This is a genomic window from Streptomyces viridifaciens, from assembly GCF_001888885.2.
Classification (GTDB): domain Bacteria; phylum Actinomycetota; class Actinomycetes; order Streptomycetales; family Streptomycetaceae; genus Kitasatospora; species Kitasatospora aureofaciens.
On the sequence record NZ_CP090841.1, the window covers coordinates 7,632,196 to 7,689,242 of the forward strand.

Annotated in this window: 50 protein-coding genes and 1 pseudogene (2 of these 51 only partly in view); 32 read left to right on the forward strand and 19 right to left on the reverse strand. The window is 73.8% G+C overall.

Annotated elements, in window-relative coordinates:
- The 3 genes from BOQ63_RS41290 to BOQ63_RS41300 all read left to right on the forward strand — a co-directional run.
- On the forward strand, positions 1-1,004 hold the 3' portion of the coding sequence (locus BOQ63_RS41290) for a macrolide family glycosyltransferase (RefSeq protein ID WP_360332193.1). The gene continues 172 nt to the left of window position 1, outside the view; 1,004 of the gene's 1,176 nt are visible here — the last part of the coding sequence; the start codon falls outside the window, past its left edge; the stop codon is at positions 1,002-1,004.
- A gap of 304 nt (positions 1,005-1,308) precedes the next feature.
- Complete coding sequence (locus BOQ63_RS41295) at positions 1,309-2,007, forward strand: ribonuclease H family protein (RefSeq protein ID WP_072656038.1); 699 nt, start codon at positions 1,309-1,311, stop codon at positions 2,005-2,007.
- Between the two features lie 103 nt (positions 2,008-2,110).
- A complete protein-coding gene (locus tag BOQ63_RS41300; protein ID WP_030279464.1) occupies positions 2,111-2,344 on the forward strand; it encodes a hypothetical protein in 234 nt (77 codons plus the stop codon).
- 76 nt (positions 2,345-2,420) lie between these two features.
- Here BOQ63_RS41300 and BOQ63_RS41305 read toward each other — a convergent pair whose 3' ends face one another.
- The 6 genes from BOQ63_RS41305 to BOQ63_RS41330 all read right to left on the reverse strand — a co-directional run bounded on the left by BOQ63_RS41305 (position 2,421) and on the right by BOQ63_RS41330 (position 6,409).
- Positions 2,421-3,806, reverse strand: a complete 1,386-nt coding sequence (locus BOQ63_RS41305; protein WP_037828325.1) for a hypothetical protein — start codon at positions 3,804-3,806, stop codon at positions 2,421-2,423.
- Between the two features lie 134 nt (positions 3,807-3,940).
- Entirely contained in the window at positions 3,941-4,393 is a 453-nt protein-coding gene (locus tag BOQ63_RS41310; protein WP_454132018.1) for a carbohydrate ABC transporter permease, read from the reverse strand.
- 14 nt (positions 4,394-4,407) lie between these two features.
- Positions 4,408-4,644: an ABC transporter permease family protein gene (locus tag BOQ63_RS41315; protein WP_454132016.1), complete on the reverse strand. Its 237-nt coding sequence runs from the start codon at positions 4,642-4,644 to the stop codon at positions 4,408-4,410.
- A 150-nt stretch (positions 4,645-4,794) separates the two neighbouring features.
- A complete protein-coding gene (locus BOQ63_RS41320) occupies positions 4,795-5,067 on the reverse strand; it encodes an ABC transporter permease family protein (RefSeq protein WP_454132014.1) in 273 nt (90 codons plus the stop codon).
- On the reverse strand, positions 5,058-5,360 hold the full coding sequence (locus BOQ63_RS41325; RefSeq protein ID WP_030279470.1) for a hypothetical protein: 303 nt from the start codon (positions 5,358-5,360) through the stop codon (positions 5,058-5,060). The genes BOQ63_RS41320 and BOQ63_RS41325 overlap by 10 nt, the downstream gene beginning before the upstream one ends.
- A gap of 56 nt (positions 5,361-5,416) precedes the next feature.
- Positions 5,417-6,409 (reverse strand): LacI family DNA-binding transcriptional regulator, encoded by a 993-nt coding sequence (locus tag BOQ63_RS41330; protein ID WP_305953094.1) that lies wholly within the window; start codon positions 6,407-6,409, stop codon positions 5,417-5,419.
- A gap of 166 nt (positions 6,410-6,575) precedes the next feature.
- On the opposite strand from BOQ63_RS41330, the gene BOQ63_RS41335 reads away from it, so the two are divergent.
- The 4 genes from BOQ63_RS41335 to BOQ63_RS41350 all read left to right on the forward strand — a co-directional run bounded on the left by BOQ63_RS41335 (position 6,576) and on the right by BOQ63_RS41350 (position 10,666).
- Positions 6,576-8,573, forward strand: a complete 1,998-nt coding sequence (locus BOQ63_RS41335) for an amylo-alpha-1,6-glucosidase (protein WP_499504846.1) — start codon at positions 6,576-6,578, stop codon at positions 8,571-8,573.
- A complete protein-coding gene (locus BOQ63_RS41340) occupies positions 8,522-8,668 on the forward strand; it encodes a hypothetical protein (RefSeq protein ID WP_318277489.1) in 147 nt (48 codons plus the stop codon). Before BOQ63_RS41335 ends, BOQ63_RS41340 begins: the two co-directional genes overlap by 52 nt.
- A gap of 307 nt (positions 8,669-8,975) precedes the next feature.
- On the forward strand, positions 8,976-9,758 hold the full coding sequence (locus tag BOQ63_RS41345; RefSeq protein ID WP_454132012.1) for a hypothetical protein: 783 nt from the start codon (positions 8,976-8,978) through the stop codon (positions 9,756-9,758).
- 197 nt (positions 9,759-9,955) lie between these two features.
- Complete coding sequence (locus BOQ63_RS41350; protein WP_050367068.1) at positions 9,956-10,666, forward strand: hypothetical protein; 711 nt, start codon at positions 9,956-9,958, stop codon at positions 10,664-10,666.
- Positions 10,667-10,779: 113 nt separating this feature from the next.
- Here the strand turns inward: BOQ63_RS41350 and BOQ63_RS41355 are convergent, their stop codons facing one another.
- Positions 10,780-12,063, reverse strand: coding sequence for an MFS transporter (locus tag BOQ63_RS41355; RefSeq protein WP_360462364.1), 1,284 nt, complete (start codon positions 12,061-12,063; stop codon positions 10,780-10,782).
- 70 nt (positions 12,064-12,133) lie between these two features.
- Between BOQ63_RS41355 and BOQ63_RS41360 the strand changes: the two genes are divergently transcribed.
- Positions 12,134-13,018: a winged helix-turn-helix transcriptional regulator gene (locus tag BOQ63_RS41360; RefSeq protein WP_030279476.1), complete on the forward strand. Its 885-nt coding sequence runs from the start codon at positions 12,134-12,136 to the stop codon at positions 13,016-13,018.
- A gap of 144 nt (positions 13,019-13,162) precedes the next feature.
- Here the strand turns inward: BOQ63_RS41360 and BOQ63_RS41365 are convergent, their stop codons facing one another.
- Positions 13,163-13,852, reverse strand: a complete 690-nt coding sequence (locus BOQ63_RS41365) for a hypothetical protein (protein WP_072656041.1) — start codon at positions 13,850-13,852, stop codon at positions 13,163-13,165.
- A gap of 292 nt (positions 13,853-14,144) precedes the next feature.
- On the opposite strand from BOQ63_RS41365, the gene BOQ63_RS41370 reads away from it, so the two are divergent.
- The gene (locus BOQ63_RS41370) at positions 14,145-14,948 is read left to right on the forward strand and encodes a thioesterase family protein (protein WP_030550467.1); all 804 of its coding nucleotides are present in this window, start codon (positions 14,145-14,147) and stop codon (positions 14,946-14,948) included.
- A 66-nt stretch (positions 14,949-15,014) separates the two neighbouring features.
- Here the strand turns inward: BOQ63_RS41370 and BOQ63_RS41375 are convergent, their stop codons facing one another.
- Positions 15,015-16,340: a radical SAM protein gene (locus BOQ63_RS41375; RefSeq protein WP_030550468.1), complete on the reverse strand. Its 1,326-nt coding sequence runs from the start codon at positions 16,338-16,340 to the stop codon at positions 15,015-15,017.
- A 523-nt stretch (positions 16,341-16,863) separates the two neighbouring features.
- Here BOQ63_RS41375 and BOQ63_RS41380 point away from each other — a divergent pair.
- Positions 16,864-18,162: a family 2 encapsulin nanocompartment cargo protein terpene cyclase gene (locus tag BOQ63_RS41380; RefSeq protein ID WP_499504950.1), complete on the forward strand. Its 1,299-nt coding sequence runs from the start codon at positions 16,864-16,866 to the stop codon at positions 18,160-18,162.
- A 63-nt stretch (positions 18,163-18,225) separates the two neighbouring features.
- The gene (locus BOQ63_RS41385) at positions 18,226-19,104 is read left to right on the forward strand and encodes a geranyl diphosphate 2-C-methyltransferase (RefSeq protein ID WP_030279486.1); all 879 of its coding nucleotides are present in this window, start codon (positions 18,226-18,228) and stop codon (positions 19,102-19,104) included.
- A gap of 130 nt (positions 19,105-19,234) precedes the next feature.
- Here the strand turns inward: BOQ63_RS41385 and BOQ63_RS41390 are convergent, their stop codons facing one another.
- Complete coding sequence (locus tag BOQ63_RS41390) at positions 19,235-19,888, reverse strand: dihydrofolate reductase family protein (RefSeq protein WP_030279488.1); 654 nt, start codon at positions 19,886-19,888, stop codon at positions 19,235-19,237.
- Between the two features lie 289 nt (positions 19,889-20,177).
- Between BOQ63_RS41390 and BOQ63_RS41395 the strand changes: the two genes are divergently transcribed.
- From BOQ63_RS41395 to BOQ63_RS41415, 5 genes are all read left to right on the forward strand, one after another.
- A complete protein-coding gene (locus BOQ63_RS41395) occupies positions 20,178-21,263 on the forward strand; it encodes a phosphatidylinositol-specific phospholipase C domain-containing protein (RefSeq protein WP_030279490.1) in 1,086 nt (361 codons plus the stop codon).
- Between the two features lie 269 nt (positions 21,264-21,532).
- The gene (locus tag BOQ63_RS41400; RefSeq protein WP_030279492.1) at positions 21,533-21,925 is read left to right on the forward strand and encodes a ribonuclease domain-containing protein; all 393 of its coding nucleotides are present in this window, start codon (positions 21,533-21,535) and stop codon (positions 21,923-21,925) included.
- A 411-nt stretch (positions 21,926-22,336) separates the two neighbouring features.
- Positions 22,337-22,894 (forward strand): hypothetical protein, encoded by a 558-nt coding sequence (locus BOQ63_RS41405; RefSeq protein WP_051746602.1) that lies wholly within the window; start codon positions 22,337-22,339, stop codon positions 22,892-22,894.
- A 70-nt stretch (positions 22,895-22,964) separates the two neighbouring features.
- Complete coding sequence (locus BOQ63_RS41410) at positions 22,965-23,486, forward strand: hypothetical protein (RefSeq protein WP_046387084.1); 522 nt, start codon at positions 22,965-22,967, stop codon at positions 23,484-23,486.
- Entirely contained in the window at positions 23,486-24,661 is a 1,176-nt protein-coding gene (locus BOQ63_RS41415) for an MAB_1171c family putative transporter (RefSeq protein ID WP_030550476.1), read from the forward strand. The genes BOQ63_RS41410 and BOQ63_RS41415 overlap by 1 nt, the downstream gene beginning before the upstream one ends.
- Before the next feature lie 303 nt (positions 24,662-24,964).
- Here BOQ63_RS41415 and BOQ63_RS41420 read toward each other — a convergent pair whose 3' ends face one another.
- From BOQ63_RS41420 to BOQ63_RS41435, 4 genes and pseudogenes are all read right to left on the reverse strand, one after another.
- A complete protein-coding gene (locus BOQ63_RS41420; RefSeq protein ID WP_051746604.1) occupies positions 24,965-26,182 on the reverse strand; it encodes a polyprenyl synthetase family protein in 1,218 nt (405 codons plus the stop codon).
- Positions 26,175-26,495 carry a hypothetical protein gene (locus tag BOQ63_RS41425; RefSeq protein ID WP_030279503.1) on the reverse strand — a complete coding sequence of 107 codons (321 nt, stop codon included), beginning with the start codon at positions 26,493-26,495 and terminating at the stop codon, positions 26,175-26,177. The genes BOQ63_RS41420 and BOQ63_RS41425 overlap by 8 nt, the downstream gene beginning before the upstream one ends.
- 159 nt (positions 26,496-26,654) lie before the next feature.
- Positions 26,655-27,974 (reverse strand): aldehyde dehydrogenase family protein, encoded by a 1,320-nt coding sequence (locus tag BOQ63_RS41430; RefSeq protein ID WP_030279505.1) that lies wholly within the window; start codon positions 27,972-27,974, stop codon positions 26,655-26,657.
- Positions 27,960-28,652 (reverse strand): annotated as a pseudogene (locus tag BOQ63_RS41435) (type 1 glutamine amidotransferase domain-containing protein); the annotation flags it as partial. The gene BOQ63_RS41430 and the pseudogene BOQ63_RS41435, both read right to left, overlap by 15 nt.
- Positions 28,653-28,764: 112 nt before the next feature.
- Here BOQ63_RS41435 and BOQ63_RS41440 point away from each other — a divergent pair.
- Complete coding sequence (locus tag BOQ63_RS41440) at positions 28,765-29,205, forward strand: MarR family winged helix-turn-helix transcriptional regulator (RefSeq protein WP_030279507.1); 441 nt, start codon at positions 28,765-28,767, stop codon at positions 29,203-29,205.
- A 111-nt stretch (positions 29,206-29,316) separates the two neighbouring features.
- Here BOQ63_RS41440 and BOQ63_RS41445 read toward each other — a convergent pair whose 3' ends face one another.
- Positions 29,317-30,006, reverse strand: a complete 690-nt coding sequence (locus BOQ63_RS41445) for a L,D-transpeptidase family protein (protein ID WP_030279509.1) — start codon at positions 30,004-30,006, stop codon at positions 29,317-29,319.
- A gap of 333 nt (positions 30,007-30,339) precedes the next feature.
- Between BOQ63_RS41445 and BOQ63_RS41450 the strand changes: the two genes are divergently transcribed.
- Positions 30,340-30,846, forward strand: coding sequence for a mycothiol transferase (locus BOQ63_RS41450; protein ID WP_072656479.1), 507 nt, complete (start codon positions 30,340-30,342; stop codon positions 30,844-30,846).
- A gap of 36 nt (positions 30,847-30,882) precedes the next feature.
- On the opposite strand, the gene BOQ63_RS41455 is transcribed toward BOQ63_RS41450, so the two are convergent.
- The gene (locus BOQ63_RS41455) at positions 30,883-31,635 is read right to left on the reverse strand and encodes a DUF72 domain-containing protein (protein WP_030550481.1); all 753 of its coding nucleotides are present in this window, start codon (positions 31,633-31,635) and stop codon (positions 30,883-30,885) included.
- 273 nt (positions 31,636-31,908) lie between these two features.
- Here BOQ63_RS41455 and BOQ63_RS41460 point away from each other — a divergent pair, with 273 nt between their 5' ends.
- Together BOQ63_RS41460 and BOQ63_RS41465 are read left to right on the forward strand one after the other, a co-directional pair.
- Positions 31,909-32,649: an ABC transporter ATP-binding protein gene (locus BOQ63_RS41460; RefSeq protein WP_454132004.1), complete on the forward strand. Its 741-nt coding sequence runs from the start codon at positions 31,909-31,911 to the stop codon at positions 32,647-32,649.
- The gene (locus tag BOQ63_RS41465; RefSeq protein ID WP_072656042.1) at positions 32,646-33,428 is read left to right on the forward strand and encodes an ABC transporter permease; all 783 of its coding nucleotides are present in this window, start codon (positions 32,646-32,648) and stop codon (positions 33,426-33,428) included. Before BOQ63_RS41460 ends, BOQ63_RS41465 begins: the two co-directional genes overlap by 4 nt.
- A gap of 84 nt (positions 33,429-33,512) precedes the next feature.
- Here the strand turns inward: BOQ63_RS41465 and BOQ63_RS41470 are convergent, their stop codons facing one another.
- Complete coding sequence (locus tag BOQ63_RS41470; RefSeq protein WP_030550485.1) at positions 33,513-34,355, reverse strand: TauD/TfdA family dioxygenase; 843 nt, start codon at positions 34,353-34,355, stop codon at positions 33,513-33,515.
- Between the two features lie 4 nt (positions 34,356-34,359).
- Complete coding sequence (locus BOQ63_RS41475; RefSeq protein WP_079183986.1) at positions 34,360-35,868, reverse strand: IucA/IucC family protein; 1,509 nt, start codon at positions 35,866-35,868, stop codon at positions 34,360-34,362.
- 48 nt (positions 35,869-35,916) lie between these two features.
- Between BOQ63_RS41475 and BOQ63_RS41480 the strand changes: the two genes are divergently transcribed.
- The 3 genes from BOQ63_RS41480 to BOQ63_RS41490 all read left to right on the forward strand — a co-directional run bounded on the left by BOQ63_RS41480 (position 35,917) and on the right by BOQ63_RS41490 (position 41,164).
- Positions 35,917-37,461: an IucA/IucC family protein gene (locus BOQ63_RS41480; protein ID WP_072656044.1), complete on the forward strand. Its 1,545-nt coding sequence runs from the start codon at positions 35,917-35,919 to the stop codon at positions 37,459-37,461.
- Between the two features lie 389 nt (positions 37,462-37,850).
- Positions 37,851-40,400, forward strand: coding sequence for a collagenase (locus tag BOQ63_RS41485; RefSeq protein ID WP_030550488.1), 2,550 nt, complete (start codon positions 37,851-37,853; stop codon positions 40,398-40,400).
- A 170-nt stretch (positions 40,401-40,570) separates the two neighbouring features.
- Positions 40,571-41,164, forward strand: coding sequence for a YbaK/EbsC family protein (locus BOQ63_RS41490; protein WP_046386209.1), 594 nt, complete (start codon positions 40,571-40,573; stop codon positions 41,162-41,164).
- A 7-nt stretch (positions 41,165-41,171) separates the two neighbouring features.
- Here BOQ63_RS41490 and BOQ63_RS41495 read toward each other — a convergent pair whose 3' ends face one another.
- The gene (locus BOQ63_RS41495) at positions 41,172-42,026 is read right to left on the reverse strand and encodes a helix-turn-helix transcriptional regulator (RefSeq protein WP_143174871.1); all 855 of its coding nucleotides are present in this window, start codon (positions 42,024-42,026) and stop codon (positions 41,172-41,174) included.
- 509 nt (positions 42,027-42,535) lie between these two features.
- Here BOQ63_RS41495 and BOQ63_RS41500 point away from each other — a divergent pair.
- The 9 genes from BOQ63_RS41500 to BOQ63_RS41540 form a co-directional block, all read left to right on the forward strand.
- Entirely contained in the window at positions 42,536-44,077 is a 1,542-nt protein-coding gene (locus tag BOQ63_RS41500; protein ID WP_072656045.1) for a nitroreductase family protein, read from the forward strand.
- A gap of 77 nt (positions 44,078-44,154) precedes the next feature.
- On the forward strand, positions 44,155-45,336 hold the full coding sequence (locus BOQ63_RS41505) for an acyl-CoA dehydrogenase family protein (protein WP_072656046.1): 1,182 nt from the start codon (positions 44,155-44,157) through the stop codon (positions 45,334-45,336).
- Positions 45,329-46,816 (forward strand): class I adenylate-forming enzyme family protein, encoded by a 1,488-nt coding sequence (locus BOQ63_RS41510; RefSeq protein WP_072656047.1) that lies wholly within the window; start codon positions 45,329-45,331, stop codon positions 46,814-46,816. The genes BOQ63_RS41505 and BOQ63_RS41510 overlap by 8 nt, the downstream gene beginning before the upstream one ends.
- Complete coding sequence (locus tag BOQ63_RS41515) at positions 46,813-47,106, forward strand: hypothetical protein (RefSeq protein WP_030550502.1); 294 nt, start codon at positions 46,813-46,815, stop codon at positions 47,104-47,106. The genes BOQ63_RS41510 and BOQ63_RS41515 overlap by 4 nt, the downstream gene beginning before the upstream one ends.
- Positions 47,103-48,125 (forward strand): hypothetical protein, encoded by a 1,023-nt coding sequence (locus BOQ63_RS41520; RefSeq protein ID WP_454132000.1) that lies wholly within the window; start codon positions 47,103-47,105, stop codon positions 48,123-48,125. The genes BOQ63_RS41515 and BOQ63_RS41520 overlap by 4 nt, the downstream gene beginning before the upstream one ends.
- Entirely contained in the window at positions 48,122-48,883 is a 762-nt protein-coding gene (locus tag BOQ63_RS41525; protein ID WP_030279545.1) for a 4-hydroxy-tetrahydrodipicolinate reductase, read from the forward strand. The genes BOQ63_RS41520 and BOQ63_RS41525 overlap by 4 nt, the downstream gene beginning before the upstream one ends.
- The gene (locus tag BOQ63_RS41530; RefSeq protein WP_454131998.1) at positions 48,880-49,569 is read left to right on the forward strand and encodes a 4'-phosphopantetheinyl transferase family protein; all 690 of its coding nucleotides are present in this window, start codon (positions 48,880-48,882) and stop codon (positions 49,567-49,569) included. Before BOQ63_RS41525 ends, BOQ63_RS41530 begins: the two co-directional genes overlap by 4 nt.
- Positions 49,570-49,645: 76 nt before the next feature.
- Positions 49,646-51,574, forward strand: coding sequence for a non-ribosomal peptide synthetase (locus BOQ63_RS41535; RefSeq protein WP_454131996.1), 1,929 nt, complete (start codon positions 49,646-49,648; stop codon positions 51,572-51,574).
- On the forward strand, positions 51,574-57,047 hold the 5' portion of the coding sequence (locus BOQ63_RS41540; protein ID WP_454131994.1) for a type I polyketide synthase. The gene runs 133 nt beyond the window's last position; the window shows 5,474 of its 5,607 coding nt (coding positions 1-5,474); the start codon lies at positions 51,574-51,576; the stop codon falls past the right edge of the window. The genes BOQ63_RS41535 and BOQ63_RS41540 overlap by 1 nt, the downstream gene beginning before the upstream one ends.

The window sequence follows — 57,047 nt, forward strand, 5'->3', positions numbered from 1 at the left end:
CGCCGCCGCCGTTCACCCCGCCGTCGACGTTCGGGCCGGAGGCCGTGGCGGGCTGGTTGCGGCACTACTTCGCCGCGCTGAGCGGTACCTACCCCGTACTGCGGAGGCACTGCCTGTCGGAGCCGGTGGACGCGGTCTGCTACGACACGACGAACTGGCCGGGCCGGATCGCCGCCCGGAGCCTGGGCATCCCCGGGGTGCAGTGCTTCCCCCACCTCGCCTCGAACGAGAAGTACTCGCTGGACCGGCAGTTGACCGCGGGGATCGACGCCGATGGTCCGGAGTTCGTCGCGCTCGCCGCCGACTGCGCGGCCTTCTCCCGCGAGTACGGCGTCCCGCTCGGCGTCGCCGACACCATGACGGTGGCGGACGGGCTCAATCTGGTCTTCGTCCCACGGGAATTCCAGCCGGCCGCCGACAGCTTCGACGAGCGCTTCCACTTCGTCGGCCCGTCGCTGGAGTCGCGCGAGCGGTCCGAGTCGTGGTCGCCGCGCGATCCGGACGCGCCGCTGCTGTACGTCTCGCTGGGCACCGTGGTCGACGCTCACGCGGACTTCTACCGGGCCTGCGTGGCCGCCGTCGCCGACCGGCCGTGGCAGGTGGCGGTGAGCGTGGGCGGTGCGCCGCGCTCCGCGCTGGGGGCCGTACCCGGTCGGGTTGAGGTGCGGTCGTGGTTCCCGCAGCTGGCGGTGCTCCGCCGGGCCGCCGCGTTCGTGTCGCACGCCGGGATGAACTCGGTGATGGAGGCACTGACCTACGGGGTCGGCATCGTCGCCGTCCCGCGGACACCCGAGCAGGCCGCCAATGCAGGGCGTCTGGCGGAGCTCGGGCTGGGAGTGCGCCTGGACGCGGAAGCGGCGGGCGCCGGGGAACTGCGGGCGGCGATCGACCGGGTCGCCTCGGACCCGGCGGTGCGCGCCGCCCTCGCCGAGATGCGCCGGGCCATCCGGCGGGGTGGGGGAGCGGCCCGGGGCGCCGACCTGGTGGAGGGATACCTCCGGTAGCGCCTGCCAGGTGGCGCCGAGCGGGGGCAGGCGGTCCAGGATGCGTTCCATCCCGCTGATCCAGTTGGCCTCCGGAGCGACCTGTTCGACGTCGCCGTCGAGCAGGCACTGGGCGATCCGTTCGTGCTCCTCGGCGGCGCGTTCTCGTGGTCGGCGATGACGGCCCGGCGCGGGAGAACTACGACCCGCTGACCGGCCGGGGCCGCAACTCCACCGACTTCAGCTGGTCCGCCGCACTGCTGCTCCCGCTGCTGCGCCTCTGACCACTTTGGCGACCGGCCGCCTGACCAGGCATGATCGGGGCATGGTCGAACGAGTCATTGCAGCGTGTGACGGAGCAGCCAAGGGCAACCCGGGTCCGGCGGCCTGGGCCTACGTGGTGGCGGACGGCGCCGGGGTGCCCCAGCGCTGGGAGGCCGGGCCGCTCGGGCACAGCACCAACAACATCGGCGAGCTGACGGCGCTTCAGCAGCTGCTGTCCGCCACCGACCCGGCGATCCCGCTGGAGGTGCGGCTCGACAGCACCTACACCCGCGACTCGGTCACCAAGTGGCTCAAGGGCTGGAAGCGCAACGGCTGGAAGACGGCGGCGGGCAAGCCGGTGGCCAACCGGGAGCTGATCCAGCGGATCGACGAACTCCTGGAGGGCCGGGACGTCACCTTCGTCTACGTCCCCGCCCACCAGGTGGACGGCGACCCGCTGAACGCCATCGCCGACAAGGCCGCCAGCGACGCCGCCCGCACCCAGCAGGCCGCCGCCGGGACGGCCGCCGACCTGCCGGTGCCCGACCCGGCCGCGGCCGCGAAGGCACCGAAGGCCCCCAAGGCGCGCAGCACCGGTTCCGCCGCCACGGGCGCCGCCAAGCGCAGCAGCGGCTCGCGCACCCTGAACGCCCGTTTCTCCGGGACCTGCCCGTGCAGCCGCCCGTACGCCAAGGGCGACAAGATCACCAAGGTGGGCAGCAGTTGGGGCCACCCGGAGTGCGCCACCGCCCACGCCTGAGTCGCACGCCTGAGCCCCGTGCCTGAACCCGGGCACGCGGACGCCGCCGCCTGAGTACCCGTACTCAGGCGGCGGCCGCGCGTGGCGGTGGACGATACCGATCATGAAGAAGAACGGGCAGGACCGCCGGAAGGCCGTGCGGATCGGGATGCTCACGGCGGCCGCCGGGGCGATGGTGCTCGGCACGGCCGTCCACGACGCCCTCGCCCTGCCGCCGGGCAGCGCCGTCGTGGTGGACGCCCCGGCGGACCACAGCCTCCGACCGGAGTTCACCGACGGCCACCGCAACCACCTGCGCCACGGCCTGGTCGAGTTGCCCGCCGGACCGCCTGGGTGAGCGGAGCCGCACGAACACGACCGGCCGACCGCGGGGGCGGTCGGCCGGTCGAGTGGGCAGGGACGTCAGGAGGGGATCACTTCTCCTGCGCCATGGCCTTGATGTCCTCGAAGCTCATGCCGACCTTGTTGAGGGCACGGGCCTGGTTCTCCGGCATGCCGAGGGCGGTCAGCTCCTTGACCTGGGCGTCGGTCAGCGGAGCCGCGTCGGTGCTGAACGGCGGGACGGCGCCCGGCTCGGCACCGTCGCCGAGGCCGGGGCCCTCGCCGCCGGCGGCCACCATGAAGAAGGTCTTCATGAGGTCCTCTGCGGTCATCTTGTTCGGCACGGGCGACGGGGCCTCGACCTTGGGGGCGTCCTGGCTGAAGGTCAGCTTCACCGGGAAGTTGACGCCCGGCTCGACCTTCTTCGCCAGCTGCGCCAGGTCGAAGGTGGCCGAGGAGAGCGAGCCGTCCTTGAGGTAGAGGTCGGCGCCGACCTGGCGGTCCGGGACGCCGGTCGGGGCCTCGGTCGGGAACTTCTTGAACTGCTGGGGGAACTTGGCGGAGAGCGGCTTGAGGGCCTTGTACAGCTCGTCCACGGCCTGGCGGGCCGGGGCGCTCATCCAGATGTGCTCGGTGCCGTCCTTCTTGCCCTTGTCCTCGAAGGTGACCGTGCGGTTGAAGACGTCCTTCAGCGAGTTGAAGAGCTCCTGGCCGACCTGCGGATCGACCGAGGGCACCGCCTCCGGCTTGCCGCCCTTGGCACCGTCGTCCTTCTTGGCCGCGTCGGCGAGCTCCTGGAGGTCGATGGACGTCCAGTTGCCGCTCAGCAGGCTCTTGGCGGGGGCCATGTCGGACGGGAGGCCCTTGGTGAGGTCGTCGACCTCGGCCGCGTCCTGACCGGTGAGCTTCAGGACGCTCTTCAGGTCGATCTGCAGGTACCCCTTGGCGTCGACCTGGCGGTACTCCAGGAGCGGGGTGCCCTTCTTGTCGGCGATGCGGTAGGAGACCCGCACCGACTTGTCGAGCGTGACGTCCTTCTGGTTCTTCTGGTCCGTGGCGGCCGCGTTCTTGAAGGCCTCGACGTCCTTGAGCGGCTTGTCGGCCGAGATCGCCACGGATATGGAGAGGCCGGACAGGCCCCTGGCGCTCTTCTCGTCGGCGGCCTCGTCGCCGGTGGCCTTGCTGAAGGCGACGATCTGCTCGGGGGTGGCGTCCACGGAGAGCGTGAAGCCGGCCGACCTGCCGTCACCGATCCTGCCGAAGGCCTTGGAGACCTTCTGACCGGCCGAGATCTGCTCGGCGGTACCGCAGGCGGTGAGGCCGGCGGCGAGGACGGAAGCGGTGACCGCGACGGGCAGCGCACCGCGCGCGGCCTTGCGGATGGCGGTGTTGATGGTGCATCTCCTGTGTGACAGGGCCTGATCGAACGACGTCAGGCCGACCCTCCCCTGCGGCGAAGTGCACCGCAGCGCATACACATGGCAGCACAGTATCAGCAAGGATGCACACGATTTTTTGACCCCGGCTTTAACGGATGAGGCCGAGAACACCACCCTGTGGCCGGGTTTCGTCCCCTGACCCGACGGCAGGGCCGCCCGCTACCCTTGGACGACTACCCCTTGGACGACCCTGAGTTGGCCCCGCGCACGAAGTGACGCTGGAAGAGGAGGAACAGCACCGCCACCGGCGCGGTGGACACCAGCGCCGCCGCCAGCTTGAGCGGGTACTGGGTCCCGGAGCCCAGGCCGCCGGAGACGAAGTGCGCCAGCCCGGTGGTCAGGGTGTCGTGCTCGCTGGACTGGGTGGAGACCAGGAAGGGGGTGAACTCGTTCCAGGAGCCCTGGAAGAAGAGCACGGTGAGGGTGATCAGGGACGGCCGGGACATCGGCAGCACGACCGACCAGAAGATCCGGAACGTCCCGGCGCCGTCGATCCGCGCCGCCTCCTCGATCTCGCGCGGCACCGACTCGAAGAACTGCTTCATGATGAAGACCCCGGCGGCGTCGACCAGCAGCGGCAGGACCGTCCCGCCGTAGGCGTCGAGCATCCCGAAGCTCTTCAGCACCAGGAACTTCGGGATCAGCAGGCCATCACCGCCAGCACGAAGCCGAACAGCAGCCGCCGGCCGGGGAAGCGGATCCGGGCCAGGGCGTAGCCCGCCATCGAGTCGAACAACACCCGCCCCGCGGTGACCAGGACCGTCACCAGCACGCTGTTGCCCAGCCAGCTCAGGAACGGGACGTTCTCCACGCCCCGCGCGAGCCCGAACAGCCGCCGGTAGGAGTCGAGGGTGCCGCCGTCCGGCAGCAGGGCCATCGGGTGGGCGGCCGCGTCCGGGTCGGTCTTGAAGCTGCGAAGCCGAGCAGGGCGGCGTACCCGAGGACGCGCAGGGGGCGGGGGAAGCGGCCGAGCACGGGCTCGTCCGGGCCGGAGCTGTGGTCGGCCCTGCCCGGGTCGGAGTCGTGGTCAACGTGCCGCACGGCGGCCTCCCTTCGGGTGCCGCCGCGGCTTGCCGTCCCGTTCCCGCAGGACGAACCGCTGCACGGCGGTGAGCAGCAGGATCAGGCCGAGCAGGACGAACGCGATGGCGGCGCCCTGCCCGTAGTCGGCGTTGTCGAAGCCGGCCGAGTAGGAGAGGTAGGCAGGGGTGAGGGTCGTGTTGCCGGGTGCGCCGTGACCCATCACGTAGATCTGGTCGAAGACCTGCCAGGTGGATATCAGGCCGAGCGTCAGCACCATGAACAGGACGGGCCGCAGCGCGGGCAGCGTGACGTGGCGCAGCAGTTGGCGGCGATTGGCTCGCCGTTGCGCTGGAGGGCGGCCAGGATGGCCCAGTCGGCGGTGGCGGCCTTGACCGCGGCGGTCTCGGCCTCGCCGGAGGTGGCGATCAGCACGGTGAGGTTCTGGTTCGCGCCGGAGGACTGCTTGGCCGAGGGGTCTCCGAAGCCGCCGGAGGAGGAGCAGCCGGTGACCGCGCCGAGGGCGAGGGCCGCGCAGACGGCGGCCGCGGCGAGGTTGCGGGAGGTGGCCATGCGAGATCTCCCTGCGAGGGGTGGGGTGGCGGCGGGGAACCTTCGGGGGAGTGACGTCACACGCTTTCGCGGAGGACCAACTCCGGTTCCAGCAGGATGTGTTCGGTGGGCCGGTCGCGGTCGCCGAGGCGGTCCAGCAGCAGCCGCATGCAGGTGCGGCCGACCGCGTCGAGCGGCTGGGCGAGGCTGGACAGCGAGGGGAACAGCAGCGGGGCGATCGGGGAGTCGTCGAAGCCGATGACGGCGGCCTCCGGGCCGGGGCCGCGGCCGGCCCGGCGCAGCGCCCGGTACCAGCCGAGGGCGAGGGTGTCGCTGGCGGCGACGACGGCGGTGGCGCCGGTGGCGAGCAGTTTCTCGGCGGCCTCGGTGGCCTGCTCGGGGTCGTCCGGGCTGGCGACCCGGCGGCCCCGGGTGGGCAGGCCCAGTTCGCGCATCGCGCTCTGCCAGCCGCGGGCGCGGTCGTCGCCGACGCCGGAGCCCTTGGGCCAGCCGAGGAAGCCGATCCGGCGGTGGCCGAGCCCGGCGAGGTGGCGGACGGCCGCGGAGGTGCCGGCGGCGCCGTCCACGTCGACCCAGTCGCCGACGTCCTTGCCGGACCAGGTGCGGCCGAAGGCGACGAACGGGACGCCCCGTTCGTGCAGCCAGCCCTGGCGGCGGTCGCCGCGGTCGGTGCCGCTGAGCACGAAGCCGTCCGCGCCGTGCTCGTCCAGCAGCTGCTGGTAGCTGGTGAGTTCGTCGTCCCCCGGGGCGACGGCGAACAGCACCACCCGGTAGCCGGCCCGGTCGGCGGCCTCGGAGAGTGAGTGGAGGAACTGGTCGAGGACCGGGGTGGGGACGCGGGTGCTGCTGGAGCGGATGCCGTAGCCGATGAGCCGGCTGGCCCGGGTCTTGAGCGCCTGCGCGGCCCGGTGGGGGCGGTAGCCGAGTTCGTCGATGGCGTGCCGGACCCGCTCCAGCGTCTGCGGGCGCAGCAGTTCGGGTGAGTTGATCGCGTTGGACACCGTCTGACGGCCCACGCCGGCCCGGGCGGCGACCATTTCGAGGGTCACGGCGGGCCCCGTCCTCGGCCTGGGCGATGAGTGTGGATGCATGACGGTGATCCTAGGTTCTGTCGTCATCGAGCTGGTGTTGGAGCGTTCCACGCGGGGGTTCCATCAATTCCATCAGGGGAGTTAACGTCTTGGAACGCTCCAACGGCAGAAAGGTCGCGCCCGGGTGGAAGCAACTGTCAAGACCCGCCACGAGAACGAGGAGACCATGTCAGCGACCGAGTTGCAGCCCTTCCTGCACGACGCCCGGCTCTCCGTGGCCACCCCCAGCTCCTGCGCCGCCCGCCCCGACGGCCGGATCGCCGAGGGCGCCGACGGCTTCTACCACGGCGACCGCCGGGTCCTCTCCCGCCTGGAGGTCGGCGCCCCCGGCGTCCCCAACGCGCCCGTCGCCACCGCCGACGGCGCCGACGGGCACACGGCCTTCGTCACCGTGCTGCGCGGCCTCGCCGAAAGCACCGCCGACCCGGCCACCACCCTGGAACGCCGCCGCGAACTCCACCCCGGCCGCCTGGTCGAGCGCTACACCGTCCGCAACGCCGGCGCCCGCACCGCCCGACTGCGCCTGGAGGTCCGCGCCGAGAGCGACTTCGCCGCGATGGACACCGTCAAGGCCGGCCGCACCGGGGCCCCGGCCGTCCCCGAGGCCGAACCGGACGGCCTGCGCTGGAGCCTCGGCCCGCTCACCGCCGTCCTCACCCTCACCCCGGCGCCCGACCACCTCGACCCCGCCACCGGCACCCTCCGCTACGACCTCGAACTCGCCCCCGGCCAGAGCTGGCAGGCCGCCCTGGAGTGCACCGCCGACCACCGCGACGGCGACCTCTTCCCCGCCGCCCACGCCACCCCCTGGACCGAGCCGAGGATCACCGGCCGCGACCACGCCCTCGCCCGCTGGACCGCCCGCTCCCACCAGGACCTGCGCGGCCTGCTGCTCACCGACCCGCTGCGCCCCGCCGACACCTTCCTCGCCGCCGGAGCGCCCTGGTTCCTCACCCTCTTCGGCCGGGACTCGCTCTGGGCGGCCCGGATGCTGCTCCCGCTCGGCACCGACCTCGCCGCCGGCACCCTGCGCACCCTGGCGCGCCGTCAGGGCCGCGCCGTCGACCCGGCCAGCGAGGAGCAGCCCGGCAAGATCCTGCACGAGGTCCGCCGCGCCGAGCAGCACCTCGACGCCGGCTCCCACCTGCCGCCCAGCTACTACGGCACCGCCGACGCCACCCCGCTCTGGCTCGTCCTGCTGCACGACGCCTGGCGCTGGGGCCTGCCCGCCGACCAGGTGGAGGAACTTCTGCCGAACGCCGAGGCGGCGCTCGACTGGCTGGAGCGGTACGCCGATGCGGACGGCGACGGCTTCCTGGAGTACGTCGACAGCACCGGCCGCGGCCTGTCCAACCAGGGCTGGAAGGACTCCTCGGACGGCATCCGGTTCCGCGACGGCCGGATCGCCGAGGCCCCGATCGCGCTCAGCGAGGTCCAGGCCTACGCCCACGAAGCGGCCGTCAGGACCGCCGACCTGCTCGAGGCCTTCGGCCGCCCCGGCGCCGCCCACTGGCGCCGGTGGGCGCGGGACCTCCGGCAGCGCTTCCGCGACCGCTTCTGGACCGAGGACGCCGACGGCCGGTACCCGGTGGTCGCCCTCGACCGGGACAAGCGCCCGGTCGACTCGATCGCCTCCAACCTCGGCCACCTGCTCGGCACCGGCCTGCTCGACGAGACGGAGAGCGCCCTGGTCGCGGGGCGGCTCACCGCCCCCGGAATGGACAGCGGCTTCGGCCTGCGCACCCGGACGCGGCCACCGCCGGCTTCAACCCGCTGGGCTACCACACCGGTTCGGTCTGGCCGCACGACACCGCCGTCGCCGTGCACGGCCTGGCCCGGGCCGGACTGCACGACGCCGCCGCGCCGCTGGCCGCCGGGCTGGTGCGCGCCGCCGCCGCATTCGACCACCGGCTGCCCGAACTCTTCGCCGGCCACCCGCGCGACCGGTACGCCCGCCCCGTCCCGTACCCGGCCTCCTGCCGCCCCCAGGCCTGGGCGGCCGCGTCCGCCGTCCTCGTCCTCCAGGCACTGCTGGGGCTGGAGGCGGACGCTCCCAACCGCCGTCTGCGGGTGCGCGACCGGCTCCCGGCCGGATACGAGTCGCTGCGGATCGACGGGCTGACGGTGGCCGGCCTGCCGATCGAGGTGGAGACCGACCACACCGGCGCCGTCCGGATGAGGGCGCCGGAGGGCTTCGACGTCACCGCCGTCCGCTGAGCCGCGGAGTCGCTGAGCCGCTGAGCCACGGAGTCGCTGAGCCGGGGCGGCCGGGAGAGGCTGCGGACTTCCGCGGACGGCCGGGGGCGGTGACGAACGGCGCCGAACGGGGGCGCCGAACGCCCGCCGCCCAGGTCGCCCTTGGACGGTCCGTGTGCCGACCCGCCCCGGCCGGGCTCCGGCCGGGCGGGGCCGCCGGGGCCCACCGGGACGGGGGTGTTCGAAGTGTCATCACCACCTGCTAACCTCAGCCGATTTCCCGCCGCACCGAGTCGGCGGACAAGACGGGGTAAGAGGTACAGAAGACATGGCATTCCTCCGGGCCAAGCAGAAGGCCCAGGTCATCGAGAAGCTCTCGCAGGTGGCGCCTCCCGGTGAGACCTTCATCGCCTGCGTGCACGCGGAGAGCGGGCCCAGTCCGTGGCTCGCCGCGGCGCTCGGTGAGATTCCGCTCGTCGGCCTGATCATCGTGCTGACCCGCAGGTACTACTTCCTGACGCTCACCAACAGCCACGTGGTGATCAACTCGGCCAACCGCTGGAACAACCGCCCCGGCGACGTCGTCGCGGCCTTCCCGCGGCACGCCTTCCCGGTCAACCGGGTCAAGCGGGCGAGCATCTGGAGCTCGATGTACATCCAGATGCCGGGCAACAGCAGCCCGACGCGCCTGAACATCCACCGCATCTGGCGCGCCGAGATGGACCAGCTGAGCGCCGCCTTCCCGCCCGGGTCGATCGACCCGAGCTCGCAGCCGTTCGACACCCCGCAGGGCCAGGGCTACCCGAGGCCGGGCCAGCCGATGCCGGGTCAGCCGATGCCGGGTCAGCCGGGCATCCCCTCGCAGCAGGGCTTCGGCGCGCCGCAGGGCCAGCCGTACCCGCCGCAGCAGCCGTACCCGGCCGCGCACGCGGCCCCGCAGGGCCAGCCGTACCCGGCGCCCCAGGCCTACCCGCCGGCCCAGCCCTACCCGCCGCAGCCGGGCGCCCAGGTGCCACCGCAGGGCCAGCCGTACCCGCCGCAGGTTCCGAACGTGCCCTACCCGGGCCAGCCGGGTCAGCCGGGCCAGCAGGGCTACCCGGGGCAGCGCTGACCGCGCCGTCCAGGGCGTGATCGGATAGAACGCCCGAGCCCCGGCTCCCCACCAGGGGAGCCGGGGCCGACGTCTTTCCGGTCACTCTCGGTGACTGTTCGGTGGTCGTACGTGGCCCCACCGGGCTCGGCGCGCTGGCAGGGGCGGACTCTGCCACGCTGGGAGGGAAGCTACCTCGACCGAGGAGGCCCGCACCGATGTCCGCGCAGAAGCCCGGGCCGTCCGGACGGCGGGCCCGCGTTGCCGCGCTCCGGGCGGCGGAGGTCCGGCACGCGCGGGCCCGGCGGTGGCTGAGGGTCGGCCTGATCGGCCTGCTCGTGCTCGTCGTGATCGGCGGGATCGCCGTCGTGATCGCCACCAACCAGGACTCCACCGCCCCCAGCGGCGTCCCGGCGCACCCGAGGACCACCGCCGCGGGCCGTACCACCCCGCCGCCCTGGGACGCCCCCGCCGACGTCGCCGCGGCCGTCAAGGCGGCCGGCCTGCCGATGCTCGGCGCCGAGGGCACGGCCCTGCACATCCACGCCCACCTCGACGTCTACGCCGACGGGCACGCCGTGACGGTGCCCGCGCTGGTCGGCATCGACGAGAGTGCCCAGAAGATCAGCCCGCTGCACACCCACGACACCACCGGCGTCATCCACGTCGAGTCGCCGGTGAGCGCCGACTTCACCCTGGGCCAGTTCCTGACCGAATGGCAGGTCTCCGCCTCCGCCGACCACCTCGGCGGCCTGCGCACCGACGCGACCCACACCCTGACCGCGTACGTCGACGGCAAGGCGGTGGGTGGCGACCCGGCGGCGATCCCGCTCAACGCCCACGACGAGATCGCCCTGGTCTACGGCACGGCCGCCGAGAACGCCGCTGTTTCCGTGCCGAGCAGCTACAACTGGCCGAGCGGGCTCTGACGGCAGCCGGGGCCGCACACCGCGCCCGGGTCGCCCACCGCCCGGTCCGGCCGTCCGCCGGGCCCGGGCCGGCCACACACCGCACTCCGCGCCCGGGCCCGGCGGATCTCGGCTCAGGCCAGCTCGCGCATCCGGCGGACCGGGCTGGCCAGCAGGATCGCCGGGCTCGCCACGCTGACGATCGCGACCAGCAGCAGCGCCGTGCGCGGTCCCCAGGCCGCGGCGGCGGCGCCGGCGGCGAGGGCGCCGACCGGGATGGCGCCCCAGGAGACGAAGCGGACCGTGGCCATCACCCGGGAGAGCAGCTCCGGCGGGGTGTGGGTCTGCCGGTGGGTGCGGGTCACGATGCTGGTGACCACGACCCCGGCGGAGAACCCGGCGTTGCCGAGGGCGAAGAGCAGCGTGCCCCAGCCGGAGCCGGCCAGCGGCAGCAGCAGGGCGAAGACGGTGGAGACCGCCGCGGCCCGGCGCAGCGAGGGGCCGCCGCCGAAACGGGACACCAGGCGCGGCGTGGCGGCCGCGCCGAGCAGGCTGCCGAGGCCGCCGGTGGCCATCAGGGCGCCCACGGCGGCGGCCGGCGCGTCGAGGGTGCGGACCAGGAAGACCGGGGTGAGCGTCATCAGGCCGCCGCAGACGAAGTTCACGGCGGTGGCGTCGGCGACGCAGGGCCGGATCACCGGGTGCCGGGCGACGAACCGCCAGCCCTCGCGGATCTGCTCGCGCATCCCGGCGCCGCCGCTCGGCCGGGCGGCGGGCTGTCCGGCCTGCGGGAGGCTGCCGAGCAGCGCGGCCGAGACCACGTAGCTGGCCGAGTCCAGCAGCATCGAGGCCGCGCCGCCGACGAGCTGCACCAGCACGCCGCCCAGCGAGGGCCCGGCCAGGTCGGTGGCCGCGATGCTGCCGGAGACCAGGCTGTTGCGGGCGGTCAGCTGCTCCTTGGGGACGACGGTCGGCAGGAAGGTGGAGTTGCCGACGTCGAAGAGCACGCTCGCGAAGCCGACCAGCAGCGCCACCACGACGAGTTGCGTCAGGCCGAGCACCCCGAGGGCGGCCGCCAGCGGGATCGACGCCACGGCGGCGGCGCGGACCAGGTCCATCGCGACCTGGGTGCCGCGCAGCGGGAGGCGCTGGACCAGGACGCCGGCGGGCAGCCCGATCACCAGCCAGGCGAGGTACGCGGCGCCGGTGATCAGGCCGACCTCGAAGGCCGAGGCATGCAGGGTGACGACCGCGATCAGCGGCAGCGCCACCGTCGTCACCTGGTCTCCCAGCCGGCTGACCGTCGAGGCCGTCCAGTAGCGCCAGAACGCCGTCGCCCCGCCGCTCCCGCCGCCCCCGCGCCGTCCGGGCCGTGCCGGGTCCGCCGTCGCCGTCGCGTCCACCGTTTCCGTCGTCATGTCCCACCCCTTCGTCACCGGTCGCACGACCGAGTGAGTTCCTTTTGGGAACTCACTATAATGGGTGCTCATGCGGTACACGGAAGCGGCTGACCCCGACTGCGCGATCTCCCAGGCCCTGGCGGTCGTCGGGGACACCTGGACCCTGCTCCTGATCAGGGACGTCGCGGGGGGCACCCACCAGTTCGACGCCCTGCAGAACGGACTCGGCATCAGCCGCAAGGTGCTCACCGAACGCCTCAAGGCGCTGGTCGCCGACGGTGTGCTGGAGAAGCGGCTCTACCACCCCCACCCGCCGCGCTACGAGTACCACCTGACGGACCGGGGCCGCGGCCTGCTGCCGGTCCTGGTCGCCCTCCAGGACTGGGGCGGGCGCTACGTCCTGGGCGACGGCACCCTCACCGGCACCAGCACCCCCGACTCCGCCGAGACCCGCCGGGTGCTGGCGCTCACCGGCCACCGGCTGCCCGCCCTGGAACTCGCCGCCGCCTCCGGCGGCTGGACCGACCCGGTCGCCGCGGACCGTGCCTGGACGGTGCTGTACTGCTACCCGGGCGCCTACGCGCCGGGCACGATGGGCCACCCGCCCGGCTGGGGCGAGATCCCCGGCGCCCCCGGCTGCACGCTGGAGTCCTGCACCTACCGCGACCGGATGGGCGAGTTCGCCGCCCGCGACACGGCCGTCCACGGCGTCAGCACCCAACGCCCGGACCAGCTGGCCGCGTTCGCCGACCACGCGCGGATCCCGTTCCCGCTGCTCTCCGACGCCGGACTCGAACTCGCCGCCGCCCTGCGGCTGCCCACCTTCCGTGCCGCCGGCGCCGAACGCCTCAAGCGGCTCACGCTGATCCTCGACGCCGACCGCACCGTCCGCGGCGCGCTCTACCCCGTCCCCGACCCCGCGGGCTCGGTCGAGGACGTCCTCAGCCTGCTCGACGGCCTGCGCGGCGAATGACGGGCCGCGCCGCCTGGGGCGTCGGTGGGCGCGCTCGGTACGGCCGTCCTGTTCAGCACCCTCGACGGCGGCCGTCCGGACCTGCCGGCCTGTCGCCTGCTGCCTGCCGCCGCTCCGACCACGCCCACCGGCGGCTGCCTCCCGCTACCTCCGGCCCCGCCCGCCCAGGGAGCGGCGCGCCGCGCCGAAGGTGAGGGCGGCCCAGAGGACGGCCGCGGCGCCGGCGACGTAGACCCCGGCGCCGCGGAAGGACAGGTCGTCGTCCAGGGTGGCCGGCGGTGCCCAGCCGTCCGGGTCGGCCAGCACCGTGGTGGTCCGACCGACCGAGCCGCCCGAGCAGCCGGTGCCAACGACGCTGCCGTGCGGCAGTGGTTGGCCGTCCTCGCGCCGGATGCCGCAGGTCCAGCTCACCTTGCCCATCCGGTCCTTGCCGCTGTGCGCCGAGGTGATCACGACCCGGGTGTCCACCCCGCGGTGGGCGATCAGCTGGGCGCGCAGCGCGGCAGTGGGGATCACCAGCAGCAGTACGCCCAGGAGGACGGCCGGCCAGATCACCCACCCGGTGCTGCGGATCATCATCAGCCCGACCACGGCCGCCATCAGCACCAGCACGGCGAGGACGGTGCACGGGGCCTGGTAGTCCGGGTTGGTGGCGAGCGCGAGCAGTCCGACGATCAGCAGCGGCGCGAGCAGCCCGACCAGGAGCGCCGTGCGGCGCACCGTGCGCGGCGCGAGCCGGATGTCCTTGCCGGGGCGTCGGCGGGCCGGCTTCGGCGATCGGCCGGCGCCCGCGGCGAGCGGTCTCTTCTGCTTCTTGTTCGGACGCCTGGCCATGCTGCCCCCGTGTTTCCGGTGGTTCCGTTCGTGCTCGCGACAGTGTGACGGCAGCCCCGGAACCGGGGAAGACCGGGGTGCCGGCGGTCCGACTCCGCTGCCGTTCTGACGCCCCGTCGCTTCGGTGGTTCTGTTCCGAACGAATTCACCGGGTGATCGCCGAAAGTCTTGGGGTGTGGGGCGCATCACAGCTCCCGGGGCCGTTCGGACTCCTACGATCGTGATCGCGGACGTTCGCCACGAGCCCGGCGTCCGCCGTACCACCGCGATCCGGCCCGAGGAGAAGCGCACCTTGACCACCCCCACCGCCGCGCCCGACAGCTACTACCAGCGCACCGGCGAGCACAGCTACAAGCCGACCGCCCACGCGCAGGGCGCCTGGCACCCCGACGAGCAGCACTTCAGCCCGGTCGGCGGCCTGATCGCCCACGCGATCGACCGCCACCGGGCCGACCGCCCCGCCGACGGGCTCGCCCTGGCCCGGATCAGCTACGACATACTCGGCCTGATCGCCCTGGACGAGCTCGAGATCACGGTGGAGACCCTCCGCCCGGGGCGCACCATCGAGCTGGTGGAGGCGGTGGCCTCGGTCAACGGCCGGGCGGTGGTCCGGGCGCGCGCCTGGTTCCTGGCCGAGCAGGACACCGGCGCCGTCGCCGGGACGCACGACGAACGGCTGCCCGCGCCGCAGGAGTTCGAGTCGTGGGCGATGGACGAGCAGTGGGGCGGCGGCTACATCGCCTCGGTCGAGGTCCGCCGCCGCTCCACCGCCCCCGGCCGCGCCGCCGCCTGGCTCTCCACCCCGCTGGAGATCGTCGCGGGGGAGCGGAGCAGCCCGCACGCCGCCTTCATCGCCCTGGTCGACACCGCCAACGGCATCGCCGTCCGGGAGCAGCCGACCGCCTGGATGTTCCCCAACACCGACCTGACCATCCACTTCCACCGCCGCCCCGACGGCCGCTGGACCGGCCTGGACACCAGCGTCAGCTTCGGACCGTCCGGCCACGGCGTCACCAGCACCGTGCTGCACGACGTCCACGGGCCGGTCGGGCGGGCCGAGCAGATCCTCACCGTCCGCCCGATGCCCGGCAGTTGACGCCCGCCGGCAGGCCGATGGCGCCACCCCCGGCCAAGGGGGCGGCGCCATCGTTGCGGTACCGGCTCAGCCCGGCAGCGAGTCCATGAAGGAGCTCACCGAGAACACCGCCTTGCCCGGCCCGGCCGGTCCGTAGCCGGGCGGGGAGGAGAGGCCGAACTCCTCCAGGGTGGCCCGGTAGGCCTGCAGCAGCCGGATGTGGTACTCCAGCGGCGCGCCCTGCGGGTTGGCCTTGCCCAGCGGGGTGGTGGGCTCGGGGCACCAGGTGGTGAAGCGCGGCACCACGCCGTGGGACATGAAGAAGCGCAGTCCTTCCCGGGTGGAGGCGATCGCCTCGTCGACCGTGGTGAAGCCGAAGGGCTCGGCCATCTCCACGCCCGCCACGAAGTTGGGGATCACGTTCTCCGCGCCGAACACCTCGGTGGAGTCGAGGATCCGGCGGTGCCACTCGTCCCGGCCGACGTAGCGCTCCTTGCCGGGGCAGTAGAGCTCGAACAGCCGCTTGTCCCACACCTCGAAGTTGGGGTGGTAGATCTTCACTCCGTAGTCGTGGAAGCGCTGGACGTCGTCGCGCGGCAGCGCCTGGGCGACCACCTTGCCGATCCACCGGTCGGGGAAGCGTTCCTCGATGGCCTTGGCGTACTGGCCGTAGAAGTCCGCCTCGTCCCGGCCGCCGACCTGCGAGGTGATCGCCCCGCCGGTGAGGGTGTACGCCCGGGAGGCCCGGGCGGTGTCGTGCCGGTCGATGATCTCCAGCGCCTCCAGCACCTCCTCGACCGGCTTGACCCCGGTGTACGGGCGGCCGGCGGCCTTGTGCTGGCGCCAGTTGTGGTTGATGTCGCAGTACTGGCACTCCTCCTTGGCGCCGAAGTACTGGCAGACCCGGAACACCGTGAGGTAGATCAGGTAGCCCCACTGGATGGTGGGGGCGACCTCCATCACCGACTTCCCGTTGGCCAGGGTGTGCCGGTAGTAGTCGGGCATCGGCGGCAGGCCGACATCGGCGATCCGCGCGCCGTCCAGGTGGAGGCCGAGCGAACCGTCCTCGCCGGCGCGCACCCGGTAGGGCGAGTCCGGGTTGACCCGCACCGACACCACCGTGCGGCGCAGCCCGTACGGCCCGCCGGTCAGCACGAGCTCCTCCGGCGGCCGGTTCAGCGCGGCCGCGCCGAGCTCGGGCAGGGTGCGGTGGTCGAAGGAGAAGATGAAGTACGACTTCGGCTTGACCTCGCCGCCTCCGTCGGCGCCGGTGCTGCCGCTGAGGGCGGACTCGTCGAAGGCCATGCCGCCGCGCAGCAGGTCCTCCTTGATCACCGCCTCCCGGGGCACGTCGGGGAAGCGCTCCATGAGGTCCTCGACGACTGCGGTCCGGCTGCGGGCCTGGCTCTCCATGCGCTGCTCTTCCTTCCTGGCCCCGTTCCTCTCACGGCGCTGCGCCCATTCTTCTCCCCCTTACACAGGTGGGACGGACAGGGCCGCCCGGCGCCGACCCGCCGTACGGGACCGCCGGGGCGCAACGCCGGCCGGTGAGCCGGGCCACGGGTCGAGATGCACCGGGTTGACGCGGCGTCGGGGCGGGGCGGGTCGACCGGTTCGGGGTCGGGGCGCCGAGCCGAGGGGTGGCCCATGCATGACAGGGGCACGGGCAAACGCCGTCGACATGAACGTTCACCCTATCGGGTGTAGAAGATCGTCCGTTGGGATCCGGAACGGACCTTCGCGCCTACGGTGGGGAAGCGAGCGAGACGGGGCCCGCGGCGTGGAGTTCCCCATCGCGTCGGGCGGATGACGACCCGTCACATCATGCGATCCCTCTCAGAGGAGGCTCCATGCCCCTGCGCATCACACCGGGCACCCGAACCGGGCCCGCGCCCGCCCCGGCGGTGGGCCCGTGAGCTCCCCGACGATCGGACGGATCCTCCGCGGTCCCACCGGGCTGGGCACCGCCGGGCTGCAGTTGAGGCCGCAGGTCCCCGTACCCGAGACTGCCGGACCGGCCGTTCGGGCGCCGGAGGTCCCCGCCCCCGAGGCCCCGACGGCGGCCGGCGCGGAGAACAGGGTGGTCGAGACCGTGGCACTGGAGGCCGTCGTGGCCAGGACGGCGACGCTCGGGGCGGCGGTCCCGGACGTCCAGCGGTCGTCGCTGCCCGTTCCCTCCCTCCCCGTGCCGTCCCTCCCCGCCGCGCTGACGGCCCCCCGGGCCACCGCGGCGTCGAGCGGCGGGAAGCCGAAGCTCGGCGACCCGATCCCCGGCCTCTACCACCACCCGATCGCCGAGCCCGACCCGGCCCGGGTGGAGGCGCTCAGCCTGAGGATCAAGGCCTGGGCGATCGACGAGATCGAGCTCTACCCGCCGGAGTGGGAGAAGGACTTCGACGGGTTCTCCACCGGGCGTTACATGGTGGCCTGCCACCCCGACGCGCCGAGCATCGACCACCTGATGCTCGCGGCCCGCCTGATGGTCGCCGAGAACGCGGTGGACGACTGCTACTGCGAGGACCTCGGCGGCTCGCCGATCGGCCTGGGCAGCCGGCTGCTGCTCGCCCACACCGCGCTGGACCCGCTGCACACCACCCCCGAGTACCACCCCGGCTGGGAGGCCTCGCTCTCCGAGGACGCGCCCCGGCGCTCGTACCGCTCGGCGATGGACTACTTCGTCCGCGCCTCCACGCCCTCCCAGGCGGACCGCTTCCGGCACGACATGGCGCGGCTGCACCTGGGGTACCTGGCCGAGGCCGCCTGGGCCGAGACCGACCACGTCCCGGAGGTGTGGGAGTACCTGGCGATGCGCCAGTTCAACAACTTCCGCCCCTGCCCGACGATCACGGACACCGTCGGCGGCTACGAGCTGCCCGCGGAACTGCACGCGCTGCCCGCCATGCAGCGGGTGATCGCACTGGCCGGCAACGCCACCACGATCGTCAACGACCTGTACTCGTACACCAAGGAGCTCTCCAGTCCCGGGCTCCACCTGAACCTGCCGGTGGTGATCTCCGAGCGGGAGGGCGTCTCGCGCAAGGAGGGCTACCTGAAGGCGGTCGAGGTCCACAACGAGCTGATGCACGCCTTCGAGGCCGAGTCGGCCGCGCTGGCCCTCGCCTGCCCGGTGCCGACCCTGGTGCGCTTCCTGCGCGGGGTGGCCGCGTGGCTCGACGGCAACCACTACTGGCACCAGACCAACACCCACCGTTACAGCCTGCCCGACTTCTGGTGACCGAGAGGCCCCGGAAGCCGCCAATTGCCCAATAACCAACCGTAAGAACCTTGGAGTTGACCCATGTCCCTGACCGACGACATCACTACCCCCAGCAGCGCCATCCCCGGCCCGGCGACTCCGTACCAGGGCGACATCGCGCGCTACTGGGACCACGAGGCACGCCCCGTCAACCTGCGCCTGGGCGACGTCGACGGCCTGTACCACCACCACTACGGCATCGGCGAGATCGACCGGGCGGCTCTCGGCGACCCGGCCGACACCGAGCGCGAGAAGAAGGTCATCGCCGAGCTGCACCGGCTGGAGTCCGCCCAGGCCGACCTCCTGCTCGACAACCTCGGCGACATCCGGGCCGAGTCCACACTGCTCGACGCGGGCTGCGGCCGCGGCGGCTCGATGGTCATGGCCCACCAGCGCTTCGGCTGCCGCGTCGAGGGCCTGACCCTCTCCACCCAGCAGGCCGACTTCGGCAACAAGCGCGCCGCCGAGCTGGGCATCGGCGAGTTCGTCCGCTCCCGGGTGGCCAACATGCTGGAGATGCCCCTGGAGAACGGCTCGATCGCCGGCTCGTGGAACAACGAGTCCAGCATGTACGTCGACCTGCACGACCTGTTCGCCGAGCACTCCCGGGTGCTGGCGGTCGGCGGCCGCTACGTGACCATCACCGGCTGCTGGAACCCCAAGTACGGCCAGCCGTCGAAGTGGGTCTCGCAGATCAACGCGCACTTCGAGTGCAACATCCACTCCCGCCGGGAGTACCTGCGGGCGATGGCCGACAACCGCCTGGTGCCCCAGGCCGTCATCGACCTGACTCCGGACACCCTGCCCTACTGGGAGCTGCGGAACACCACCTCGCTGGTCACCGGCATCGAGGAGGCGTTCATCGAGTCCTACAAGGACGGCTCCTTCCAGTACGTGCTGATCGCGGCCGACCGGGTCTGATCGGGGCCACCCGGATCTGACCGCATCTGACCAGGCCCGACCGGGCGCCGACCACCGGGCCGACGGGGCGGCCTCCTCGTACCCGCGTGAGGAGGCCACCCGTCGGCCGTCACCACCGGGGCGGGTGCCGTCACGCGGTGCCGCGGCGGGTGAAGGTGAGGTGGGTGACACCGCTCGGACCGGCCACCGCCTCGGAGTCGAACCGCTCCTCCAGCCCTTCGAGCCCGGCCCAGAGAGACTCGCCCCGCCCGAGCACGATCGGCACCACGACCACGTGCAGGTGGTCGATCAGGTCGGCCTCCAGGAACGCCCGGACGGTGCGCGGGCCGCCGCCGATCCGGACGTCCTTGCCGCCGGCCGCCTCCCGGGCCTGCCGCAGGGCCTCCTCGGGCGTGGCGTCGATGAAGTGGAAGACCGTCCCGCCCTCCATCTCCACGCTGGGGCGCGGGTGGTGGGTCAGGACGAAGACCGGGGTGTGGAACGGAGGGTTCGACCCCCACCAGCCCTTCCAGTCCTCGTCCTGCCAGGGCCCGCGCTGCGGACCGAACTTGTTGCGGCCCATGATCTCCGCGCCGATGCCGTCGGCCCAGGTGCGGGCCATCGCGTCGTCCACCCCGGTGCCGCCGCCCTCCCGGCCCTGCATCCGCCGGAACGTGCGGGTGCCGAAGAACCACCTGTGCAGCCGGTCGGCGGCGTGCCCGAAGGGGCTCTCCAGGCTCTGGCCCTCGCCGGTGCCGTAGCCGTCGAGGGAGATCGAGAAGTTGTGGACCCGGACCAGGGACACGGTGCTGCCTCCACTGCTCTTCGTTGAATTCGGCTGCTCGCGGCCGCCCGCCACTCCACCGCTTCCGGCGTCCGCTCGCGGTCACGCTAGCGCCCGGGCCCGACGATCCTGACGTTCCGTCACTGGCGGGGCGTGGCGGCCGCTGCGCGGGGAGGCCCGGGTCAGGAGTGGTGAAGCCGTCACGATATTGTCGTGCCTTCTTCACGAGGTGCACGCCCCGACGGGCGATGCTGCCTCCGGCGGCGCGCACGGGCGGCCGCCGCAACGGACCCCGGGGGGAACGATTCCGATGACCGCACGCCGCACGACCTCAGGCCGTACCCTGGCCGGCCTCCTGGCCGCAGGCCTGCTCGCCGGGGCCGCCGCCCTGGTGCCGAGCGCGGCCCCGGCGGCCGCCGACACCGGCACCGGCGACCTGCCCTTCGGCTCGGCCACCACCGTCGGCCTGCACAACACCTACGACCCGGCCGCCTACCAGTACCTCGCCCAGAGCCTGGACACCGGCACCGGCATGGTCGAACTCGACCTCTGGACCGACGTCATCACCAAGGAGTGGAAGGTCAGCCACTCCAACCCGCTCGGCAACTCCAACAACTGCACCGCCGCCGACAACCCGGGCCAGCTCTACGGCGGCGGCACCAACAAGAACCTGGAGCACTGCCTCGACGACATCCGGGTCTGGCTGGGAGCCCACCCGGCCGCCGGACCGCTGGTGGTCAAGCTGGAGCTGAAGGGCGGCTTCGCGGCCAACATGGGGATGGGCCCCGACCAGCTCGACGCGCTGATCGCCGCGCACCTCGGGGACGCGGTGCTGCGCCCGGCCGACCTGCTGGCCAAGCCCGGCGGCGGCTCGTACGCCACCGTCGACGAGGCGGTGCGGGCGGGCAACTGGCCGAGCCGCTCCGCCCTCGCCGGGCGGGTGCTGCTCTACGCGATACCGGGGACGGTCGAGGAGAACAACCCCTTCGACACCCTGCACACCGACGTCGAGTACGGGCGGCACCTGCGCGACCTGGCCGCGGCCGGGCGGATCGGCCAGGCCCAGCTGTTCCCGGCCGTGCACGGCGCGGCGGCCGGTGACCCGCGCAGCAAGTACACCGGCGCGGACACCGGGATCCGCCCCTGGTTCGTGGTCTTCGACGGCGACGCCGCCACCTACCTCAACGGCATCGACACCGCCTGGTACGACCGCTCGCACTACCTGGTGGTGATGACGGACGCCCAGAACGTCGCGCCGCAGATCAGCGCCACCGACCCGACCGCCGACCAGGCGCGGGCCCGGACCGAGCAGCTGGCCCGGGCGCACGCCAGCATCGTGTCCAGCGACTGGCGCAAGCTCCCGACGGTGCAGTCCCTGGTGCTGTCCCGCGGCTGACGCTCCGCGGCGGCCCGGCCCGGGTGATCTGCGTGACCCGGCCGGGCTCAGCGGCGACGGCCCCCGCCGAGCCGGTCGATGTGGGCGAGGACGGCCCCGGCGCCGTCCTCGCCCGCGACGAGCCCGGCGACCTCGGCCGTCCGAGCGGTCCGCGCTGCGCAGTCGCCGGCCTTCCGGGGGAAGTCATCGACGGATACGGGGAGTTGACCGGAGATGAAGACTCCGAACGGGGCTTCCGGGGAGCTCAGGGGCTCGCCATCCTGGTTGGCATGACCCGAACTCTACGCGCGTGGAAGTCCCGTGCCGCCGCCGTCGCCGTCCTCTCCCTGGCCACCCTCGCGCCAGTCGCCGTCGCGACCGAGGCGCACGCCGCGGTGAGCGGCAAGGTGTGCGTGTCCGCCCTGCCGTCCCAGGCTCGGACCACCCTCGGCCTGATCGCCAAGGGCGGGCCCTTCCCGTACCGCCAGGACGGCGTGGTGTTCACCAACAAGGAGGGAGTGCTGCCGTCCCAACGCTCCGGCTACTACCACGAGTACACCGTGGTGACCCCCGGCGCGCCGACCCGCGGCGCCCGCCGGATCGTCACCGGCCAGCGCCACCAGGAGGACTACTACACCAGCGACCACTACGCGACCTTCCGCCTGATCGACTTCGGCTGCTGACCGCATTTGTCGCCCCCGGGCCCCGGGCCGCCGGAAGCCATGGCGAACGGGGCCCGCTCCCGGCCCGGGCCTCCGAGCGGCCCCGGTGCTCGGGCGCGGTAGGGGGGTGCAGCGCAAGACCCTGTTCCGCCCGGACCACCGTTCAACGCGCCGAACCGACCGCCCGGGTGCTGGAGGTGCTGGGCGCGCACATCGCCGTACCGGCGGCGATCGGCGTCCAGGTCACCGAACTCGACCGCGACACCTACCGCTTCGTCCACCACCCCGGACGCCGGCGGACGCGCACGGCCACTCATCGGTCCACTGCCCGCCGCCGGGCCTCCCGCACCCTCCCGGGCCGCCCGCGCCGCCCCGGCTACCGTGCGATCGGGCACCGACGGTATCGTGGCAGGCCGCGGAGGGGGCAAGCACATGGTGAAGGCAGCAGCGGACGACGGAGCAGGCGGGTCGGAGCAGCCGGGGGAGCGCGCTGCGGCCATCGCCCGCCGACTGGACCGGCTGATGGCCCGTGAGGCGGCACGGTCCGGCGGCCGCCCTCCGGCCTACCGTGAACTCGCCGACCGGATCAACCGCCTGGCCGGCCGGGACGTCATCTCCCGCGACACCGTCCGCAACCTCCATCTCGGCCTGAACCAGAAGGGCCAGGCCTGCAACCCCACCGTGGACACGCTCGACTGGCTGGGCCGGGGCTTCGGGATCGGCGCCGGCGCGAGCTACTTCCTGGACGACGCCAAGGCCGCCGTGGTCGACGAGCAGCTCGAACAGCTTGAGCGGGTCGCCGAGTTGAGGCAGGCGCTGGGCAACGACGGGGTGGTCAACCTGGCCAAGCGGGCCTCGGCGCTCTCCGACGGCAGCCTGCGGGTGCTGCTCTCCCTCGCCGACAACCTCCGCAAGCTCGAACAGGACGCCGCAGAGGAGGGCCCCGTGGGGCAGGACGGGCGGCACACCACCCCCGCCGACGGAAGATGAGCGGGCGCACCGTGCCACCCCCCGGACCCGTACCCGATAGACGCCCCCGCCCCGAAGGAACACCCTCGCCTTGGTCTTCCCCCGCGGTCTGCGCCGACGCTGCGAGCAGCGGCTCTCCGGCCTGAGCCTGCCCGCCCCCTTCACCGTCGAGGGCTTCCGCGCCGCGCTGGAACGCGAGCGGGGCCGCCGCATCGTCATGGAGCCGCTGCCCGCGCTCGGCCCCGACCTCCCCTGCGGCCTGTGGATCGCGCTGCCCAGCATCGACGTCGTCTACTACGAGGAGCGCACCAGCCCGGCTCACCAGGATCTGATCAAGCTGCACGAACTCGGCCACGTCCTGTGCGGTCACACCGGCACCCTGGAGCTCTCCCGGCTGACCGCGCTGCTGCCCGACCTGACGCCCGAACTGATCGCCCAGCTGATGGGCGCGGGCCGGACGAGCTACCACACCGCCGAGGAGCAGGAGGCCGAGATGATCGCCCTGCTGCTGGCCGACCTGGTCGGCGCCACCACCGACCCGGGCCCCGTCTCCGATCGCCTGGCCGCGAGCCTGCTGCACCCGATCCGCCAGCCCCGGTGGAGGAAGCCCTGATGCGCCCGCTGTTCACCTGGCTGATGCCCACGCTCATCTGGGCCGTCGTGCTCTGGCGGGCGCCCTCCGCCTTCACCACCCGGGCGAACCGGGCGCTCTGGGCGGCCTTCGCCGCGATCGCCCTCGGGCTCAGCTGCCGCCCGGCGTTCATCGAGCGGGCGCTCGGCGACGTCACCGGCATCCGGGACGTCACCCAGCTGCTCAAGCACCTCGCCGGGGTCGCCGCGGCGTACTTCCTGCTGGAGTACGTCCAGGCGGTACGGCGGCGCCCGGATCGGCCGGGCGCCGCCCGCGCCCGACTGCTGCTCACCGTGGCCGCGGGACTCGCCCTGACCCTGCTGTTCGTCTTCGCGCTCCCGCACGACGCCGACGGCGCCTTCGGCATCGACGCCCACTTCGGCGAACCCGGGGTCAAGGTCTACCTGTGTGTGTTCGACACCGTCTTCGCCCTGGCCAGTGCACGCGCGACGGTCCTGTTCTGGTCGAACCGGGAGGCCGTGCCACCCGGAGCGCTGCGGGCCGGACTGACCTGCCTGGCCGCGTCCGGGGCCACCGGTCTGACCTACGCGCTATACCGCTACCACTTCATCCTCACCAGCGGCAACGCGACCGAGTTCGACGCCGACGGCAAGCCGGTACCGCTGCAGGACACGCTCAGCGAGGTGCTGCCCGCGCTCATGCTGGTGCTGCTCGTCCTCGGCGTCACCGTCCCGCCCGCCCGGACGCTGGTCGGCTACCTGCGCGACCAGTACGCGCTGTGGCGGCTCCACCCGCTCTGGGCGGACGTGGTGGCCGCCGTCCCGCAGGTGGTGCTCGGCACCCCGAGCAGCCGGCTGCGCGACCTGCTGGCCGTCCGCGACCGCTCGGTCGAACTCGCCCACCGGGCCTTCGCCATCCGGGACGCGGCCCTGGTCCTGCGCGAGGACGCCCCGGTACCCGGGGCCGGTTCGGCGCCCGGGGCCGCTTCGACGGTCGCCGCCGACGAGGACCTCGCCCGGGTCGAGGCCCGCTGGCTGCGCACCGCCGTCCGGCACCGAGCCCGCCACCTCCCCGCCCCCGCACCGCCCTCGGCCCTGGCCGCCACCACCGGCGGCCGCACCCCGCGCGAGGAGATCGCCTGGATGCTCACCGTGGCCGCGGCCTACCGACAGCTCGGCGCGGACGAAGGCCACTGATCGGTCAGTACCTTGACAGAGCGTCATTCCCCTCCCCGGCCACGGTTGCCGCTCGATCCAGCCCGGGAGGTGCCGTTTTCCCTCCATGGCGATTATGATCGTCGCGCGGTGAAGGAGTCCGCCGCTGCCGACCTGGGGGCGGGGATGTGCGGTTCGGGAAGCGGTCGCGGCGGACGCCGAACCCGTGACACCGGTTGGAGCCGGCGGGTCGTAACCGCCCGAAGAGCATGACGGTCCCTGAACCGGGCCGACCGGCGGGGCGCTCCCGACCTACGGGGGTGGGCGGGAGCGCCCCGCCGTCGGTCAGACCGCGCCGATGCGGCACGGGCTGGTGCAGGTGTACCCGCCGGTCTTCTTGGTGCTCATGACGAAGTAGGCGTCGTCCTCCGGCGGGACGACGCCATGGCGGATCCAGCCGAGCTCCACGGCCTGCCCCTCGACGGACTCCCGGCACATGTGCAGGGCCTCCCGGATCAGGCCGAGGGTGCGGGCCAGGCCCAGGGTCTCCAGGTTGGACAGCACCGCGTCGACGGCGAGCAGGTTCAGCCCGTCGCCCACGTTGACGGCCAGGCCGACGCCGTGTTCCTCGTGCATCGTGGGCAGCCCCCGGCGGTGGGTGGACTCGTCAGCGATGTCGTCGTGGACGAGGAACCCGTTGTGGAAGAGCTCCAGTGCGGCGGCGGCGCGTACGGCCTCCTCCGGGCGGCCGCCGAACGCGGCGCAGGCCGCGATGGTGAGGGTGGGGCGCAGCCCCTTGCCCTGGCGTGCCGGGTAGCTGCGCATCAGGTCGTAGAGCTCGGCGCGCGGCTCGCGGTCCGGCATCAGGCGCTGCATCTCGTCCTTGGTGCGGCTGCGGCAGATCTCCATGGTCTGTCGCAGATCGGCATCGCTGATGCGGTCCTCGTGCCACCACGGGGAGGTCTGCCGGCCGTCCCAGAGCAGACGCGGGGCGGTGACGGTCGTACCGCCGACCAGGGCGGGCCGTTGCTGCCCGGGCACGTCGGCGGGCCTGAGCCCGGTGAGGAAGTCCAGTGCCCGCCACCGGCTGTCCGGCCCGGCCCGGTCCGCTGCGGCGGCCCCGGTGCTCGCGCCCCACAGCTGCGGTACCTGCTCGCGGTAGCTGCCCCACAGCTCCTGCACGGAGCGCAGCCCGGAGGCCCGCTGGGAGAGCAGGGTGAAGGCGCGCCAGGTGGCCAGGGTCTGCTCCTGGGAGCCGCGGACGTCGAGGCTCTCGGACAGGACCTCCGTGGTGGGGCGGCGCTGGAGGTCGAAGACGAGGTTCATCGCCCGGTCGTCGAAGGCGACCTCGACGTCCGGATCCGGGCAGCGTTCCTGGGCGACGATCAGGTGGCTGTGCTGGACGGTGAGGGTGGCATGGCTGCCGTCGTTGAAGTGCAGACCGAGCCGGATGCCGCGCATCTGGTCCGCCGCGGCGGCGACGATCGCCGGGGCGCGGTCGGCCAGCGCCGCGACCGTCCGCTCCAGCAGCCCGGCGCCGGTGAACGCGAGGGTGTCAGTCATGGGCACCCCCGGCGAACTCCACGATGCCACCGGTCTCGAAGGCCAGCAGGCGGCCGCCGATGACGGCTTCGACGCGGCAGGGGCCGAGCGTCTCGTGGACGCTGAACGGACGCAGGCTGGTCTCGGAGGGGTTGGCGATCCGGGCGGCCGTGCGGGCGTGGAAGTCCAGCACGACCCGGTCGTCACCCACCCGGGCGGTGACCACCAGGCGGCGGGGGACCATCCCCGTCGCCGGAGTGACGAGCGTCCGGGCCAGCGGGGGGACCAGCACCACCCGATCGCGGTCCAGCACGTCCTGGACCGCGATCTGCATGCTGCGCCGGGGGAAGCAGCGTCCCACTGCCCAGCCCCCCGGGCTCCGACTGCCAGCGCAGGTGCTGGTCACCGGCGAAGGGTGCGCACTGCGAGGTGCAGGGCCTGGACGTGCGGCGCAACCGCACGTCCAGCGCCGGGCCGGCCGACCGCCCCGGTCTCAGCCCAGCGGCTTGTCGAGGACCGCCTTGGCGTGGCTGAAGGTGTCGATGGAATACTCGCCGTGGTAGCGGCCCATGCCGCTCTCGCCGACACCGCCGAACGGCAGCTCGGGGACGGCCAGGTGCGACACGGGCAGGCCGAAGACGAGCGCGCCGGAGGAGGTCTCCTCGGCCAGCCGCTGCTTGGTGCGGTCGGAGTCGGTGAAGGCGTACAGCGCGAGCGGCTTGTCGCGCTCGTTGATGAAGGCGATCGCCGCGTCGAGGTCGGGCACGGTGATGATCGGCAGGATCGGTCCGAAGATCTCCTCCTGCATCACGGGAGCCGCGGGCGGGACGTCGGCGAGCACGGTGGGTGCCAGGTAGCGGGTCGCGCGGTCGTGGCTGGCGCCGGTGACGACCCGTCCCTCGCCGAGCAGGGCGGTCAGACGGTCGAAGTGGCGCTCGTTGACGATCCGCCCGTACTCGGGGTCGCCGGCCGGGTCGTCCCCGTGGGCGGCGCGGACGGCTGCGGCCAGTTCGGCCGCGAGCGCGGGGGCGGTGTCGCCGACGGCCAGCACGTAGTCGGGGGCGACGCAGGTCTGGCCGGCGTTGAGGAACTTGCCCCGGGCGATCCGCTGCGCGGTCACGGCCAGGTCGACGCCGGGCTCGACCACCACGGGGCTCTTGCCGCCGAGTTCGAGGGTGACGGGGGTGAGGTGCTTGGCGGCGGCGGCCATGACGATCCGCCCGACCGCGCCGTTGCCGGTGTAGAAGATGTGGTCGAAGCGCTGCTCCAGGAGTGCGGAGGTCTCCGGGACGGCGCCCTCCACGACGGCGACGGCCTGCGGGTCGAGGTAGCGGGGCAGCAGGCGGGCGATGGCCGCCGAGGTCGCCGGGGCCAGCTCGCTGGGCTTGACCACGGCGGTGTTCCCGGCCGCCAGGGCACCCACCAGCGGGGCGAGGGCCAGCTGCAGCGGGTAGTTCCACGGGGCGATGATCAGCACCACGCCGAGCGGGTCGCGGACCACCCGGGCCTGGGCCGGGAGGAAGGCGTCGGGAACGGCGGCCGGCTTCGGGCGCAGCCATTCCTCCAGGTGCCGCACCGTGTGGTCGAGCTCGTTGAGGGTGAAGGCGATCTCGGTGCGGTACGCCTCGGTGGCGCCCTTGCCCAGGTCGGCGTTGAGGGCGGCCAGGAACGCCTCCGACTGTTCGGTGAGCAGCGTGCGCAGCGCGCGGAGCTGGTCGAGGCGCCAGTCCAGCGGCTTGGTGCGTCCGGACCGGAACGTGGCCCGCAGCCGCTTCACGACGCTGTCGGCGTCGGTGGCGAGGGCCTCGACCAGCCGGTGGGCCAGAGCCGCGGAGGAGGCCGGGTTCTGTCCGGTGTACAGGTTGCGGTCGACGACGGTGTGCGGGGTGAACGGGGCGGCTTCGGCGAAGTCGGCGCCCAGCTCGACCAGACGGTCCTGGACCAGCCACGCGGCGCGGTCGGCCAGTCCGGCCGCGGTCTCCTCGGCGTTGGTGAACGCGGTCATGCGGTAGCCGGCGAAGGGCCAGCTGCCGTCCTCGCGGCGCGCGGCGAGCAGCGCGGCCGGTGCGTGGCAGATCACGCCGAGCGGCCGGCCCGAGTCGAGGGCGCGGGTGAGGATGCGGCCGGAGGCCTCGTTGACCGCGAGGTCCTCCATGGGGCCGTGGCCGCCGGGGTAGAAGACCAGGTCGTAGGCGTCCGGGTCGATCTCCTCCAGCGTGGCGGGAGCGGTGAGCGAGTCCCGGATGGAGTCGAGGTACGCGGTGACGGCGTCGGCCCGCTCCTGGCCGCCGTTGGCCGCGGCGGTCAGGCTGGCGCGGTCGACGGTGGCCGCCACGCCGCCGGGCGTGGCGACGGTGATCTCGTAACCGGCTTCGCGGAAGACGCGGTGCGGTTCGGCGAGCTCCTCGGCCCAGTAGCCGGTCGGGTGGGTGGTGCCGTCGGCGAGGGTCCAGTGCGTGGCGCCGGTGACGACGAAGAGGGCGGCGGTCATGGTGGTGCTCCGGGATGAGTTGAGGGGTTCGATGGTTGATAGCCTCAAGTAATGCGTCGACGGTAGACCCCGATGGTTGAGGATGTCAACCAATCCCGCCTACACTCGATCCATGACCAGCACCACCCCGCCCCCCGCGCCCACCTCCATCGAGCTGATGGACCAGCTGGCCCAGGCCGCGGCCGCGTACTACCGGAGCTTCGCCACCGTGGCGGCGGCACGCGGCCTCACCCTGATGCAGGGCAAGGTGTTGAGCCTGCTCCGGCGTCCGATGCCCATGCGGACCCTCGCCGAGCTGCTCGCCTGTGACGCGTCCAACGTCACCGGCATCGTCGACCGGCTGGAGGCGCACGGCCTGGTCCGCCGCGAGGTCGATCCCGCCGACCGTCGGGTCAAGCGGGTGATCCTGACCGAGGACGGTGAGCGGACCGTCCAGGAGATCCGTGCCGAGCTGCTGGCGACCCTCAGCGGTCTGGACGAGCTGGGCGAGGGAGACCGGCACGCTTTCCAGCGCCTGCTGGGCCGGCTCTTTCCCGCCGGTGCCGACGCCTGACGTCCATCGGGACGTGCGCGGCGCCACCCGTGCGGACGACCGGCTCTCCGAGGCCGCGACGGAGGACCGCAAGCGCGAAGGCTGATTCCGAGATTCCGAGAACGACCTGGATCACCCGGACGACCTCCGGGCGATCGCGACGACGGGGTGATCGGCGGGGTCGATCCACTGCATCGTCCGGGTCATGAAGGCGGCGGGAACGGCGACGCATCCGCCGGTGGCGTCGGCTCGGGGGCCGAGGTCGTGGAGGAAGATGCCGGCACCGCGGCCCCTCACCACGGGGGAGGTGTTGAAGTCGATGACCAGGACGTTGTCGTACTGGACGGGGTGGCTGACGAGGTGCTCGCTGCCGAGGGCGCCCTGTTCGGTGAGGTGGAACCCGCCCTCGGTGTCGGTGCGCATGCGGTTGTAGTAGGCGGAGGAGGGGTCCTGCACCCACCAGTCGTGCGTGGTGACGTGGTGGTAGGGCATCTTCGTGCCCGGGTCCGGGGAGATCCCGAAGCCCTGGGTGATGGTGTACGTGCCGGTCGGTGTGGTCCCGGACCCCTGGACGCGGGTGAGGCCGTCGTGCACTCCGCCGGACCCGATGCGCGCGTCGGTGGTGGAGTCGAGGGACCGCCAGAGGCCGTCCTGCCGAGCCCACAGGGTCACGGTGGCGCGGGTGCCGTCCGCCTCGACCGTGATCACCTGCTCGGCCCGGCCGACTGTGACCGGCACGGGGAACGGGCCGCCGTCGGCCCATGCCCTCGGGCCGGGGCCCGCACCGGTCAGTGTGGCGGCGACACCGAGTGCGAGGGCCACGCGCGCGCAACGGGGTGCCGAGCCACGGCGGTCGGCGGGGCGTGTCCGGGAGACGGCCATGGAGGGGCCCTTCTGGTGTGGACGGTACGGGCGGGGCGGGACGGGCCGCGGCGGGTGGGAGCCGGAGGCTCCACCGCACGCCATGATCGGCTCGCCGGGGCAGCCGTGCCAGCACCGACACCGGGCCGTGGCTGCGGTGGCTGCCCGAGACGACGGCGCGTCGGGCCCGGGTGGCCGGGGCTCCACGGGCGGGACACAATCGTCGGGGCGGCGGGTGACCCGCCACGCCGCCGGTGGGGCGGGGTACTCGACCCGGAGGCGACTGTGGCCGGTGTGACCAGCAGCGATCTTCTCGTGGACGCGTTCGACCGGATCCGTGACACGGTCGCCGACGTGGTCGACGGCCTGACCCCCGAGCAGTTGGCGTACCGGGTGCACCACTCCGCCAACTCGATCGCCTGGCTGGTCTGGCACCTCACCCGGGTGCAGGACGACCACCTCGCCGACGCGGCCGACCGCGAACAGGTGTGGACGGCCGACGGCTGGGCGAGCCGGTTCGCCCTGCCGTTCGCCGCGTCGTCGACCGGCTACGGGCACCGACCCGCGCAGGTCGCCAAGGTCACCGCCACCGCCGATCTCCTCGCGGGCTACCACGGGGCCGTCCACGCGCGGACCGTCGACTACGTGCGCGGCCTCGACAACCGGTCCCTGGCCCGGATCGTCGACGAGTCCTGGCAGCCCCCGGTCACCCTGGGGGTACGCCTGATCAGCGTGATCGCCGACGACCTCCAGCACGTCGGCCAGGCAGCCTACGTACGAGGCCTGCTGGCCCGGCACTGACGGCCGATCACTCGGCTGCGGATCACCGCCCACCCCCTACGGCGTCCGGGCCACCGTGCGGCCCGCCCGTGCGGCGGTGGACTCGAAGACGGTCGCGTCGAGCACCGCCGCGCCGCCCGGGTCGTTGTTGAAGTACACGTGGACGTCCGCCGGGTCCGCCCAGGTGTCGGCGATGCGGCCCACCCAGGTGGCCAGGGCCTGTCGGCCGTACCGGGGCCGGGGCCGGGCCCGACCGGCGTGGCAGCGCAGGTAGCCCCAATCGCAGGTTCGCCACAGTGGCGTGACCGGGCGTGACTCCCGGTCCGCCCAGCACAGTGCGGCGGCCCGGTCGGTCAGTACCGCACGGATCTCCGGCGTCCACCAGGAGGGGTGGCGCGGCTCGACGGCGACCCGCACGCCCGTCGGGAAGGCGGCCAGGCAGCGGTCCAGCAGCTCGGCGTCCGCGTGCAACGTGGGCGGCAGCTGGAGCAGCACCGGGCCGAGCCGATCCCCGAGTCCCTGCGCCGCCGTGAGCAGCCGCTGGACCGGCTCGGCCGGCTCGCGCAGGCGTCTGATGTGGGTGAGGTAGCGGCTGGCCTTCACCGCGAACACGAAACCCGCCGGGGTACGGGCCCGCCAGTCGGCGAAGGTGTCCGGCGAGGGCAGGCGGTAAAAGGCGGCATTGCTCTCCACCGTGGCGAACCGTGCGGCGTACTCCTCCAGCCAGCGCCGCTTGGGCGTCCCCTCGCGGTAGAGCAGCCCGCGCCAGTCGTCGTACTGCCAACCCGAGGTACCGACGATCAAGGGCATGTCTCCAGCAAACACCCGTCGGCCGGGCCACGCCCTCGATTCGCCCGGCCGGCCGAACGGGTCGGAGGTGGCCGGGCGCATCGGCCGTGCGCGGACGGTCCCGTGGGACGTGTGATGCCCGTCAGGGGTGGCCGGCGGTCAGTCATCCGTACGAGTGGGCACGACGGTGATCACCACGGGTACCGGTGGAACGACTGGCACGATGAAGCGCATGGACCGATTCCTGGCCGGGCGGGCCGGCCCCGCCCGCCGCCCCACCGGCAACGGAGGCCCGTGGACGAGCCCTTCGCCATCGCCGTTCGCACCCGCACCTGTGCTCTGGGCAGGTCGGGCGCGGATGCGCCCCCGTCATACGCCCTCGACCGGGTGACCGTGCGCCGTGCCGGGCGACTGCTGTTGGACGGCCTCTCGGCGCAGATCCCCGGTGCCGCCTGCACGGCGCTGGTAGGGCCGTCGGGCGCGGGCAAGTCGACGTTGCTGCGGGTGCTGAACCGGCTGGCGGAGCCGACGTCCGGTGAGGTCCGCTTCCGGGGCACGCCGTTGCCCGAGCTCGACGTGTTGGAACTGCGCCGCCGGGTCGGGCTGGTCGGCCAGCAGCCGGTGCTGCTCACCGACCGTGTCCTGGACGACCTGCGGGTGGGCCGCCCGGACCTCGACGAGGACCGGGCCGCCGTGCTGTTGGAGCGGACCGGTCTGCCGGCCGGGATGCTGGCGCGGGCCACGGCCGGGCTGTCCGGAGGCGAGGCCCAACGGGTCTGCCTGGCGCGGGCACTGGCCGTCGGTCCGGAGGTGCTGCTGCTCGACGAGCCGACGTCGGCCCTGGACGCGGACAGCGCGCAGGCGGTGGAGTACACGATCAGGGACCTGGTCGCGGACGGGCTCGCGGTGGTGCTGGTCAGCCACAACGTGCCGCAGGCGCGCCGGGTCGCCGACCACGTCCTGGTCCTGCGCGGTGGGCGGCTGGTCGCCTCGGGGCCGGCGGACCGCGTGGACTACCTCCGGAAGGGGACGTGAACACGGCCGTGCCGACCTGGGCCGGGGTCGCCGCCTCCATCGCCCTGGTGCTGCCGGCGATCGCGGTGGCGTGGCACCGGCGACTGGACCTCGCCCGGGACATCGCCGTTGCCGCCGCCCGCGCAGGCGTCCAACTCGCCGCCGTCGGCGCGATCCTGCTCCTCGTCTTCCAGCACACCGGCGTGGCCGGAGCCGCCGGCTGCCTCGCGCTCATGGTGATCACGGCCGGGCGGGTCTGCGCGGGCCGCTCCGCCGGGCTGCCCCGCGCGCTGCCGATCGCCACCACCGCGGTCGCCGTCGGCTCCGGCGGGACCCTCGGAGTGCTGCTCGCCCTCGGGGTCATCGCCCCCCAGGCCCGGGTGGTGATCCCGGTCGGTGGCATGGTGGTCTCCGGCGCGATGCAGGCCACCACCCTCCTCCTGGTGCGCCTTCGCGACGAGGCCCGCACCGCGCGCCCCGCCGTCGAGGCCCGCCTCGCCCTGGGCCTGCCCGCCGTCGAGGCCTTCGCGCCCCATCTGCGCTCGACCCTGCGCACGGCGCTGATCCCCGCCGTCGACGCCACCAGGACCGTCGGGCTGATCAGCCTGCCCGGTGCGATGACCGGCCTGATCCTGGCCGGCGTCGACCCGCTCACCGCGATCCGCTACCAGATCGTCGTGATGTACATGATGCTCTCCGCTGCTGCCCTGGCCGCCCTCACCGCCGCCCACCTGGCCGAGCGAGCCCTCTTCGACGACGTCCACCGGCTACGGCCGCTCACCGCCGGGACCCGGGGTTGACATCCCGTTCGTAGGGCCGGTCCCCCACCGGAGTTCGGGCGCAGCCGCCCGGGTGCGCCGGGCCCTCCCGGGCGTGGGCTCCGCTCAGTCCGCCCAGACGCGGGTGAGGCAGCGGGGAGCGGACGGGGCGGGTGGGTCGGTGAAGGCGGTGCGGCCGTGGAGGACGGCGGTGTTGTCCAGCCAGAGGAGGTCTCCCGGGTGGAGGGGGATGCGCAGGAGGATGCGTGGGTCGGAGAGGATCCGGTCGACGGCGTCGAGGGCCGCGTGGTCGTCGGGGGTGAGGGGCGCGCCGGCCTCGTGGTGGGCGCGTTCGATTCCGCGCCTGTTGTAGTGCACGCGCAGCTCGGCGCCGTGGCGTTGGAAGACGGGGCGGATGCGGTCGAAGCCGGCGCCCCGGCCGAAGTGGAAGTCCTGGTAGAGGCGGGGGATGGCCCAGGGAGCTTCGGTGAGCAGGCGGTTGTGCACGGCGTGGCCGCTGGCGAGGAGGGTGTCACCGCCGAGTGCCGCCGCTCGTACGGACAGGAGCCCGAGCAGCTTCGGCGGGCGGGGGGCCGGGGTGCGGTCGGTGTGCGGGGTGAGGGCGAGGTTGGTCCTGCCCAGTCCAGCGTTGTCGGCCACGGTGATGAAGCCGCCGGGCTCCGCCGGCCACGGGGTGCCCAGCGAGGCGGCGAGCCGGTGACACAATTCGGCGCACTCCTGGTCGGTGCGGCCGTCCACCGGGAGACCCCGGATGACGACGAACCCGCGGCTGTTCCGCACGCGTCGGGTGACGTGCGTGGCCAGCTCCGCCAGTTCCGGCGCCGGGTGCTCCCGTGGGCCGTCCAGTGCGCGCGAGCAGGCGGGTGGCAGGGGGACCAGCCAGTCGGACTCGCTGAGGGCGTCGCCGTGCCATGCCGTGGGTGCTTCGACGGGGACGGGCTCGGTCAACTGTTCACCTTTCCGCGGCGCCCGGGACGGGATTGGGCAGGTGCGCCCACTGGTCGCCCGCTGGCGAGAGCCGCATCAGCGTCAGCGCCTTGACCGGCAGCGGCTCCGTCCGCAGTGCCGACAGGTCGGGCGTCGGGTGGAGGTCGCGGATGGCGGCTTCGAGCAGGGCACCCAGCTCCGCGGTGCTCCCGGCGAGGGGGCCGAGCGCGCCCGTGATCAGGCAGCTGAGGACCTTGCGGCGGAGGGCGACGGGGTCGTCCTCGAGGAGCCGGCCGGTCATCGGCGGCGCCGGGAGGCCGTGCCGGGCCAGCCGGGCCGGGCTGATGCGGATGTCGGCGAGGTCCCGGTAGACCAGCCGCCGGGGCCACCCCTGCCGGTCGAGCACCGCGAGGAGGTTCTGCCCGTGCGCTTCCAGGGCCACCCCCAGGTCGAGCAGCTCCAGGCAGACGCCGAGGGCCAGCCGCGCGAACTCGGCGATTCGCGACGGTCGTTGGTGCGGGCCGTGGTCGTGGGAGGCGAAGTGCCCGGGCAGTTCGGCCACGGGTACCACCTGTTCGTCCGTCCCGGCGTGGACGTACGGCGACTCGCGCAGGACGGCCGCCAGGTCCGGTGTGCCCGCCCCGGCCGCCGCCAGCGTCCGGGTGATGTGCAGCCGGCCGTCCAGGCGGTCCGCGACCCGCACGGCCAGCTCGGACGTGGCCAGCGCGTGGTCCACCGAGTAGGCCGAGATGTCCCGCACCTGGGAGGTGAGCCGGGCGCTCAACGCGGTCTTCACGTGGGTGCGGTGGTCGAGGGCGAGCGTGCGCAGGGACAGCAGCGGATGGGCCGCCGGACCGGGCAGTACCGACCGGCCGCCGAGGACGTGCTCGGCCTGCCAGGGGTGCACCGGGAGCAGCACGGCCGCCCCGTCCCGCCACTGCGGGGGCCATGACCCCCGCACCGTCGCATCCGTGACGGGTGTGAGGAGCAGACCGACCACCGGCCGGTGTTCGGGCGCGTAGGCCAGCTGCTCGGCGGCCGAGAAGCCGGGCCGGGAGCGGCAGGTGGGGTGGTACGGGTGGCCATCCGCGGACCGCTGCTCCCACTCCCAGGGCTCCGACGGCGGCCCGGCCGGGGGAGGGGCCGTCCGGGACAGGGCCAAGGAGGCGGCGCTGTGGTCGAGTTCGGCGGCGAAGGGCTCGCCGCCGGGTACCTTCAGGGCCGCCATCAGCAGTGCCGGATGGTCGTACGGAACGCCGTCCAGCTCCACCGCGGCGACCGCCGTCCCCGTCGCCCACGGGTCCGACGGCGGGCCGTGCAGCCGTCGGCCGTCGGTGAGCCGCACCGAGATCCCGTCGCCGCCGCGGGCGCGGCCGGCGATCCAGGGCAGCGGTTCGTGGACCAGTCCCCGCCACAGCCGCGCCAGCACCGCGGCCCGGGCGCCGGGCAGGGCGGCGAGATAGGCGGAGGACAACGACGGCCGGACGCTCGCCAGTTCCTCGGCCAGCGCGCGCTCGGCGGGTGTGTCGCACACCCCGATGTTCTACCGCGGGCGAACACCTGCCACACATACTGCTCCTCGATGAATACTTTCGCCCGCGAAGCCGACGCACTGGCCATGGCACCCCTGCTCAACTGTCTGCTGAGGGAGGCCTCCGTGCCGGCGCCGGAGCCGGCCGGGGAGCCCGAGGCCGGCCGCGCGGTCCACCGCCTGCGCGCCACCGGCCGGCTGCTGCGCGTGCGCACCGGCCGCGCCTCCGCCGCGCCCGAGCTCTGGACCGGCACCGCCTGGCAACCCGTGCGCCACAGCGGCCTCGTCGAGCTCGCCGCCCAGGAGATGCGGGCCGTCACCGGGCGCTCCAACGTCGCCCTGGCCGCCGAGATGACCGCCGGCCGTGAGATCGTCGAGGCGCTCCTCGCCGCCCGTTCCCGGGCCGTCCCGCCCGAGAGCCTGTGGCTGCGCTCCGAACAGGCCCTGGTCATGGGCCACCCGTTCCACCCGGCCCCCAAGGCGCGCAGCGGCGGCGGCCCGCCCGGTTCCTGGCTGCGCTACGCGCCGGAGACGCACGGCCGCTTCCCCCTCGCGCTGCTGGGCGTGCGCGAGGACGCGGCGGTCGACGACGGCGACACCAGCGCCCTCGACACCCTGGGCCGGGCACCCGACGGCTACCGGCTGCTGCCCGTCCACCCCTGGCAGTTGGACCTCACCCGGCACCGGCCGGCCGTCCGCGCCGCCTTCGCCGAGGGCCGCCTCCTGCTTCTCGGCCACACGCCGTGGGACGCCCGGGCCACCGCCTCCGTGCGTACGGTGCACGTTCCCGGCGGTGACGAACGGCCCGGGGCGACCGGGGACCTGTTCCTGAAGTTCAGTCTGGAGGTGCAGATCACCAACGACGTCCGGCGGATCCGTCGGCACGAGCTGCGCCACGCGCTCCGCACCGACCCGCTGGTCAGCGCGGCCTTCGGGGCCGTGGACGGCCCCGCGGCGTGGCTGAGCGAACGCGGGTACCGTACGGTCCGCGGACTGGAGGAGACCTTCCCCGTCCTGGTCCGCGACGGCCTGGACGACCACCTGCTCCCGGGCGCCACCGCACTGCTGGCGGCGGCCCTCACCGAGGGCTTCGACGGCGATCCGCTCGACCGGGTCACCGACCCGCTGCCCTGGTGGTCGGCCTACCTGGACTGCGTGGTCCCGCCCGTGCTGGAGGCGTACGCCCGCCACGGCATCGCCGTCGAGTGCCACCTCCAGAACACGCTGATCGCCGTCGGCCCGGACGGCCTGCCCGTCCAGGCCCTCTTCCGCGACGCGGAAGGCGCCAGGGCGATTCCCCCGACGCCCCGGGAGGCGGCCTGGGAGCGGCTGGTCTACTGTCTCGTCGTCAACAACCTGACGGGTATCGCCGACGCGCTCACCCGGCGCTTTCCCGGCGCCGCCGCGGCCCTGTGGCCCCTGGCGCGGCAGGTGGTCCAGCGGTGCGACAAGGAGCTCGGCCTCCCGGCGGCCGAGACGCTGATCGCCGCGGCAACCGTCCCGTGCAAGGCCAACCTGCTGTCCCGCTGGATCGACGCGGACGGTACCGAACCCCGCTACGTCCCCGTCCCCAACCCGCTGGTCGGTTACTCCTGAGCGAGCCCCGCCGCCCTGACGAGCCCTGCCCGGGGGGAGGTCCTGTTTGCCGGACAGGCCCTACCCGATGCGGCTGAGGAAGTCGAGCACCCGGCGGGTGACCCGCGCGGCCGCGGACCCGTCGTGCGTGGGCGGGCCCATCTCGTTCTCCTCGTGCCGCGGTGCCCGTGCGGCGCCGCGGCACGAGTATGACGCGCACCGCTGACACCGGGGACTGCCCGGTGCGGGGAGGCGGGACGGCCGGAGTTCCGCATCCGGGGTGACTGCAATTTCAAAGTGATATGTCACACCCTATTGATTGCCCCGGGTCGCCCGTGACACCGTGCCAGGCGACGCCTTCACGGCAAGCGCGTGAGGCTCACCCCCACCCCCCACAGCAAGGAGTGACGATGCGTCACCGACTTCGGCTGCCCCGGGCACTGGCTGTGCTCGCCGCCGCAAGTACCGCCATCACCGGCTTCGCCGCCGCGCCGAGCTTCGCCGCCCCCACGGCGCAGACCGGTCAGCAGGCGAACCGGGCTCCCCACCCCGGGCACCTGGGCGGCATAGCCCCCACCGGCACCGCCTTCGGTCTCGACACCCACGCGCAGACCCAGACGGGCCGGCTCGCACCCGCACAACTCCCGCCGCGCTCCCCGCAGTCGGCCGCGCCGCAGGCCCCGAAGCCCGAACTCGCCAAGGCCCCGGCCCTTGCCGAGTCCGGCCGGGCCGCCGCCGGCGCGGCCGACACCTCCTGCACCCCGGCCGACTTCAGCGGCCGCACCGGCGCCGACCTGGTCGGCTACATCAAGGGCTCTACCGTCGACTGCATCAGCTCGCTGTTCCGCATCACCGGCGGCGACGCCAACGGGGTGTTCAGGCAGAGCCAGATGCTCGCGGTGGCCGACGGCCTGCGCAGGGCCGCCGCTTCGTACACCGGCGACAACTCGACCGGCATCTACCAGCTGGTCTACTTCCTCCAGGCCGGCTACTACGTGCAGTACTACCACCCGGGCGACGTCGGCACGTACGACGCGAGCCTGACCGCCGCCGTGCAGGCCGCGCTCGACACCCTGGTGGCGAGCCCGCACTTCCTCGACGTCAACGAGGGCAACGGCCAGGTCGAGGGCCAGGCGATGATCCTCACCGACAGCGCCAACCTCCAGGCGCACTACCTGAAGACGTACCAGCAGGTGCTGAACGCGTACAACAGCTCCTGGGACTCGTCCTGGTACATGGTGAACTTCGCGAACAGCGTGTACACCCCGATCTTCCGCGGCCACCAGAACGCCGACTACGTCGCGGCCGTCACCGCCGACCCGAGTCTGATCAACACCCTCGACAGCTTCGCGCTGAACCACCGGAGCATGCTCGGCGGCAACAACTCCTTCCTGGACTCCAACGCCGGTCTGGAGACGGCCCGGTTCATCGAGCACCCGGCGCTGGTGAACACCGTCCGGCCGCTGATCAAGGGCCTGATGAACGTCTCGTCGATCACCGGCCCCACCGCGCCGCTCTGGGTCGGCGTGGCCGGCATGGCCGCCGGCTACGACCAGGCGAACTGCTCGTACTACGGCGTCTGCAACCTGCCGGAGCAGCTCAAGGCCGCCGCCCTGCCGGTCAGCCACACCTGCGACTCCACCCACACCATCCTGGCGCAGAGCCTCACCGCCGCCGACCTCGCTGCCGTCTGCGCCAGCCTGCAGAACCAGGACCCGTTCTTCCACAAGCTGGTCAAGGACAGCGGTCCGATCGCCGGCCAGTACGAGAACTCGCTGCAGATGGTGGTCTTCGCCTCCCCGCAGGACTACCAGACCTACGCGGGCGGCATCTACGGCGTCAGCACCAACAACGGCGGCATCACGCTGATCGGCGACCCGAGCGCCCCCGCCAACCAGCCGATCTCGCTGACCTACCAGAACGGCAACGACGGCTTCACCGCGGGCATCTGGAACCTCAACCACGAGTACACCCACGCCCTCGACGGCCGCCTCGACATGAAGGGCGACTTCACGCAGCAGATCTCCGTGCCGGACGTCTGGTGGATCGAGGGCGTCGCCGAGTACGTGTCCTACAGCTACCGGAACATCACGGACACCGGCGCGATCGCCGAGGCGCCCAAGCACACCTACGCGCTCAGCACGCTGTTCCAGAACACCTACGACAACAGCGACACCACCCGCACCTACCCGTGGGGCTACCTGGCGGTCCGCTTCATGGTCGAGAAGCACCCGGACGTCGTCCAGAACATGCTGGGCCACTTCCGGACCGGCGACTACACGGGCGGCTACGCGGTCTACAACTCCATCGGCACCGCGTACGACACCGAGTTCAACACCTGGCTGGACGCCTGCGCCGCCGGCGCCTGCGAGGTGGGCGGCGCACCGACCGCCGCCTTCAGCGCCGTCCCGTCCGGCCTGAACGTCCAGTTCACCGACCGGTCGACCGAGTCCGGCGGCGGCAGCATCGCCTCCTGGGCCTGGAACTTCGGTGACGGAGCCACCTCCACCGACCGGAGCCCCGTGCACAGCTACACCACGGCGGGCAGCTACACCGTCAGCCTCACGGTGACCGACGGCAACGGGAAGAGCAACAGCGTTAGCCAGTCCGTCACGGTCAGCGCCGTCACCGCCTGCACCGCCGCCGACACCCGCGTGCTGGACCAGAACTGCTCCCGCACCAACCAGTCCGCGACCGCCGGCAACCTGGACTACTACTACATCTACCTGCCGGCCGGCACCACCACCCTGAAGGTGAACAGCTCCGGCGGCACGGGCACCGCCTACCTGCTCTACAACCCCGACAGCTGGGCGACGCCGAACGCCTACACCGACGGCTCGACCACCTACGGCACCACCCACCAGAGCCTGACCGTCACCAACACCACGGCGGGCTACCGCTACATCAGCCTCTACGCCCAGACCGACTTCAGCGGCGTGACCATCACCACCCAGTACTGACCCCGACCCCCCCGCGCGGCGGCCCGGAGCACACCGCTCCGGGCCGCCGCCCGTCGTCCGGCATTCGAAGGCGTGCGAACACCGTGGCCGCCCTGGCTGTCCGAGCGAACTCCGTTCGGTGGCAGGCGGGTTGATTGGCCGGGGCGGCGGGGCTTCGCTAGGGTGCTCGCATGAGCGACCAAGTGACGCCTCCCTTCGGGAACTTCCCGACCGTCCGCCGGGCACTCGACATCCGGGACGAGCTGGCCCCGCCGGTGGCCGAGGCCCTGGGGGGCTGGGACGCGCCGGAGGCGGCCGGGGCGGTGCTGTACGTGGACACGGATCCGGAGAAGGCGGACACCGCGGTGTTCTGCGAGACCTACGACGCGCCGCTGGAGTACTCGGCGAACTGCGTGGTGGTCGCCGCCAAGCGGGGCGGGGAGGTCACGATGGCCGCGTGCGTCGTCCTGGCCACGACCCGGCTGGACGTGAACCAGGCGGTCCGCAAGCACCTCGGGGCGCGCAAGGCCTCGTTCGCCCCGATGGACGCCGCGGTCGAGGCGACCGGGATGGAGTACGGGGGCATCACGCCGGTGGGTCTTCCGGGCGACTGGCCGCTGCTGATCGACGAGGCGGTGGTCGCCGCGCCGCACGTCCTGGTCGGCAGCGGGCGCCGCCGCGGGAAGCTGATCCTGCCGGGACGGGCGCTGGCCGCGCTGCCGGGCGCCGAGGTCGTCCCCGGGCTGGCCGCAGTGGTGGCGGAGCCCAGTTCGGTGGAGGCCTGAGGGCCGGTCAGGAGCAACCCTCGCGGGAGCGTGGCGGGACGAGCCAGCCACGCGCCTGGGCGGCCATGCCCGCGCTGAACCGGCCGGTGGCGTCGAGCTGTTCGAAGAGTTCCCGGACGATGCGCCGCATCGTCCGGGAGGAGACCCCGATCTCGCGGGCGATGGCCTCGTCCTTGTATCCGAGCTGCATGAGCCGCAGGACCTGGTACTGGCGCGCGGTGGGCCCCTGGCGCGACGGGGGAGCGACCTCGGCCGGGCGGGCTTCCTGCCAGCAGAACTCGAAGGTCTGCACGAAGAGGCTGACCAGGTCGGGGTTGCGGACCACCACCAGGGCGGGTTCGGCGCCGTCGCCGCTGTTCGGCGGCGGGACGAAGGCCAGGTCGGCGTCCAGCACGATCAGCCGGTAGGGGAGGGTGGCGGAGATGCGGATCTGGCCGCCGGCCCTGCGCAGCGCCTTCAGGTGGGCCCGGCCGCGCGGGACCCGGAGCATGGACTCGCTGTGGATGGTCCGGATGGACACGCGCCGGCCCAGCACCTCCTCGTCCCGGCGCCGTCCGGCGACCAGGAGCGCCGCGGCCGGCGGTGCGCCGGGATTCATGCTGAGGACCTGGCCGCGCACGGTCATGGTGGCGTCCTCCAGGAGCTGACGCACCGCCGCCTCGCCGCGGAAGACCTCCACCCCGTGACCGCCGAGGCGGTCCAGGTGGGCGGGGATCGCCGCGATGTTGACCTCGGCCAGTTCGCGGTCCAACGCCTCGACCGTGCAGGCCAGTTCGCCGATCGCCCGGCGGGCCGAGTCGAGGATCCTGCCCATCTGGGCCTCGGGTAACGACGGCTCGCGCCGGTCGGACTGAACCTGCATGTGCACCCCCAGGTCTGCTCGACACCCCCGCAGCGGCCGCCGGCCGGTGCGCGAGCCCCCGCGGGGTACGCACCGTCGGTTGCGCGGCGTGCACGCATGGCAACCATGCTGCTTCACGGCCCGCAGCTGGAACAACCCCGCATCTCAGTTGCCGGACGTGGTCGCACTGTGGCCTGCGTCACACCGCGGTGCGGGCCCGGGCGCGTGCGCCGATGGCCGGTCGGGGCCATGGCCGGACTGAGCCATCGGCGTTCGCTGGACAGCCTCGGCGGTCGGCTGATTGGTTTGCAAATGGCCGCTGGGTGATCGGTGCCGTCCCGGGACGAGAGACGGATCGTGGCGTTCAGCGACGCGTAGGGGGTTGCTTCCGCGGCTGTTCTCCGGTGCACCGAGCCGCGATCCGGCAGGTCGGCGCCGGTCGGGTGTCAGGCCCGGAGCGCCGACCCGAGCTGGGGCCGATCCCGTTGTGCGAGGCGCCGCACCACCGATCCGAGAACGCGGGAGGACCTATGGGCGTCGAAGAGTTGACCAATCCGCTGCTGGCCGGGTTCTGGAACGAGACGCGCCTGCGATCGAGCCCGGAGACGATGATCTCCCCGGCCGCCGATCACACGGATCCCGGGATGAGCGTCCAGTGGACGCGGATCGCCGAGGCCCTCGGACTGGGCTACGGCGAGCGTTCGGGCGCGGTGATCACCAAGGGCAAGACCCTGATGCGGGCCCGCACCACGCCGTCCGCCGGCGCACTCTACCCCTTCGAGGTACTGGTGGCCTTCCAGGACGGCCACGACTACGCCCTCTACCACTACGACGCGGCCGGCTGCAGCCTGCGCCGACTGGCCGCCGTCGGCCGCCACGAGGTGGCCGACATCCTGACCGCCGCGCCGTCGTCCGACCCACCCGCGGCGGACGCGGACCGCACCGCCGACCTGCCCGCCGCGGTGGTGGCCGTGGTGGCCCGGCCCTGGCACGCGATGCGCAAGTACGGCCGGCGCGGCTACCTCTACACCCACCTGGACAGCGCCCACGCCGCCACCAACATCGCCCTGGCCGCCGCCGACGCGGGCTTCGACCCCGCGGTCCGGCTGCGCTTCGACCGCCGCGCCCTCTCCCGCCTCTTCGGACTGGAGAACCTGTGCCGGGAACCCCAGGCACTGGTCACCCTGACCGCCCCGGCCGGGGGCCGCCCGGCCGGGACCGGCCGGGCGGCCAATCCCTTCGCCGTACCGATCTGGTGGCACGACGGCGGACGCGGACTGGAACAGCCCGACGGCCCCGAGCGCGAGGCCTGGGAGCTGGTCAGCCCGGTCAGCACCTACCACCAACCCCGGGACCTGCCGCTGCGGTTCGGCACCACCGCGTCGGTCCGGGCGGCCGGCCCCCGTACCGGCGCCGCCGCCCCGGTGGCACTGGCCGGCCCGGACGACACCGCGGCCCTCGACGACTTCGGCCCGGTCGTGCTCAGCCGGCAGTCCGCCAAGGGCTTCCTGGCGAAGCCGGTCGAGGCCGACGCGCTCGGAAGGACACTGGCCGCCGTCCGCGGCGGCATCGCCGTCGACTGCGCGGACGGCCCGCTGGCCGGCCTGCGCCTGCTGGTCCGCAACGTCGACGGCCTGGCCCCGGGCGCGTACGAGTACGACCCGGCGGGCCACCGGCTGCTGCCGGTCGGCGGCGACGGCGGCTCGGAGGAGGCGGTGGTCGCGGCCTGCATGAACCAGGGCGTCGCGGCCGGCTGCGCCGCGCTGGTGGCACTGCACGCGCCGGTGCGCCAACTCCTCGGCGAGCGCGGCCAGCAGGGCCTGGCCGAACTCCACTTCCACGCCGCGAGCGCCGCCCAGCGGCTCTGCCTCGGGGCGGCCGTGCAGCACGTCGGCATCACCTGCCTCGGCGGGTTCGACGCGGGTCGGATCGCCGGACTGGCGCTGCTGGCGGACGAGGAGGAGGTCATGTACGTGATCGCGGTCGGCATCGCCGACGAGAACGCCGTCAAGTGGGACCGGGCGCCGATCGCTCACAGCCACGGACGGGACCCACGGCAGCCGGCCGGCTGACCGCGGAACGGACGAGACCCGCAGCCGACCCGGCCTCGGAGCCGAGGCTCGACCAGAGGGAGCAGTGTGTGGTTTCCATGCTGAGCAATGGCATCCTGTCCGATCAACTGACGGACCGCCACCGCGAGTTGCAGGCCAGGGCAGCGGACCACTTCACCCCGCAGTGGCTCGACAAGTGGCGTACCTCGCCCGACGGGCACCTGCGCCGGGAGACCTGGCAGGACCTCGCGGCGAACGGCTTCATGGGCGTGTCGCTGCCGCGCGAACTCGGCGGCCAGGGCCTGGGCCTGCTCGGCGCGCTGGTCCTCGGCGAGGCGCTGGCCGGAGCCCGCGACGGCGGCATCGCCCTCGCGATGCACGTGCAGAACGAGATCGCCTGCGAGTGGCTGGTGTCCGCCCGCGACGAGGCCCTGCGCGACCGCTACCTCCCGGGGCTGGTCGCCGGGGACCTGGTGGCCTGCCAGTGCGACACCGACCCGTCCCCCGAGGAGCCCACCACCGCGACCACCGAGGGCGCCCAGGTCGTCCTCCACGGCCGGAAGAAGTTCGTCATCAACGGCGCCACCGCGGACCTGTGCTTCGTCAGCGCCGTCCTGGACGGCGCGCCCGCCATCATCGCGGTGGAGAAGTCCACCCCGGGCGTACGGGTCACCGAGGTGTACGACAAGTTCGGCACCCGCAGCGTCGACTCCGCGCAGGTGGAGTTCGACGGCGTCCGGGTCGCCGCCGAGCAGATCGTCTCGCGCAGCGGCATCAGCCAGCTGATGCGCTGGAACCGGGTGATGTCCCGGATGCGCCTGCTGATCGCCGCCGACGCCTTCTTCACCCACCGGGCGCTGCTGGAGCACATCACCGGGTACGTGCGCGCCCGCACCCTCGGCGGCCGTGCGCTCGGTGCCTGGCCGGTCAACGCCCACGCGCTGGCCCGGGCCCGCGCCCACCAGGAGCTGATGGAGGCGGGCATCGCCGACGCGTACCTGCGGGTCACGGCCGGGGGCAGCACCGTACCCGAGATCGCCGAACTCAAGTGGTTCTGCGTGGAGAAGGCCAACGAACTGGCGGTCCTCGCCACCGACCTGGAGGGCGGCGCGGGCTACATGTGGGACAGCCCCTCGCTGCGCGCCCACGCCCAGCTGCGCGGATTCCGGATGTCCGGCGGCAGCCAGACCACCATGCTGACCATCGCCAACCACAGCATGGCCTGCCGGGCCGAGCTCGAACTCGCGCCCTCCGGAGCGGACGGAGCCCGCCGTGGCTGACGGGCAGCGGCTTGGCGCCGCGTTCCTGGCCGCCTGCGCCCGGCACGGCGAGCGGCGGGCCGTCGTCGCGGGCGGCGAGGAACTGACCTACACCCGGTTCGCAGACCTGGTCCGGGACCGCGCCGACACCCTGGACGCGCTGCTCGGGCCGGACCTGGCCAACGTCGGCGTGCACGCCGCCAACAGCATCGACCACCTGGTCTCGTACTACGCCCTGCTGGTGGCCGGACGGCTGCCGTTCCTGATCGACGCGACCTTCGGGGCCGCGGAGCTGGATGGCATCCGGACCAGCTGCGGCGTTCCGGCCTTCCTGCTCGGCGGCAAGGAGCCGTTCCCGCTCGGCGGCGACGTCCGGGCCGTCCCGGACAGCGCGCTGTCGCTCGCGGTGCTGCCCGCCCCGGCCGGGGCGCCCGAGCCCCGGGCGTCCACCGCCACCTGCCGGTTCACCTCCGGCACCACCGGCGCCCCCAAGTGCCTGGAGTTCACCGCGGACGCGGTGATCGCGGCCGCGGACACCTGGGTGGCCGGCACCGGCCTCGGCCCCGGCGACCGGGTGCTGTGCCTGGCCGGCTTCACCAACGGGCTGGCGTTCAACACCTCGCTGCTGCCGGTCTTCACGGTCGGCGCCGAACTCCACCTCTACCAGGGCCCGCCCACCTCCGGCGGAATCTCCCGGGCCGTCTCCCGCGCCGCCGCGACCCGGCTGGTGGCCTTCCCGCTGGCCTACCGGCTGCTCGCCGCCGCACCCCGGGCGGACGTCGACGCGTTCGCCACCGTCACCCGGGCCGTCTCCGCGGCCGCCGTCCTCGACCCCGAGGTCCGGCGCGGGTTCGAGTCCCTGTACGGCGTGCGGATCGCCGACTACTACGGCATCGCCGAGACCGGCCCCTGCACCTACGAACGCGAACCCGACCGCTCCGAGGGACTCGGCACCGCCCTGCCCGGCGTGTCCGTCCGGTCCGTGGAACTGCCCACCGGCGAGACCGAGGTGAGGGTCCGCACCGCCTCGATGGCGGCCGGGTACCTGAACGCCCCCGGCGCCCTGGCCGAACGGCTCGACGCCGACGGCTACTACCGCACCGGCGACCTCGGCCACCTGGTCGACGGACGGCTGTTCGTCACCGGCCGGCTCGGCGGACCGATCAACCTGGCCGGCCGGAAGATCGACCCGGCAGAGATCGAGCGCACCCTGCTCGCCCTCGACGGCGTCACCGACGCGGCCGTGTTCGCCGACACCGACGCCAACGGGGAGACCGTCCTGCACGCCGCACTGGCCGGCAGCGGACGGATCGGCCGCACCGAGGTCGTCGACGCCTGCCGCGCCCGCCTCGCGCCGTTCAAGGTGCCCGGTCGGGTGACCTTCCTCCCCGCCATCCCCCGATCGACCGTCGGCAAGGCCCGGATGACCGAACTGCGCCGCCTGGTCCAGGACGTCCGCGCCGCCGACGACCACCCCCAGGAACTGGAGGAGCACGCATGACCGGTACAGCCAACGAGGCGGCCCGCACCGACAGGGACCTCCGCGAGGAGATCGAACTGCTCGTCGAGACCGCCACCGGACGGGTCGTCACCGTCGCGGACCTGCGGGCCGCGGACGGCGAACTCGACCGTGCCGGCGTCAACTCCATCGGCTACATCAACCTGATGGAGGTCCTGGAGCAGCGCTACGACGCCGTGATCGACCCCGAGGCCGACCCCGAGCACCTGTACTCCGTCGACTCGATCGTCCGGTTCGTCCGCGCTCGGCTCGCCGAGGGAGGCCGCGCATGACCACCGCCCCCGACCGGGCCCTCACCGCCCTGCACGGACTGCTGACCGGCCGCGGACTCGACCTGCCGCCGAACGCTCCGAAAGGTGGCCGGGCGTCGGACGAGGCGCTGGACCGGATCTGGGAGACCCGGCCCTTCGCCGTGGCCGCCGCGCTCACCGAGCAGGTCCACGGCGTCCTGCCGCTGCTCGACTCCTTCGCCGCCGGGGCCCCGCTGCTCGACGACATCCGCGCCGGCCACGTCACGGCCTCGCTCGGCCTGTTCACCCCCAACGCCCTGCTCAGCCTCACCGCCCCCGCCGTCCGGGCCGACCGGGACGGCGGACGGACACTGCTGCACGGCCGCTACCGGTACGCCACCCAGGACGCCGAGGCGTCCGTGGTCCCGGTCCGGCTGGACGGCGCGACCAGGCTGGCGCTGGTCACGCACGACGCGGCCGGCGTCCGGCTGCACGGGGCCGGACGGGCCGCCGGCTGGGGCTGGGCCGAACTCGACGGCGCCCCCGCCGCCGCGCTCTCCCGACCCGTCGACTGGGCGCCCGGCGGAGAGCTGACGGCCGCCCTCGACGCGTACGCCTGGGCGTTCGCCCGCCGCGCCCTCGCCTGGCCCGCCCGGGTCGTCGCCGACCTGCGCCGGGCGCTGGCCCGGGCCGGCGAGGGCGTCGAGGCGCTCTCCACCTCCCAGTACCTGGCCCATGAGCTCAGCAAGCTGGAGATCGAGATCTCGCTGGCCTCGGCCGCCGCCCGGTTCGGGGCCGGGTTCAAGACCGAGGAACCCGGCGGCCAGGCCGCTCTCGCCACCCTGCTGAGCACCGTCGACCTGATCCGGCGGACCGCCCGCACCGCCGAGGACATGGCCACCGAACTCGGCCTCGAACACTCCCCGGCGGGCGTCGCCGACCGGCCCGACGCCGCCGACTGGCCCGACGCCGCCCTCCAGGCCTACTTCGGCGGCCGGCGCGTCGTCGAGAACGAACTCGCCCGCCGGATGGGCCTGGTCCCGGAGGCGGTCGGCGCATGACCGTTCCCGTTCCCGTCCCCGTCGCCGTCTGCGGCCTGACCGGCCGGATGGCGGGCGTCGTCCGGCAGGCCGTCCTGGACGCCCCCGACCTGGCGCTGTCCGCCCGGCTCAGCCTCCGGCCCCCGGCGCCCGACCCGGCCGAGGCCAACCCGCCCGCGCCGGTGGTCCACCGCCTCGCCGACCTCCCCGACGCGCACCCGGTGGTCGTCGACTTCACCGCCGAGGAGGCCACCGCCGAGCTGCTCGACCAGGCCCGCACCGTGCCCTGCGCGCTGGTCATCGGCACCAGCGGTCTCGGCGAGCGGCACCAGCGCCTGCTGGCGGAGGTCGGCCGCAGCCGCGCCGTCGTGGTCGCCGCCAACTACAGCCTCGCCCTGCTGGCCGTCACCCGCTTCGTCGAGGACCTCGCCGCCCAGTCCGACGACAGCTGGAACGCGGGCGTAGGCGACCTGCACTTCGCCGGCAAGCGCGACCGCCCCAGCGGCACCGCCCGTCACCTCGCCGCCGCCTGGCAGGGCGCCCGCGGCCCCGGCGCGCCCGCCCCCGACATCACCTCCTTCCGCCTCGGCGACGCCCTCAGCGAACACCGGGTGGTCGCGGCGGGCAGCGGAGAGCACGTCGAGGTCCTGCACCGGATGGCCGACCGACGCGCCTTCCTGCCCGGCGTGCTGCGCGCGATCCGGTACGCGGCCACCGCCGGGCCCGGCGTGCGCGGCCTGGCGGACGTGGTGCGCGAACCCGTTCCGGTACGGCGGTGACCGGCGTGCGACTGCTGTGGGACGAGGTCCGGCGCGGCGCGGCACAGTCCGCGCACCAGTGCGGCGGGCACACCGGCGCCGCCCGCCGGGACCAGTGGTGCGCGGCCCGGCACACGCTGAGGACCGGCCTGGTCCGGCTCGGCCTGGTGCCCGACCTGCCCGACGCCCACCGGCGGATCGGGCTGGCCGGCCCCGGCGCCGTACGGCAGGTCAGCTGGGACGGCGCCACCCTGCGGCCCGCCGTGCAGTTCTCGGTCGCGCACACCGCCGAGCAGGTGGTGGTGGCGCTGCGCCGCGGCGAACCGGCCGGCGGCGCGGCACCGACCGGGCTGGGCGTCGACGCCGAGACCGAATGGGCCACCGCCGAGCGCAACCTGCACCGCTTCGGCACCCCGGCCGAGCTCGACGCCCTGCGCCGGGCCTGCGGCCCGCTCCGGCCGCTGCACCTGTGGTGCGTCAAGGAGGCCCTGGCGAAGGCCTCCGGCCTGGGCTTCGCCCGGACCCCGCCCCGGCGCTACCGCCTGCACCCCGCCGCCGACGCGGCACCCCACCACCTGACCGTCGAGATCGCCGGAGCCGAACCGCCGGACCACGGCCCCCGCCGGGCCCTGGTCCGCACCGGCACCCGGACCACCGCCGACCGGCCGCCCACCGCCTGGGCGGTGGCAGAACTGCCGACGGGCTGAAACCCGGAATCCGCCGAGGCGCTGAAACCCGGAACCCGCCTACGCGCCGAACCCCGACCAACGAAGCAACTGGGAGATGACCGTGACCGAGGACGCCCCGATCACCGGCCTCAGCCGACTGATCGCCGACCGGGCCGCCGCCCGGCCGGACGCCGCCGCCCTCCTCGCACCCGACCGGACCCCGCTCACCTACCGGGCGCTCGCGGAGCGGACCGAGGAGATCGGGCAGGCGCTGAACACCTTCGGAATCGGCCGCCCCCACAGGGTCGCCCTGGTGCTGCCCAACGGCCCCGACCTCGCCACCGCGTTCCTCGGCACGGCCGCGTACGCCCAGAGCGCCCCGCTCAACCCCGCCTACCGGGAGCAGGAGTTCGCGTTCTACCTCGCCGACATGCGGGCCGACGCCCTGCTGATCGAGGCCGGCGACGACTCGCCCGCCGTGGCGGTCGCCCGTGAACTCGGCCTCCGGGTCATCGAGCTCAGCTCCCGGCCCGGCACTCCCGCGGGCGTCTTCGAGCTGCACTGCGCTGACCGGGGCACACCGGTCGCCGCCACCGACGGCGGCCCCGCCGGTCCCGAGGAGACCGCGCTGATCCTGCACACCTCCGGTACCACCGACCGGCCCAAGCTCGTCCCGCTCACCCACGCCAACCTGCACGTCGCCGCCCGCAACACCGGCGCCGCCTTCGCCCTCGACGAGCGGGACCTCTGCCTCAACCCGATGCCGCTGTTCCACGCCCACGGCCTGACCAGCACCCTGCTGGCCACCCTGGTCCGCGGCGCAGGCATCGTCTGCACCCCCGGCTTCAGCGACACCGGCTTCTACAGCTGGCTGGAGCAGTTCCGGCCGACCTGGTACACCGCCGTGCCCGCCATGCACCAGGCCCTGCTGTCCGTGGCCGACGACCACCGCGAGGTCCTCGCCGCCAGCCGGCTCCGGTTCATCCGCTCCGCCTCCGCGCCGTTGCCCGGCCCGACCCTCACCGCGCTGGAGGAGGCCTTCCACGCGCCGGTCATCGAGGCGTACGGCATGACCGAGGCCGGCTCGTTGGTCACCAGCAACCCGCTGCCGCCCGGCCGGCGCAAGCTCCGCTCGGTCGGCCTGCCGGTCGGCGGCCCGGTCGCCGTGCTCGACAAGGCCGGACACCCCGTACCGGTCGGCGAGTCCGGCGAGATCGCCATCCGCGGCGCCAACGTGATGGCCGGCTACGAGGCCAACCCGGAGGCCAACTCCCTTGCCTTCACAAACGGTTGGCTGCGCACCGGCGACGAGGGGCGACTCGACGAGGACGGCTACCTGTACGTGGTCGGGCGCAGCAAGGAGATCATCAACCGCGGCGGCTCCAAGGTCGCCCCGGTCGAGATCGACGACGCCCTGGCCGGCCACCCCACCGTCAAACTCGCCGTGGCGTTCGGCGTCCCGCACCCCACCCTCGGCGAGGACGTCGCGGTGGCCGTCGTCCCGCGGCCCGGCGCCCTGGTCGTCGAGCGGGACCTGCGCGAGTACGCCCGGGAGCGGCTCGCCGACTTCAAGGTCCCCAGCCGGGTGTTCGTCGTCGACGACGTCCCGCGCAGCCCCACCGGCAAGGTGCAGCGCCTGCGGCTCGCCGAACGCCTGGCCACTGCCGCCGCCGCCGCGTCCGGCCACCGGGCCGCCCCCGCCGACCCGCTGGCCCGGCGGATCGCCGCCGTCTGGGCCGAGGTGCTCGGCACCGAGGACTTCGGCACCGAGGACAACTTCTTCGACCTGGGCGGCAACTCGCTGCTCCTCAAGCGCGTCGCCGCCCGGCTCGGCGAACAACTCGGGCGGGACGTACCGCTCCTGACGCTGACCATGTGCCCGACCGTCGAGACCCTCGCCGCCCACCTGGCCGAGGAGCGCGGCGGGAGCGATGGTCCCGCCGCCGCCGCCCCCGATGCCCGGGACCGGCTCGACCGCGGCCGCGACCGGCTGCGCCGCCAGCTCGACCGACGACGGGCCGGCGCGCGGAAGGAGAACAGCTGATGGAGCAGAGCGTCGACACGACCGGCCTGGAGATCGCCGTCATCGGCCTCGCCTGCCGCTTCCCCGGCGCCGACGGCCCCGAGCAGTACTGGGAGAACCTGCGCAGCGGGACCGAGTCGATCACCTTCTTCACCCCCGGGGAACTCGCCGCCCAGGGCGTCCCCGAGGCTCTGCGCAACGACCCCGACTACGTCGCCGCCCAGGGCGTCCTGGCGGACGCCGACCGCTTCGACGCCGACTTCTTCGGCATGAGCCCGAAGGAAGCCGACCTGATGGACCCCCAGCACCGGGTGCTGCTGCGGTGCGCCTGGGAGGCCCTGGAGGACGCCGGCCACGACCCGCTCGCGGTGCCCGGGCCGGTCGGGGTGTACGCGGGCACCTACTACAACAGCTACGTCGACCACGTGGACGGCCGGATCGACGGCGAGGACCCCGGGGAGGTGTTCGCCCGGAACCTCGCCAACGAGAAGGACTTCCTGGCCACCCGGATCGCCTACAAGCTCGACCTGTCCGGCCCCGCCCTCACCGTCCAGTCCGCCTGCTCCACCTCCCTGGTCGCCGTGCACCTGGCCTGCCAGGCGCTGCTCGGCGGGGCCTGCGACACCGCGCTCGCGGGCGGCGCGACCGTCCGCGCCCACCAGCACCAGGGCTACCTGTTCCAGCCCGGCGGGATCTTCTCCGCCGACGGCCACTGCCGGCCCTTCGACGCCACCGCGCAGGGCACCGTCGCCGCCAACGGCGCGGGCATGGTGGTGCTCAAGCGGCTGGAGGACGCGCTCGCCGACGGCGACCCGATCCGGGCCGTGATCAAGGGCTCGGCGGTCGGCAACGACGGTGCCCGGCGGATCGGCTTCACCGCCCCCGGCGTGGCAGGCCAGGCCAGGGTGATCCGCGCCGCCCTCGACACCGCCGACGTCGACCCGGCCACCATCGGCTACGTCGAGACGCACGGCAGCGGCACCCCGCTCGGCGACCCGATCGAGATCGAGGCCCTGACCCAGGTCTTCCGGGGCCTGGCCCCCGGCAGCTGCGCGATCGGCGCCGTCAAGGGCAACATCGGCCACACCCACGCCGCCGCGGGCGTCGCCGGGCTGATCAAGACGGTGCTGGCGCTCCAGCACCGGCAGATCCCGCCGAGCCTGCACTTCGACGTCCCCAACCCGGCCATCGACTTCGACGCCGTCCCGTTCCGGGTCAACACCCGGCTCACCGACTGGCCGGCCGGCCCCGGACCGCGCCGGGCCGGCGTCAGCTCCTTCGGCATGGGCGGTACCAACGCCCACGTCGTGCTCGAGGAGGCCCCCGCGCCAGCCCGCCGCGAACCCGGCCGTGCCCGCGTCCTGCTGCCCATCACCGCCCGCACCGCCACCGCCCTGGAGGCCGCCACCGACCGCCTTGCCGACCGCCTCGACGGCGCCGGCGCCCCCGACCTGGCCGGTACGGCCCGCACCCTGCAGACCGGCCGCCGCCACTACGGCCACCGCCGCTTCCTGATCGCCGAGTCCGCCGCCGAGGCCGCCCGCGCCCTGCGCGAGCGCGCCCCGAACGCCGTCCGCACCGGCCACCACGACGGAACCCCCCGTCAGGTCGCCTTCGTCCTTCCCGGACTCGGCGAGCAGCGCATCGGCATGGGCCGCGAACTCCACGCCACCGAACCGGTGTTCCGCGCCGCCCTGGACCGCTGCGCCGAAGGCTTCCGCCCGCACCTCGGCATCGACCTGCGCGAGCTGCTGCACCCCGCCGGGGCACCGGACACCGCGCCCGCCGGCCCCGACCTGCGCCGGATGCTGCGCGGCGGCCCGGCCGCCGCCGAGCGCACCGAGCTCGACCGCACCCGCTACGCGCAGCCCGCGACCTTCGCCGTCGAGTACGCACTGGCCCGGCTCTGGGAGTCCTGGGGGGTGCGGCCGAGCGCGCTGATCGGCTACAGCATCGGCGAGTACACCGCCGCGCACCTGGCCGGCGTCCTCTCGCTGGACGACGCCCTGAAGCTGGTCGCGCACCGCGCCCGGCTGATCGACGGCCTGCCGGCCGGGGCGATGCTGGCCGTGCCGCTGCCCGAGGAGCGCGTCCTCGCCCTGCTGGACGACGGCCTCTCACTGGCCGCCGTCAACGGGCCCGCGCTGTGCGTGGTGGCCGGCACCACCGAGGCGGTCGCCGCACTGGAGGCCCGGCTCGCCGCGGACGGCGTCGCCGCCCGGCAGTTGCAGACCACCCACGCCTTCCACTCGCACCTGATGGACCCGATCGTGGCGGAGTTCGCCGAGCTGGCCGCCGGGGTCACCCTCCAACCGCCGACCGTCCCGTACGTCTCCAACGTCACGGGAGACTGGGCCGACGCCGACCTGGTCACCGACCCGGCGTACTGGGTGCGGCACCTGCGCCGGCCGGTGCGCTTCGCCGACGGCATCGGCCGGCTGTGGCAGCAGCCCGGGCGGGTCCTGCTGGAGACCGGCCCCGGCCAGTCCCTGACCAGCCTGGCCCTGCAGCTGCGGCCCGCCTCCGCCGCGCCGGGGGTCGCCGTCGCCTCCATACCGGGCCGCTTCGACCGGCAGGGCGAGGAGCGGTTCCTGCTGAACACCGCCGGAGGGCTGTGGGCCGCCGGCGTGGACCTGGACTGGTCCGCCGTCAGCGGCGGCAACGCCGCGGCCAGGGTCGCCCTGCCGCCGTACCCGTTCGAGGAGACCCGGCACTGGATCGACCCGGCGCCCCGGAAGGCCGCGCCCTCGCTCGCCCGGCGGGCGGACCTCTCGGACTGGTTCCACACCCCCGTCTGGGAGTCGCTGCCGCCCCGCCCGGCGGCCACCGCGCCCGCGGCCGGGAGCTGGCTGCTGTTCAGCGACGAGGAGGGCATCGGCGAGGCGCTCGCCGCCCGGTTGCGCGCCGACGGCCACCGCGTCACCACCGTCCGGGCGGGCCAGGGCTGGCGTGAACTCGCCGACGGCAGCTATGAGTTGGCGCCCGGCAGTGCTGCAGACCACCGGCGCCTGGTCGAACGGATCACCGACGGCGGCGGGCTGCCCGACCGGATCGTCCACCTGTGGAGCGTCGGCCCGCGCCGCCCCGCCGAGGAGACCCTGGAACGAGGCTTCCACAGCCTGCTCCGGCTCGACCAGGCCCTCACCGCCGCTGCCCCCGGCGCCGCGCTGGACCTCACCGTGGTCTCCAGCGACGCCTTCGCGGTCCTCGGCACCGAGCCCGTCGCCCCGGAGAAGGCCACCGTCACCGGGCCGGCCCTGGTCCTGCCGCTGGAACAGCCCGACACCGTCTGCCGGGCCGTCGACCTGTCCCTGCCGCCCGGCCGCGGCTGGACACCGGAGGACACCGAACTCCTCTACGCCGAACTACTCGACGAGCCGGCCCGGCCACTCACCGCCCTGCGCGGCCGCCGCCGCTGGGAGCGCACCCACCGGCCGGTCCGGGTGGAGGCCGCCGCGGACGGCCGCACCCCGCTGCGCGAGAACGGCGTCTACCTGATCACCGGCGGCTTCGGCGGTGTCGGCCTCTCGCTGGCCCGCCACTTCGCCGCGGCCGTCGGCGCCCGGCTCGTCCTGGTCGGCCGCACCGCGCTGCCGCCCCGCGAGAGCTGGGACGCCCTGCTCGCCGACGACCACCGGGGCGGCGCGGCGGGGGAGCGGATCCGGGCCGTCCTGGAACTCGAAGGGCTCGGCGGGCAGGTGATGACGGCGGCCGCCGACGTCATCGACTCCGAGGCCATGCACCGGATCGTCGACGAGGCGGTGCGGCGGTTCGGCGCCGTCCACGGGATCGTGCACGCCGCCGGCGTCCCGGCCGCCGGGCTCGCCCAGCTCAAGACCGCCGAGGCCGCCGACCGGGTGCTCGACCCCAAGGTCCGCGGCGGCCTGGTGGTCGACGCGCTCGCCCGGCGGCTCGCCCCCGACTTCACCGTCCACTGCTCCTCCAGCCTCGCCCTGACCGGCGGCGTCGGGCAGATCGACTACGTCGCGGCCAACGCCTTCCTGGACGCCCTGGCCCAGCACAACGAGGCCGTCGGCGGCCCGCGCACCGTGTCGGTGAACTGGGACGGCTGGCAGGAGGTCGGGATGGCCTTCCGCACCATCGGCGCCGGCGCCGACCGGCCCGCCGACGGCCGTACCGGCCCCGTCGACCACCCGCTGCTCGACGCCTGCCTGCGCGACGACGAGGCCGTCGCCGTCTACTCCGTCGCACTCAGCGTCGCCACCTCCTGGCTGATCGACGAGCACCGGATGGCGGGCAACGCCGTCGTCCCCGGCACCGGCCACCTGGAACTCGCCCGGGCCGTCCACGAGCACCAGAGCGGGGACGCCCGGGCCGTGCTCGAGGAGGTCACCTTCCTCTCCCCGGTGGTCATCGGTGAGGACCAGCAGCGCGAGCTGCGGGTCGTCCTGGACAAGCGGCACACCCCGCCGCGCTTCGCCGTGGTCAGCCGGGAGACAGGTGCCACCGGTGCCGGTCCGGCCGAGGAGGACGGCTGGCAGGTCCATGTGACCGGCTCCGTCGGCCCCGTCGGCGAGGACACCGCCCCGCGCCGCCGCCACGACGTCGCCGAGCTGATCGCCCGCGCCGGCATGCGCGACCTCGGCGCCGTCACCCACACCGGCCCGATGGGCTTCGGCCCGCGCTCCCGCTGCCTGCGCCGGGTGCACCTCGGCGAGAAGGAGGCGCTGGCCGAACTCGAACTGCCCGCCGAGTTCGGCGAGGACCTGGAGCGGATCGCCCTCCACCCCTCGCTGCTCGACCTCGGCGCGGGCTTCCACGGCATGAACCTCGCCGAGGAGTTCCGCATCCCGCTCAGCTACGGCCGCCTCACCCTGCTCGCCCCGCTGCCGCGCCGGATCTACAGCCACCACCGCTTCCACGAGGCGGACCGCCGCGGCAAGGAGACCTTCACCGCGGACTTCACGCTGCTGGACGAGACCGGACTGGAGACCGTCCGGGTCGAGGACTTCGTCCTCAAGCGCGTCGCCGACCTGGAGACCCGACTCGAAGCGCTGCGCGACGGCACCTCCCGAGAGACCGCCGCCTACCGCTTCCCGCCCGCGGCGACCACCGCCCCCGGACGGCCGGGCGGGGCCGGACCGCTGCGCGACCACCTGGACCAGGGCATCCGGCCCGCCGAGGGCGTCGAGGCGCTGCTGCGGCTGCTCGCCGCCGGACTCGGCCCGCAGGTCGCCGTGGTCGCCAAGGACCTGGACGCGGTGTTCGCCGACATCCGCGCCCAACGGGTGGGCGCCCCGGCGGACGGCCCGGCGGGCGACACCGCCGTCCACCCGCGCCCCGGCATCCTCACCGCGTACACCGAGCCCAGGGACGGCACCGAGACCGCGCTGGCCCGGCTGTGGGCGGAACTGCTCGGGCTGGAACGCGTCGGCGTGCACGACGAGTTCTTCGAACTCGGCGGCCACTCGCTGCTCGGCCTCCAGCTCGCGGCGCGGATCCGGCGCCGGTTCGGCGTCGACCTGCCGCTGAA

Excerpts from the sequence above, each read along its gene's own strand:
- BOQ63_RS41295 (WP_072656038.1), top strand. The coding sequence starts at position 1,309 with ATGGTCGAACGAGTCATTGCAGCGTGTGACGGAGCAGCCAAGGGCAAC.
- BOQ63_RS41300 (WP_030279464.1), top strand. The coding sequence starts at position 2,111 with ATGAAGAAGAACGGGCAGGACCGCCGGAAGGCCGTGCGGATCGGGATG.
- BOQ63_RS41315 (WP_454132016.1), bottom strand. The coding sequence starts at position 4,644 with ATGGCCCTGCTGCCGGACGGCGGCACCCTCGACTCCTACCGGCGGCTG.
- BOQ63_RS41320 (WP_454132014.1), bottom strand. The coding sequence starts at position 5,067 with ATGGTGCTGACGCTCGGCCTGATATCCACCTGGCAGGTCTTCGACCAG.
- BOQ63_RS41325 (WP_030279470.1), bottom strand. The coding sequence starts at position 5,360 with ATGGCCACCTCCCGCAACCTCGCCGCGGCCGCCGTCTGCGCGGCCCTC.
- BOQ63_RS41345 (WP_454132012.1), top strand. The coding sequence starts at position 8,976 with ATGGCATTCCTCCGGGCCAAGCAGAAGGCCCAGGTCATCGAGAAGCTC.
- BOQ63_RS41350 (WP_050367068.1), top strand. The coding sequence starts at position 9,956 with ATGTCCGCGCAGAAGCCCGGGCCGTCCGGACGGCGGGCCCGCGTTGCC.
- BOQ63_RS41355 (WP_360462364.1), bottom strand. The coding sequence starts at position 12,063 with ATGACGACGGAAACGGTGGACGCGACGGCGACGGCGGACCCGGCACGG.
- BOQ63_RS41360 (WP_030279476.1), top strand. The coding sequence starts at position 12,134 with ATGCGGTACACGGAAGCGGCTGACCCCGACTGCGCGATCTCCCAGGCC.
- BOQ63_RS41365 (WP_072656041.1), bottom strand. The coding sequence starts at position 13,852 with ATGGCCAGGCGTCCGAACAAGAAGCAGAAGAGACCGCTCGCCGCGGGC.
- BOQ63_RS41375 (WP_030550468.1), bottom strand. The coding sequence starts at position 16,340 with ATGGAGAGCCAGGCCCGCAGCCGGACCGCAGTCGTCGAGGACCTCATG.
- BOQ63_RS41385 (WP_030279486.1), top strand. The coding sequence starts at position 18,226 with ATGTCCCTGACCGACGACATCACTACCCCCAGCAGCGCCATCCCCGGC.
- BOQ63_RS41395 (WP_030279490.1), top strand. The coding sequence starts at position 20,178 with ATGACCGCACGCCGCACGACCTCAGGCCGTACCCTGGCCGGCCTCCTG.
- BOQ63_RS41400 (WP_030279492.1), top strand. The coding sequence starts at position 21,533 with ATGACCCGAACTCTACGCGCGTGGAAGTCCCGTGCCGCCGCCGTCGCC.
- BOQ63_RS41405 (WP_051746602.1), top strand. The coding sequence starts at position 22,337 with ATGGTGAAGGCAGCAGCGGACGACGGAGCAGGCGGGTCGGAGCAGCCG.
- BOQ63_RS41415 (WP_030550476.1), top strand. The coding sequence starts at position 23,486 with ATGCGCCCGCTGTTCACCTGGCTGATGCCCACGCTCATCTGGGCCGTC.
- BOQ63_RS41420 (WP_051746604.1), bottom strand. The coding sequence starts at position 26,182 with ATGACTGACACCCTCGCGTTCACCGGCGCCGGGCTGCTGGAGCGGACG.
- BOQ63_RS41425 (WP_030279503.1), bottom strand. The coding sequence starts at position 26,495 with ATGCAGATCGCGGTCCAGGACGTGCTGGACCGCGATCGGGTGGTGCTG.
- BOQ63_RS41440 (WP_030279507.1), top strand. The coding sequence starts at position 28,765 with ATGACCAGCACCACCCCGCCCCCCGCGCCCACCTCCATCGAGCTGATG.
- BOQ63_RS41455 (WP_030550481.1), bottom strand. The coding sequence starts at position 31,635 with ATGCCCTTGATCGTCGGTACCTCGGGTTGGCAGTACGACGACTGGCGC.
- BOQ63_RS41480 (WP_072656044.1), top strand. The coding sequence starts at position 35,917 with ATGAATACTTTCGCCCGCGAAGCCGACGCACTGGCCATGGCACCCCTG.
- BOQ63_RS41485 (WP_030550488.1), top strand. The coding sequence starts at position 37,851 with ATGCGTCACCGACTTCGGCTGCCCCGGGCACTGGCTGTGCTCGCCGCC.
- BOQ63_RS41490 (WP_046386209.1), top strand. The coding sequence starts at position 40,571 with ATGAGCGACCAAGTGACGCCTCCCTTCGGGAACTTCCCGACCGTCCGC.
- BOQ63_RS41495 (WP_143174871.1), bottom strand. The coding sequence starts at position 42,026 with ATGCAGGTTCAGTCCGACCGGCGCGAGCCGTCGTTACCCGAGGCCCAG.
- BOQ63_RS41500 (WP_072656045.1), top strand. The coding sequence starts at position 42,536 with ATGGGCGTCGAAGAGTTGACCAATCCGCTGCTGGCCGGGTTCTGGAAC.
- BOQ63_RS41505 (WP_072656046.1), top strand. The coding sequence starts at position 44,155 with ATGCTGAGCAATGGCATCCTGTCCGATCAACTGACGGACCGCCACCGC.
- BOQ63_RS41515 (WP_030550502.1), top strand. The coding sequence starts at position 46,813 with ATGACCGGTACAGCCAACGAGGCGGCCCGCACCGACAGGGACCTCCGC.
- BOQ63_RS41520 (WP_454132000.1), top strand. The coding sequence starts at position 47,103 with ATGACCACCGCCCCCGACCGGGCCCTCACCGCCCTGCACGGACTGCTG.
- BOQ63_RS41525 (WP_030279545.1), top strand. The coding sequence starts at position 48,122 with ATGACCGTTCCCGTTCCCGTCCCCGTCGCCGTCTGCGGCCTGACCGGC.
- BOQ63_RS41535 (WP_454131996.1), top strand. The coding sequence starts at position 49,646 with ATGACCGTGACCGAGGACGCCCCGATCACCGGCCTCAGCCGACTGATC.